At 71.0% G+C, this 57,671-nt stretch carries 41 protein-coding genes, 2 pseudogenes and 1 riboswitch (1 of these 44 running past the window's edge); of the genes and pseudogenes, 9 read left to right on the plus strand and 34 right to left on the minus strand.

Translation table 11 applies throughout. The features are described 5' to 3' along the window. Positions 1 to 88, plus strand: a pseudogene (locus tag P3T39_RS28070) (ATP-binding protein); the annotation flags it as partial. Positions 89 to 233: 145 nt separating this feature from the next. On the opposite strand, the gene cimA reads toward P3T39_RS28070, so the two are convergent. The 4 genes from cimA to P3T39_RS28090 all read right to left on the minus strand — a co-directional run bounded on the left by cimA (position 234) and on the right by P3T39_RS28090 (position 4,861). Then, on the minus strand, positions 234 to 1,844 hold the full coding sequence (gene cimA / locus P3T39_RS28075; protein ID WP_280701846.1) for a citramalate synthase: 1,611 nt from the start codon (positions 1,842 to 1,844) through the stop codon (positions 234 to 236). A 349-nt stretch (positions 1,845 to 2,193) separates the two neighbouring features. After that, on the minus strand, positions 2,194 to 2,337 hold the full coding sequence (locus P3T39_RS28080) for a hypothetical protein (protein WP_280701848.1): 144 nt from the start codon (positions 2,335 to 2,337) through the stop codon (positions 2,194 to 2,196). Positions 2,338 to 2,569: 232 nt separating this feature from the next. Continuing rightward, positions 2,570 to 3,682 carry a branched-chain amino acid aminotransferase gene (locus P3T39_RS28085; protein WP_280701849.1) on the minus strand — a complete coding sequence of 371 codons (1,113 nt, stop codon included), beginning with the start codon at positions 3,680 to 3,682 and terminating at the stop codon, positions 2,570 to 2,572. 141 nt (positions 3,683 to 3,823) lie between these two features. After that, complete coding sequence (locus tag P3T39_RS28090; RefSeq protein ID WP_280701851.1) at positions 3,824 to 4,861, minus strand: 3-isopropylmalate dehydrogenase; 1,038 nt, start codon at positions 4,859 to 4,861, stop codon at positions 3,824 to 3,826. Between the two features lie 147 nt (positions 4,862 to 5,008). Between P3T39_RS28090 and P3T39_RS28095 the strand changes: the two genes are divergently transcribed. The 4 genes from P3T39_RS28095 to P3T39_RS28110 all read left to right on the plus strand — a co-directional run bounded on the left by P3T39_RS28095 (position 5,009) and on the right by P3T39_RS28110 (position 11,239). After that, on the plus strand, positions 5,009 to 7,093 hold the full coding sequence (locus P3T39_RS28095; RefSeq protein WP_280701853.1) for a PIG-L family deacetylase: 2,085 nt from the start codon (positions 5,009 to 5,011) through the stop codon (positions 7,091 to 7,093). A 103-nt stretch (positions 7,094 to 7,196) separates the two neighbouring features. Beyond that, positions 7,197 to 9,731, plus strand: coding sequence for a YfhO family protein (locus P3T39_RS28100; RefSeq protein ID WP_280701855.1), 2,535 nt, complete (start codon positions 7,197 to 7,199; stop codon positions 9,729 to 9,731). A 63-nt stretch (positions 9,732 to 9,794) separates the two neighbouring features. Then, positions 9,795 to 10,769, plus strand: a complete 975-nt coding sequence (locus P3T39_RS28105) for a glycosyltransferase family 2 protein (RefSeq protein WP_280701857.1) — start codon at positions 9,795 to 9,797, stop codon at positions 10,767 to 10,769. Beyond that, positions 10,766 to 11,239, plus strand: a complete 474-nt coding sequence (locus tag P3T39_RS28110) for a GtrA family protein (RefSeq protein ID WP_280701858.1) — start codon at positions 10,766 to 10,768, stop codon at positions 11,237 to 11,239. Before P3T39_RS28105 ends, P3T39_RS28110 begins: the two co-directional genes overlap by 4 nt. Here the strand turns inward: P3T39_RS28110 and P3T39_RS28115 are convergent. The 21 genes and pseudogenes from P3T39_RS28115 to P3T39_RS28215 all read right to left on the minus strand — a co-directional run bounded on the left by P3T39_RS28115 (position 11,180) and on the right by P3T39_RS28215 (position 42,222). Then, positions 11,180 to 14,578 carry a S8 family serine peptidase gene (locus tag P3T39_RS28115; RefSeq protein WP_280701860.1) on the minus strand — a complete coding sequence of 1,133 codons (3,399 nt, stop codon included), beginning with the start codon at positions 14,576 to 14,578 and terminating at the stop codon, positions 11,180 to 11,182. The genes P3T39_RS28110 and P3T39_RS28115 overlap by 60 nt on opposite strands. Before the next feature lie 199 nt (positions 14,579 to 14,777). Further along, positions 14,778 to 14,933 carry a hypothetical protein gene (locus P3T39_RS28120; RefSeq protein WP_280701862.1) on the minus strand — a complete coding sequence of 52 codons (156 nt, stop codon included), beginning with the start codon at positions 14,931 to 14,933 and terminating at the stop codon, positions 14,778 to 14,780. 286 nt (positions 14,934 to 15,219) lie between these two features. Further along, positions 15,220 to 15,843 carry an LURP-one-related family protein gene (locus tag P3T39_RS28125; protein WP_280701863.1) on the minus strand — a complete coding sequence of 208 codons (624 nt, stop codon included), beginning with the start codon at positions 15,841 to 15,843 and terminating at the stop codon, positions 15,220 to 15,222. Between the two features lie 158 nt (positions 15,844 to 16,001). Continuing rightward, positions 16,002 to 17,588 (minus strand): phosphoglycerate dehydrogenase, encoded by a 1,587-nt coding sequence (serA, locus tag P3T39_RS28130; RefSeq protein WP_280701933.1) that lies wholly within the window; start codon positions 17,586 to 17,588, stop codon positions 16,002 to 16,004. Between the two features lie 233 nt (positions 17,589 to 17,821). Then, positions 17,822 to 18,820, minus strand: coding sequence for a ketol-acid reductoisomerase (gene ilvC, locus P3T39_RS28135; RefSeq protein WP_280701865.1), 999 nt, complete (start codon positions 18,818 to 18,820; stop codon positions 17,822 to 17,824). Between the two features lie 102 nt (positions 18,821 to 18,922). Beyond that, positions 18,923 to 19,447 carry an acetolactate synthase small subunit gene (gene ilvN, locus P3T39_RS28140; protein WP_280701935.1) on the minus strand — a complete coding sequence of 175 codons (525 nt, stop codon included), beginning with the start codon at positions 19,445 to 19,447 and terminating at the stop codon, positions 18,923 to 18,925. Positions 19,448 to 19,481: 34 nt separating this feature from the next. Beyond that, on the minus strand, positions 19,482 to 21,335 hold the full coding sequence (locus P3T39_RS28145) for an acetolactate synthase large subunit (RefSeq protein ID WP_280701867.1): 1,854 nt from the start codon (positions 21,333 to 21,335) through the stop codon (positions 19,482 to 19,484). A 294-nt stretch (positions 21,336 to 21,629) separates the two neighbouring features. Continuing rightward, entirely contained in the window at positions 21,630 to 24,773 is a 3,144-nt protein-coding gene (locus P3T39_RS28150; RefSeq protein ID WP_280701869.1) for an EAL domain-containing protein, read from the minus strand. A 310-nt stretch (positions 24,774 to 25,083) separates the two neighbouring features. Continuing rightward, positions 25,084 to 28,218, minus strand: a complete 3,135-nt coding sequence (locus P3T39_RS28155; RefSeq protein WP_348534394.1) for an AAA family ATPase — start codon at positions 28,216 to 28,218, stop codon at positions 25,084 to 25,086. 119 nt (positions 28,219 to 28,337) lie between these two features. Continuing rightward, positions 28,338 to 28,526: a hypothetical protein gene (locus tag P3T39_RS28160; RefSeq protein WP_280701873.1), complete on the minus strand. Its 189-nt coding sequence runs from the start codon at positions 28,524 to 28,526 to the stop codon at positions 28,338 to 28,340. A 340-nt stretch (positions 28,527 to 28,866) separates the two neighbouring features. Next, the gene (gene gatB / locus P3T39_RS28165) at positions 28,867 to 30,375 is read right to left on the minus strand and encodes an Asp-tRNA(Asn)/Glu-tRNA(Gln) amidotransferase subunit GatB (protein ID WP_280701875.1); all 1,509 of its coding nucleotides are present in this window, start codon (positions 30,373 to 30,375) and stop codon (positions 28,867 to 28,869) included. Positions 30,376 to 30,413: 38 nt separating this feature from the next. Further along, positions 30,414 to 30,656 carry a hypothetical protein gene (locus P3T39_RS28170; RefSeq protein WP_280701877.1) on the minus strand — a complete coding sequence of 81 codons (243 nt, stop codon included), beginning with the start codon at positions 30,654 to 30,656 and terminating at the stop codon, positions 30,414 to 30,416. Continuing rightward, entirely contained in the window at positions 30,653 to 32,146 is a 1,494-nt protein-coding gene (gene gatA, locus P3T39_RS28175; RefSeq protein ID WP_280701879.1) for an Asp-tRNA(Asn)/Glu-tRNA(Gln) amidotransferase subunit GatA, read from the minus strand. The genes P3T39_RS28170 and gatA overlap by 4 nt, the downstream gene beginning before the upstream one ends. 5 nt (positions 32,147 to 32,151) lie before the next feature. Beyond that, complete coding sequence (gene gatC, locus P3T39_RS28180; protein ID WP_035797834.1) at positions 32,152 to 32,448, minus strand: Asp-tRNA(Asn)/Glu-tRNA(Gln) amidotransferase subunit GatC; 297 nt, start codon at positions 32,446 to 32,448, stop codon at positions 32,152 to 32,154. 399 nt (positions 32,449 to 32,847) lie between these two features. Then, positions 32,848 to 34,512, minus strand: a pseudogene (locus P3T39_RS28185) (bifunctional diguanylate cyclase/phosphodiesterase); the annotation flags it as partial. Positions 34,513 to 34,927: 415 nt separating this feature from the next. After that, on the minus strand, positions 34,928 to 37,168 hold the full coding sequence (gene ligA, locus P3T39_RS28190) for an NAD-dependent DNA ligase LigA (protein ID WP_280701937.1): 2,241 nt from the start codon (positions 37,166 to 37,168) through the stop codon (positions 34,928 to 34,930). 32 nt (positions 37,169 to 37,200) lie between these two features. Beyond that, the gene (locus P3T39_RS28195) at positions 37,201 to 38,211 is read right to left on the minus strand and encodes a methionine synthase (RefSeq protein WP_280701882.1); all 1,011 of its coding nucleotides are present in this window, start codon (positions 38,209 to 38,211) and stop codon (positions 37,201 to 37,203) included. Positions 38,212 to 38,385: 174 nt separating this feature from the next. Continuing rightward, positions 38,386 to 39,075, minus strand: a complete 690-nt coding sequence (locus P3T39_RS28200) for an SDR family oxidoreductase (RefSeq protein ID WP_280701883.1) — start codon at positions 39,073 to 39,075, stop codon at positions 38,386 to 38,388. Positions 39,076 to 39,132: 57 nt separating this feature from the next. Then, the gene (locus P3T39_RS28205) at positions 39,133 to 39,657 is read right to left on the minus strand and encodes a TIGR00730 family Rossman fold protein (protein ID WP_280701884.1); all 525 of its coding nucleotides are present in this window, start codon (positions 39,655 to 39,657) and stop codon (positions 39,133 to 39,135) included. Between the two features lie 45 nt (positions 39,658 to 39,702). Then, positions 39,703 to 40,857, minus strand: a complete 1,155-nt coding sequence (gene mnmA, locus P3T39_RS28210; protein WP_280701886.1) for a tRNA 2-thiouridine(34) synthase MnmA — start codon at positions 40,855 to 40,857, stop codon at positions 39,703 to 39,705. A gap of 180 nt (positions 40,858 to 41,037) precedes the next feature. Further along, on the minus strand, positions 41,038 to 42,222 hold the full coding sequence (locus P3T39_RS28215) for a cysteine desulfurase family protein (protein WP_280701888.1): 1,185 nt from the start codon (positions 42,220 to 42,222) through the stop codon (positions 41,038 to 41,040). 134 nt (positions 42,223 to 42,356) lie between these two features. Between P3T39_RS28215 and P3T39_RS28220 the strand changes: the two genes are divergently transcribed. Beyond that, positions 42,357 to 43,178, plus strand: coding sequence for an IclR family transcriptional regulator (locus P3T39_RS28220; protein WP_280701889.1), 822 nt, complete (start codon positions 42,357 to 42,359; stop codon positions 43,176 to 43,178). On the opposite strand, the gene P3T39_RS28225 is transcribed toward P3T39_RS28220, so the two are convergent. From P3T39_RS28225 to P3T39_RS28265, 9 genes are all read right to left on the minus strand, one after another. After that, complete coding sequence (locus tag P3T39_RS28225; protein ID WP_280701891.1) at positions 43,114 to 43,773, minus strand: trimeric intracellular cation channel family protein; 660 nt, start codon at positions 43,771 to 43,773, stop codon at positions 43,114 to 43,116. The genes P3T39_RS28220 and P3T39_RS28225 overlap by 65 nt on opposite strands. A 2-nt stretch (positions 43,774 to 43,775) precedes the next feature. After that, positions 43,776 to 45,188 (minus strand): ATP-grasp domain-containing protein, encoded by a 1,413-nt coding sequence (locus P3T39_RS28230; protein ID WP_280701893.1) that lies wholly within the window; start codon positions 45,186 to 45,188, stop codon positions 43,776 to 43,778. 412 nt (positions 45,189 to 45,600) lie between these two features. Continuing rightward, the gene (locus P3T39_RS28235) at positions 45,601 to 46,665 is read right to left on the minus strand and encodes a dipeptide ABC transporter ATP-binding protein (protein WP_280701894.1); all 1,065 of its coding nucleotides are present in this window, start codon (positions 46,663 to 46,665) and stop codon (positions 45,601 to 45,603) included. A gap of 28 nt (positions 46,666 to 46,693) precedes the next feature. Next, complete coding sequence (locus P3T39_RS28240; protein ID WP_280701896.1) at positions 46,694 to 47,740, minus strand: ABC transporter ATP-binding protein; 1,047 nt, start codon at positions 47,738 to 47,740, stop codon at positions 46,694 to 46,696. Then, a complete protein-coding gene (locus P3T39_RS28245; RefSeq protein ID WP_280701903.1) occupies positions 47,737 to 48,747 on the minus strand; it encodes an ABC transporter permease in 1,011 nt (336 codons plus the stop codon). Before P3T39_RS28245 ends, P3T39_RS28240 begins: the two co-directional genes overlap by 4 nt. A gap of 110 nt (positions 48,748 to 48,857) precedes the next feature. Then, the gene (locus P3T39_RS28250) at positions 48,858 to 50,621 is read right to left on the minus strand and encodes an ABC transporter substrate-binding protein (RefSeq protein ID WP_280701904.1); all 1,764 of its coding nucleotides are present in this window, start codon (positions 50,619 to 50,621) and stop codon (positions 48,858 to 48,860) included. Positions 50,622 to 50,676: 55 nt separating this feature from the next. Continuing rightward, positions 50,677 to 51,666 carry an ABC transporter permease gene (locus tag P3T39_RS28255; RefSeq protein ID WP_280701906.1) on the minus strand — a complete coding sequence of 330 codons (990 nt, stop codon included), beginning with the start codon at positions 51,664 to 51,666 and terminating at the stop codon, positions 50,677 to 50,679. Between the two features lie 566 nt (positions 51,667 to 52,232). Beyond that, positions 52,233 to 53,102, minus strand: coding sequence for an enhanced serine sensitivity protein SseB C-terminal domain-containing protein (locus tag P3T39_RS28260; RefSeq protein ID WP_280701908.1), 870 nt, complete (start codon positions 53,100 to 53,102; stop codon positions 52,233 to 52,235). Between the two features lie 385 nt (positions 53,103 to 53,487). Beyond that, positions 53,488 to 54,276 carry an enhanced serine sensitivity protein SseB C-terminal domain-containing protein gene (locus P3T39_RS28265; protein ID WP_280701910.1) on the minus strand — a complete coding sequence of 263 codons (789 nt, stop codon included), beginning with the start codon at positions 54,274 to 54,276 and terminating at the stop codon, positions 53,488 to 53,490. Positions 54,277 to 54,609: 333 nt separating this feature from the next. Then, a riboswitch (glycine riboswitch) is annotated at positions 54,610 to 54,712 on the plus strand. 150 nt (positions 54,713 to 54,862) lie between these two features. On the opposite strand from P3T39_RS28265, the gene gcvT reads away from it, so the two are divergent. The 3 genes from gcvT to glyA all read left to right on the plus strand — a co-directional run. Further along, entirely contained in the window at positions 54,863 to 55,981 is a 1,119-nt protein-coding gene (gene gcvT, locus P3T39_RS28270; protein ID WP_280701911.1) for a glycine cleavage system aminomethyltransferase GcvT, read from the plus strand. Positions 55,982 to 56,078: 97 nt separating this feature from the next. Next, the gene (gcvH, locus tag P3T39_RS28275; protein ID WP_280701912.1) at positions 56,079 to 56,453 is read left to right on the plus strand and encodes a glycine cleavage system protein GcvH; all 375 of its coding nucleotides are present in this window, start codon (positions 56,079 to 56,081) and stop codon (positions 56,451 to 56,453) included. Positions 56,454 to 56,577: 124 nt separating this feature from the next. Continuing rightward, positions 56,578 to 57,671, plus strand: the 5' portion of a protein-coding gene (glyA, locus tag P3T39_RS28280) for a serine hydroxymethyltransferase (protein ID WP_280701913.1). Its footprint extends 175 nt past the window's final position; the window shows 1,094 of its 1,269 coding nt (coding positions 1-1,094); it begins with the start codon at positions 56,578 to 56,580; its stop codon lies beyond the right edge, outside the window.

Genomic DNA, 57,671 nt, shown 5'->3' on the forward strand with positions numbered 1-57,671 from the left:
CATCAGCCTCGACGCCCGCCGCCGGGACAGCGCCAAAAGCGCCCTCATCACCCTCGTCGAACACGCCCTCCTCGCCCGCCTGCGATAACGGCCGCCGAAGGCGCAAACAGGGGCGCGGGGCTCTGTTTGATTAACTGCGTGCGCGGCCAACCATGCACGGTGGTGAGTGGCTGGTCGCGCACGCAGTTGATCGGGCAGAGCCCCGCGCCCCTTGGGCGCTGACCGGTGAGCGCTCAGTTCTCGGCTGGGTCGAGTCCCGCGCGGAGCAGGCCGTAGGTGTACGCGTCCTCAAGTGCCCGCCAGGACGCGGCGATCACGTTGTCGGCGACACCGACCGTGGACCAGGTCGAGGTGGCGTCACCGGACTCGATCAGCACCCTGGTCTTCGAGCCGGTGCCGTGCTGCCCCTCCAGGATGCGGACCTTGTAGTCCACAAGCTCCATCCGGGCGAGCTCGGGGTAGATGTGCTCAAGTGCCGTACGCAGCGCCTTGTCCAGCGCGTCGACCGGGCCGTTGCCCTCGCCGGTGGCGATCCGGCGCTCGCCCTTGGCCCAGAGCTTGACGGTGGCCTCGTTGCCCGCCTTCCCGTCCGGCAGCTGCTCGCTGATGGTGCGCCAGGACTCCAGGGTGAAGAAGCGCTCACGGCGGCCCTTCACCTCGTCGCGGAGCAGCAGTTCGAAGGAGGCGTCGGCGGCCTCGTAGGTGTAGCCGAGGTTCTCCTGCTCCTTGACCTTGGCGACCACCCGGCCGACCAGGTCGCGGTCGGCGGAGAGGTCGTAGCCGAGCTCCTTGCCCTTGAGCTCGACGGACGCCCGGCCCGCCATGTCGGAGACCAGCATCCGCATGGTGTTGCCGACCAGTTCGGGGTCGATGTGCTGGTACAGGTCCGGGTCGACCTTGATCGCGGAGGCGTGCAGTCCGGCCTTGTGGGCGAAGGCGGAGAAGCCGACATAGGGCTGGTGGGTGGAGGGGGTGAGGTTGACGACCTCGGCGATGGCGTGCGAGATCCGGGTCATCTCGGCCAGTCGGCCCTCGGGCAGGACGCGCAGGCCGTACTTGAGTTCCAGTGCGCCGACGACCGGGAACAGGTTGGCGTTGCCGACCCGCTCGCCGTAGCCGTTGGCGGTGCACTGGACGTGGGTGGCACCGGCGTCCACGGCGGCCAGGGTGTTGGCGACGGCGCAACCGGTGTCGTCCTGGGCGTGGATGCCGAGCCGCGCGCCGGTCTCCCGGAGCACATCGGCGACGATCTCGCGGACGCCTGCGGGCAGCATGCCGCCGTTGGTGTCGCAGAGCACGACCACGTCGGCCCCGGCCTGGTGCGCGGTGCGGACGACGGCGAGGGCGTACTCGCGGTTGGCCCGGTAGCCGTCGAAGAAGTGCTCGCAGTCGATGAAGACCAGGCGGTCCTGGGAGCGCAGGTACTCGACGCTGTCCCTGACCATCTCCAGGTTCTCGTCCAGGGTGGTGCGCAGCGCCAGTTCGACGTGGCGGTCGTGGGCCTTGGCGACCAGAGTGACCACGGGGGCACCGGACTTGACCAGAGCGGCCAGCTGCGGGTCCTCGGCGGCCTTGCCGCCGGCCCGGCGGGTGGCTCCGAAGGCGACCAGCCTGGCGTTCCTGAGGTCGAGTTCGGCGGCGGCGCGGGCGAAGAACTCGGTGTCGCGCGGGTTGGCACCCGGCCAGCCGCCCTCGATGAAGCCGACACCGAACTCGTCCAGGTGCCGGGCGATGGCCAGCTTGTCGGCGACGGTGAGGTTGATGCCCTCGCGCTGGGCACCGTCGCGCAGCGTGGTGTCGAAGACGTGGAAGCTGTCGTTGGGGCGGCTACTGGCCTCGGTCATGACCCTGCGTTCTCCGTTTCCGGGAGTACTTCTGTCGTTTTGCCGGATTCTCCGGCTCCACTGTCCACCATCCCGCGCGCCACCGGTGTCGCAGAGCCCCTCGTGAGGGCCCCGGCCGGTCCGGGAAACAAAAAGACCCCTCGCGGGATGCGAGAGGTCTGCGCGCGGGCCTGGCAGTCACATGGCGCCCAGGGGGCGACACGGTAATCGCTCCACGCAGAGGGGTTACTGCGGAGCGGTCACTGCGGACCGGCGCGCCTGCTGCCAATAATCAGCGAGAGCGAGGACACTCCTGGAGTCTTGCACACCATCCGGGATCCGGCCCACGCGTCTCGCGATGCGAAACGCCTCAGATCAGCCGGTCGGCCGCCAGGTCGAAGTCGAACGGCTTCGGCAGCGGAAGCGGATCGCCGGCCAGTCCCCGGGTGGTACTGCGGTAGTCGCCGTGCTGGGGGTCGCTGTGCAGGGTGACCTTGTTCTCCTGGCGATCCACCAGCAGATGGAGCGGGATCCCGGTCAGGGGTCATCCACGACGGCTGCCCGTCGAATGCCCCCTCCTCCGCGAAGGTACCGTCCGGGATGTACCGGCCCCCTGGCACGATCAGGCCCTTGTTCCCGGCGAAGGTGATGTCCGCCGCACACCGGCGGAAGACCCGCCGGACAGTGCGGCCGATCGCGGCTGCCCACGCCGGGCGTCCCGCCGGGGCGGGACGCCCGGTCGCGCATCAGACGATCTTGTGCAGCCAGCCGTGGGTGTCCGGGGTCTGGCCGCCCTGGAGGGAGAGCAGGGTCTTGCGCAGCTCCATGGTGACCGGTCCCGGCTCGCCCTTGCCGACGGTCCAGTCGGCACGGGCGGACTTGACCGAGCCGACGGGGGTGATGACCGCGGCGGTGCCGCAGGCGAAGACCTCGGTGAGGGTGCCGTCGGCGTTGCCCTGCTTCCACTCGTCGGTGGAGATACGGCGCTCCTCGACGGCGTAGCCGAGGTCGGCGGCCATCCTCAGCAGTGAGTCGCGGGTGATGCCGGGGAGCAGCGCGCCGGAGAGCTCGGGGGTGACGATCTTCGCGTCCTTGCCCTCGCCGAAGACGAAGTAGAGGTTCATGCCGCCCATCTCCTCGATCCACCGGTGCTCGGCGGCGTCGAGCCAGACGACCTGGTCGCAGCCCTTCTCGGCGGCCTGGGCCTGGGCGACCAGCGAGGCGGCGTAGTTGCCGGCGCACTTGGCCGCACCGGTACCACCGGGCGCGGCGCGGACGTACTCCTCGGAGAGCCAGACCGAGACGGGCTTGACGCCGCCGGGGAAGTAGGCGCCGGCCGGCGAGGCGATGATCATGAACAGGTACTCGTTGGCCGGGCGGACGCCCAGGCCGACCTCGGTGGCGAACATGAACGGCCGCAGGTAGAGGCTCTGCTCGGGCTCGCTGGGCACCCACTCCTGGTCCTGCTGGACCAGCAGCTCGACGGCCTCGACGAAGGTCTCGACGGGCAGCTCGGGCATCGCCAGGCGGCGGGCGGAGGCCTGGAAGCGCTCGGCGTTGGCCGTCGGGCGGAAGGTGGCGATGGAACCGTCGGGCTGCCGGTACGCCTTGAGGCCCTCGAAGATCGACTGGCCGTAGTGCAGCGTCATGTTGGCCGGGTCGATCTCCAGCGGCGCGTACGGCGTCAGCTGGGCGTCGTGCCAGCCGCGGCCCTCGGTCCAGCGGATGGTGACCATGTGGTCGGTGAAGACGCGGCCGAAACCGGGACTGGCCAGCCGGGCCTGCCGCTCCGCATCGGACAGCGGGTGCGCGGAGGGCTTGAGCTCGAACGTGATTGGCGCCTGGGTGGGCGTACTCATGTCTGTCTGTCCTTCACCGTGGGGTTGGTCCGGGCCCCGCCACCGATGTTCGAACACATGACGGCACGGCCCACTGTCGATACTCGCATCCAGAGGGCCGTGCCGAACAGCTGGCAAGCTGCTTCGATATGTGCCGGCCCGTCAGCCGGATACTCGGGCGACGAGCGCGTCGCCGACCTGGGAGGTGGTCCGGGTGCCGCTGCGCTCGGCCAGGTCGGCGGCGACCGCGGCCTCGACCTTGGCGGCCTCCGCGGTGAAGCCGAGGTGCTCCAGCAGCATGGCGACCGACAGCACGGTGGCGGTCGGGTCGGCCTTGCCCTGGCCGGCGATGTCGGGTGCGGAGCCGTGCACCGGCTCGAACATCGACGGGAACTCGCCACTGGGGTTGATGTTGCCGCTCGCGGCCAGGCCGATGCCACCGGTGATGGCGGCGGCCAGGTCGGTGAGGATGTCGCCGAAGAGGTTGTCGGTGACGATGACGTCGAAGCGCTCGGGCTGGGTGACGAAGTAGATCGTCGCCGCGTCGACGTGCAGGTAGTCGGCGGTGACCTCGGGGAACTCCTGGCCGACCTGCTGGAAGATCCGGGTCCACAGGTGGCCGGCGTGGACCAGCACGTTGTTCTTGTGCACCAGGGTGAGCTTCTTGCGCGGGCGGGCGGCGGCCCGGCGGTACGCGTCGCGCACGACCCGCTCGATGCCGTAGGCGGTGTTGAGGCTGACCTCGGTGGCCACCTCGTGCTCGGTGCCGGTGCGCAGGGTGCCGCCGTTGCCGACGTACGGGCCCTCGGTGCCCTCTCGGACGACCACGAAGTCGATCTCGGGCCGACCCGCCAGCGGGCCCTGGACGCCCGGGAAGAGCTTGCCGGGGCGCAGGTTGATGTGGTGGTCGAAGGCGAACCGCAGCTTCAGCAGCAGGCCGCGCTCCAGCACACCGGAGGGGACGGAGGGGTCGCCGATGGCACCGAGCAGGATGGCGTCGTGGGTCTTCAGCTCCGCCAGGACGCTGTCCGGCAGGGTCTCGCCGGTTCGGTGGTAGAGCCGGGAACCAAGGTCGTACTCGGTGGCCTCTACCTTGACGTCGGCCGGAAGGGCGGCGGTCAGTACCTTGAGACCCTCGGCCACCACTTCCTGGCCGATGCCGTCACCGGGGATCACTGCGAGACGAAGGCTGCGAGACATGCCACGGACACTACTCCGCGTCCCAGCTCGTGACACCCCGGTGTCCACTATTCGGACGAAGCGTGATAGGCACGCAGTTTCGAACGAAGCGGGCGCAACCGGTAATATCCGTCGAGAGTTCATGGTTTCTTCACGGGGGATCAACGAATGGCCAACCCCATCAGCAGGCGCCGCGCGCTGTGGCTGACCGGCGGAATCGTGGCACTGCCCGCAGCCGGGTACGGCTTGTGGGAAGCCGTCCGCCCCGTCTCGTCCGCGACCGGCAGCACCCAGGCGCCACCGGAAACGGTCCAGGCCACCGGTATCGCCGGGAGCTCGGACAAGATGTCCTTCGTCCATGTGATCGCACACCCGGACGACAACCTGTACTTCATGAATCCGGACCTCGACCAGTCCGTCGCCACCGGCGCCGCCTGCGTCACGGTCTGCCTCACCGACGGCGAGTCGGACGGCCGCAATGTGCTGTACAGCGAGGCGGGCCGCAAGCACGTCCCCTCCGACCGCGCGGACTACACCAGGGCGAGGATCAACGGGCTGGCCGCCTCCTACGCCGTGATGGCCACCGGCGACGAGAAGAGCCCCTGGGACATCCAGCTGGTCAGCTACCACCAGGGGCTGGCCGTGGAGCAGCACACGCTGCGGGCCGCGCCCCATGTGCAGCTGATATTCCCGGGGATCGTGGAGGCCCGCGCGGTGAGCATCCCGCGCAAGGACAGCCTGCGCGGCCTGTGGCTGGGCGAGGAGCAGCGGATATCCACCCTGCCGCCCGCCCGCAGCAAGCTCCCCGCCGGTGCGACGTACACCCGTGACCAGGTCATAGACACGCTGGTGGCCGTTCTCGACCACTACCGCCCCACCGTGGTGCGCACCCTCGACCCCAACCCGGACCACGCCACGAAGGCTCCGCCCAAGGGTCAGGGCCTGCTCTACTTCGACCACCAGGACCACACCTACTCCGCCTACTTCACCCAGGCGGCGCTCGCCAAGCACTGGGGCGACGGCAAGGCCAGGCCGGCCACGGTGGAGAGCTACCTCGGCTACGTCAACGCCGAGCTGCCGCCCAACCTCGACCAGCCGACCGTGGAGCGCAAGGCGAAGCTGATCGACACCTACGGCTGGGCCGACAACCGCAACTGCGGCGACCCCGCCGGCTGCGGCGACCGCAAGGTCGGCGGGGGCGCGATGCGCAACGGCTGGGCGCAGAGCACCCGCTACCGCGCCCCCGGCAGCGGCCAGTGGCTCCAGCAGACCTCGGACGGCAGGCTCGCGGCCTTCGCCCTGCTGAACGGCGCCGCCGCGTGCTGGGTCGAGGACGCCAAGGGCTGGCACGGCCCGCAGAAGATCGCGGGCGACGGCCTGGAGGGCCAGCTGCAGGTGATCCGCCAGTCCGACGGCCGACTGCGGCTGTTCGGCGTGCGCACGGTGCTCGGCTTCACGGAGAACGACCACCGCAGGGAGATCGTCAGCTGCCTCCAGAACCCGGGTGCCCCCGGCGCGCCGCTGACCTTCGGCGCCTGGCAGAGCCTCGGCGCACCGGACGGCAATGACGCGGTGAAGTCGATGGAGTTCGGCTACCCGGTCGCGCTGGCCCTCCCGGGCGGCGGCATCCAGATCTTCGCCCGTACCTTCGACGGCACCGTCGCCGTACGCACGCTGGAGGGCGGCTGGAACGCCCTGCCGCTCCCGCCCGGGGTCGGCAAGGGAGTCCTGGACGGTCTCGGCGCGGTGCTCGACGCGAGCGGCCTGACCCAGGTGTTCGCCGGTGGCAAGAGCGTCGCGCAGTGGTGCTCCGACACCCCCGGCGGGCCGCTGCGCCCGGCCGCGCCGACCGGGCTGCCCACCCCGTCCGGGCCGATCAGCGCCCTGCTCACCAAGGACGGCGCGCTGCGGCTGTACTACCGCGAGCCCAAGTCGGCCAAGGTGCTGACCGCCGAACGCCAGCCCGGCGCCGACAGCTGGAAGATCACCGCCGAGTCCACCCCGCCGGGCGGCTTCGGCCGGGTCTCGGCCACCGCGGACACCCTGGCCGTCCGGGATGCCAAGGGCCGGGTGGCCCTCAGCACGGGCAACGACTGGCAGCACGCCGGGCCGCTGCTCGCCCACACCCCCTCGGTCGCCACCGACAGGGACGGCCTTACCGTGGCCGTAGCCCTCGGCTGCGACGGTCTGCTCTACGCGGCCCGCCGCGCGGCCGGCGACGGGCCCTTCGGCGCATGGACCGGTGTGTCCTGAGACCCTCCGGCAATCGGGGGTCCTAGGGCCCGGGTCCGCCGACCCCGAGCCACATATGCTCAGCCAGATCGAGACGACCCGCACCAGGTAGGAGCAGCACCCCGTGAGCCGGACCAGCGCAGTCGCCAGACGTCTACGAAGTCCCGAACTCGGGGCGTCCGGGCTGGCAGCAGCCCTCTCGATGGGCGCCTACTGCGTGGCGATGGCGGTCCACGGGACGTACCCGTTCGGCTCCCGCTCGCGTGCGGTGAACGACCTGGCCAACCAGTTCGTGCCGTACCACGCCCACCTGTGGGACCTCCAGCACGGCAACACCACCGGTGACCTGGTCTTCAACTGGAACAGCGGCTACGGCGCGCCGTTCCTGGCGGACTTCTTCACCTACCTGATGAATCCGTTCTCCTGGCTGGTCGGGCTCTTCCCGCGCAGCGCGGTGAACTTCCCGGTCTTCCTGGTCACCCTGCTCAGCATCGGCCTGGGCGCCGCCGTCATGACGTACTTCCTGGGCCGCCTGCGTCCCGGCTCGCCGTGGCTGCGCTCGCTGCTCGGCGTCGGGTACGGGGTCTGCGCCTGGGTGCTCAACGACGGCTCCCCCGACCCGATGTGGATGTGGGGTCTGGTCTCGCTGCCGCTGGTCGGCATCGCCTGCGACTGGTGCCTGCGCGAGCGCCGCTGGGTGCTCGGTACTTTCTTCGTGGCGATCGCCTGGGCGGGCAACTTCTACACCGGCGCGATGGCGACCATCGGCGCGGGTCTGGTGCTGCTGGTGCGGGTGGTACTGGCCGAGGAGCGGCCGCTGAAGGCCCGGCTGTGGGTGCTCGGCCGGGCCGCGAGCATGGTCGTGACCGGGGTCCTGCTGGCCGCGCCGATCATGTTCGTCAGCCTCAAGGCCAGCAAGTCCTCCCAGCCCGCGCCGCTGGCCAAGTACGACGGTGCGCCCGGTCTCACCGACTACCTGGCCCAGCTGCTGCCCGGCGGCCGCTCCGGCCTCACGATGCCGAACATCTTCATCGGCATGCTCGGCCTGCTCCTGGTCGCCTCGCTGCCCTTCAACCGGCGGGTGGCCGTCCGCGAGCGGGTGGCCTGGTACGTCCTGCTCGCCCTGGTCGCGGTCAGCTTCGTCTGGGAGCCGACCATCCTGCTCTGGCACGGCCTGGCCGTCCCCAACGGCAGCCCCTACCGGGCCGCCTTCATCCTCAGCGGTCTGCTGACGATGGCCGCCTGGGTCTCGCTCTCCCGCCGCCCCGACCTCTTCGCGCTGCTCGGCGGCACCGGTCTGGTCGCGCTGGTCGTCCTGGTCGGCCACGGCCGCAGCTCGGTCCACCCGACCACCTGGGTGCTGGTCGGCGCGGGCGGCTCGGTCACCTTCGCGGCGCTCTGGGCGCTGGAGCGGTGGCACGACAACCGCCGGGCCCGGCAGGCCGTCGGCGCGATCCTCGCCTGCAGTGTGTTCGCCGGAACGGCCATGGCGGCCCTCTCGGCCACGGTGATCCGCGACAGGCTCCCGTTCTTCACCCCCAAGACCACCATGAGCGCGTCGATCCTGGCCTCGTACGACGAGGTCCGCAAGGCCGACGACTGGCCCACCTCCCGCACCGACCCGGGCCCGCGCGAGACCGCCTCCAACGACCCGATGCTGATCGGCGGCGAGGGCGGCTCGTACTACAGCAGCTACATCCCCGCCACCACCGCCGAGCTGCTGCACGACCTCGGCGCCGGCTGGTACATCCAGGGCCGGCACACCCTCAGCCCGGTGGACCCGGTCGGCCGGGCGCTGTTCGGCATCACCACCTACCTGGAGGGCAGCTCGGGGCGGAACGGCTTCACGGTCAAGAAGGCCGCCGCCGCACCGCTGGTCACCGTGCACCCGCCGATCAGGCCGGACGCCGGCTCGGTCTGGTCCCGCCAGGAGTCCCTGCTGGGCGCCAAGGTGTACGACGTCCCGCAGCTGACCCCGAGCACCGGGCCCAAGCCCACCCTGCACGGCACCAGCGGCTGGTCCGTCCCGGCCACGCCCACGGGCAGCCCCTGGACCACCTTCACCGGGAGCTGCACCCCCGGCAGCACCGCCTTCTTCTACGGACCCTGGTTCGGCGGCACCGTGATGGGCCTGGGCACCAAGTACGAGAGCGCCGGCCGCCAGCCGATGACCGCCATGCCGATCCGCGAGCTCGGCACCGTCGGCGCCGACGGCAAGGTCCAGGTGCAGCTGCGTGCCTCGGCCGCCGCGCAGGTCCCGGCCCAGCCGGTCGGCTGCCTCGACAAGGCCGCGTTCACCGAGGCGCTCGGCAAGCTCAAGGGCGCCACCGAGGTCAGCTCGGGCGGGCACACCCTGACCGCCGAACTGCCCAAGGACTCGACCGGTACCGCACTGATCTCGGTGCCCGCCGTCACCGGCTGGCAGTGCTCGGTGGACGGCGGTGCGCAGCGCCCCGTGCAGTCCGTGCTGGGCATGATCGGAGTGCCGCTCGGCAAGGGCGCCTCGCGGATCTCCTGCACCTACAGCACTCCCGGCCTGACCGCCGGACTGGCGGTCGGCGCGGTCGGTCTGGCCGTGCTGCTGGGAGTCGCCGTGACCACTAGGCTGCGGCGCAGGGCCGGTACGGATGCGTCCTCAACGCCGGTACCATCTACATGATTATCGGGACTTACGTGGTCGTGCGATCAGCCGCCGTGTGTGCCCACTACCGGAGGTGAGCTCGTGCGACTGTCCATCGTGGTGCCCTGCTACAACGAAGAGGATGTGATCGACCTCTTCGACAAGTCGATCCGCGCCAGCTTGGACGAACTGCCCATCGACTACGAGCTCTGCTACGTGGACGACGGCAGCCGGGACCGCACGCTGGAACACCTGCGCAAGCTGGCGGCCGAGAGCCCGGCCAACACCCGGTACGTGTCCTTCAGCCGCAACTTCGGCAAGGAGGCCGGCATGCTCGCCGGCCTCCGCGAGGCCACCGGCGACGCCGTGGTGCTGATGGACGCCGATCTCCAGCACCCGCCGGAGCTGATCGAGCAGATGCTGGAGCTCTACGACCGCGGCCACGACCAGGTGATCGCCCGCCGCACCCGCGAGGGCGACAAGCGCGTGCGCAGCGCCGTCAGCCGGCTCTACTACCGGCTGATAAACAAGTGGGTGGACGTCGAGATCAAGGACGGCGTCGGCGACTTCCGGCTGCTCTCCCGCAGGGCCGTGGACGCGCTGCTGTCGCTGCCGGAGTACAACCGCTTCTCCAAGGGCCTGTTCTCCTGGATCGGCTTCGACACCGTCACCTTCGACTACAAGAACGTGGCCCGCGAGGCCGGCGAGACCAAGTGGCGGTTCGGCGCCCTGCTGAACTACGGCATGGACGGCCTGATCTCCTTCAACAACCGTCCGCTGCGGATCGCCATCTACCTCGGCCTCGTCCTGGTCGGCCTCGCCGCGCTCTACGCCGCCTGGATCACCGGCGTGGCCCTGGTGGACGGTATCGACTCGCCCGGTTACGTCACCCTGATCGTCGCCATCGTCGGCCTCGGCGGCCTGCAGATGGTGATGCTCGGACTGATCGGTGAGTACATCGGCCGGATCTACTACGAGACCAAGCGCCGGCCGCACTTCCTGGTCAAGGAGACCAACGCGCCGCGCGCCACCTTCCGGGCCGAGGGCTACCGGGGGGCCGCGGAGGACGAGCAGTGAAGCCGCAGTTCTGGCAGCTCGTCAGGTTCGGTCTGGTCGGCGTCGCCAACACGGCGAGCTTCTACCTGATCTACCTGGCGCTGCATCCCTTCCTGCCGTACTTCGCGGCCTTCACCATCGCCTTCCTGCTCAGCATGGTCGGGTCGTTCTTCATGAACACCTACTTCACCTACCGGACCAGGCCGACCTGGAAGAAGTTCCTGCTCTTCCCGCTGCCCAACATCAGCAACTACCTGGTGCAGAGCTTCGGGGTGGTCGCCCTGGTCCAGTGGCTGAAGCTGGACAGCAGGATCGCGCCACTGGTGGCTTCGGTGGTCGCGATCCCGATCACCTTCGTGCTGTCGAAGATCATCCTGACCGGGCGGGCCGGCGAGCCCGCTCCGGCCCCGGCCCGGGCGGAGCGGTCCGGCTCAGCGGAGATCGACGAGCTGGCCCCGGTTCCCGTCCCGGTTGAAGTGGTGGACAAGTAGCAGCCTGGCGGCGCCGCCTGCCGTGCGGCGCACGTCCAGCACCCCGCCCGGCTGCTCCTGGGCGATGATCGCGGCCGGGCCGCCGAGCCCGCCGCGCACGTCCAGGGCCGGGTGCAGGACGTCGATGGCCAGGGTCGGCCGTTCGCCCTCCATGCCGATCGAGGAGAGGGCGTCCAGCGCGCTGGGCAGCCCGCCGAGGGCGTGGTCCGTCCACAGCCCGTACCGGATCGTCGTGGCTCCCGGCCTGAGCCGTGGCAGGGCGGCCAGCCGGACGGGGAGGACGACCGTGTCACTGTCCAGCAGACCGGTGTCGCTCTCGCCCCAACGGGCGTTCAGCGGCTGGACGTCCAGCTCCTCCCCGGTCCTCGCGTCCAGGGTGCGGGCCACCAGGACATCGCTGCCGCGCATCCGGTCGGCGACCACGATCGCATCGGCCGTGCCGTCCCCGTCGGTGTCCAGCGCTGCCCTCAGGGCGAAGGTGCCCACCGGGGTGGCCGCCGGGGCCCAGAGGGTGGCGGCCAGGTAGAGGGTGCCGTGCTCCAGCGGGTCACCGCTGACGGCCGGGGCGTCACTGGCAGCGCCGCCGTACTTCAGGTCGGCGGCGCGATCGGCGGCACGGGTGACACAGGGCACCTCGTCCCGGTGGTCCTGACCGCCCTCGCTCGCCTTGGCGTCCTGGTGCAGGGCGTCCTCGGCACCGACCGGGCAGTCGGGCCAGCGAACACCCTCGCCGCCGAACGCGAAGGCGCTGACCGGGGCACCGCCTTCGGTGGGCGCGCCGGTGCCGATCAGGGTGACCAGGGACCTGGACTGCGAGAGGCGCACCTGCGGCCCGGCGGACAGCTCGGAGGCCGGGCGCGGTGCGGCGAACAGCGGTACCCGCAGGGAGGGCTCCCTCGCATCGGCCGGTGTCAGCAGCAGTCGGCCGGAGAGCTCGCCGCGGTAGCTGCGGGCCCTGCCCGCCTGGACCAGGTCGATGGTCGGGTCCGGGGCGCGGCCGATCGACCCCGGGACACGCAGGCTGACGGTGACCCGGGCCGTCCCCGAGGCCGGGACGGTGACCCGATCAGGTGTCAACTCGAAGCTCGCACCGGGGACTTCGGTGGACGACTGGTAACCGGTGGTGTAATCGAGCGGCTGCGCCGAGAAGTTGCGGATCTCCACCTCGCGGCCGAGCGCCGTCGGGCCGGTGACGGGCACCTCGCCGAAGGAGACGCCGACCGCACCGTCCAGTGCCCCCTCCCCTGCCGCGTAGGCCACGGCGGGCGTCCGCACGGCGCGGTCCACCGCCACCCGCCCGGCGCCGGTGCGCTCGGGCCCGTACACCGGGCCGGTGCGGCCGTCACCGAGCCAGGTGTCGCCCGCGGTGTTCATCAGGGCGGCCTTGACCTCGGCCGCCGTCCAGTCGGGGTGGGCCGAGCGGACCAGGGCGGCCAGTCCCGCGATGTGCGGGGTGGCCATCGAGGTGCCGTCCTCGCGCAGACCGCCGCCGCCGCTGCCCGCCCTGGCCGACCAGATGGTCTCGCCGGGCGCGGCGATGTCCGGCTTCACCACACCGGGCAGGCCGATACCGCGCGAGGTGAACGACGCCAGGGTGTCGGTGCGCTGCGGCTGGTCCTGGGCGACCGCACCGTGCAACGGGTTTCCCCTGGTGGCCAGTTGGACCGCGACCCGGCCCGCTCGCGTGGCCTGGAGCAGCCGCTCTCCGTCCTCCTTCGCCAGGATCGCGACGGGGATCCTGTCGCTGCCGGCGAGTTCGCCCAGGTGGTCGCTGTCGGCGGCGAACAGCGCGCCGATCGCCCCGGCCGCAGCCGCGTTGTCCGCCCTGGGCCCGGAGCCGCAGGCCCGGTCCGGATCCTTGGTGCGCCAGGCGAGCACGGCGACCTTGCCCCGCAACCGCTGGGCATCGGCCGCACCGAAGGACGCACAGCCGTCCGACTGGTCTGCGGGCAGGGCGAGTTCGCCACTGACCTCCTGGCTGGACCAGCCGAGGTACTTGGCGCTCCAGTGCGCCGGGACCAGCCCGGCCAGCGCCTGCGGGGAGAGCACCCGGATACCGTCCGCGTCGGCGTGCGGATCGACCGAGGCTGCCACCGAGATCGCGCGCGGGGCGGTGCCCGGGCTGCCGCCGATGCCGTACACATCGCCCTCGTTCCCGGCGGCGGCGACCACCACCGTGCCGAGTTCGGCCAGGCGGTCGGCGGCGATGGCGTCGGCGTCGTCCGGGTTTCCGAAGCGGCTGCCGAGGGAGAGGTTGACCACGTCCAGGCGGTCCGTCAGATCGCCGTCGCCGTCGGGGTCGGCGGCAAGGTCGAGGGCCTGGGTGAGCTGGTCGGTGGAGCCCTCGCAGCCGAAGACCCGGATCGCGAACAGCTTGGCACCGGGGGCCGCGCCGGGGGCGACCTTGAAGCCGGCCGGATCGAGGCCCGGGCGGTACGGGCCGGTGTAGGTCCGTCCCGCCGAGGTGACGCCGAGGCCCGCGACCGTACCGGCGACATGGGTGCCATGGCCGTTGGCGATGCAGTCGATCGGGTTGTCGTCGGGGTGCGGGACGGGCTGCGGGTGCTCGGAGGCGGGATCGGGGTCGTAGTCGTCGCCGACCAGGTCACGGCCGCCGACCACCTTGGCATTGGGGAAGAGCCCGGTGGGGGCGGGCTTCGCACCGTCCACCGAGCGGAACGCCTGCTCGGTGCCGGGGCCGCCGAAGTCCGCGTGCGTGTAGTCGATCCCGGAGTCGATGATGCCGACCCGCACCCCCTCCCCGGTGTTGCCGGGCAGCGAGGCGGTGCCCGCCCAGACGGCCGGAGCGCCGATGAGCGGGACGGAGTAGCCGTTGGAGCGCTGCTTGAGCGCGATCGGGTGGACGGCCCGGACGCCCGGCAGGGCCCGCAGCGCGGGCAGTTGGGCCGGCGTGGCGGTCACGGCGATACCGGTGAGCAGGGTGTGCGTCCGGTACAGCTCCCGGGCGCCGGGGGCCGCCCGGTGGAGGGCGGTGCCCAGTTGGTCGAGTGACCGCTCGGCGCGGCGGCGCTGCCCCGCCCCGGCCTCGGCGGCCGCCCGGCGGACGGCGTCCGGCGAGCGGCTGGCCCGCCGCGCCTCGGTGGCGGCTCGCTGCCAGGCGCTGGCGGCGGGCTCGGTGTCGAGCTCGAGCAGGACGCGCTGCGGGGGCTCGGCCCGGCTGCCGAGCGGGCCGCGCTCGGCCGCCGCGCCGACCGGTGGCGGGGCGGCGAGAGCGGCGCAGCCCACCAGGACGGCGAGGGCCGCACCGAGTCTGGTCAGCCCGGCTCTCAGCGGGCCCCGGGCGGGCGGGTAGCGGCGGGAAGCTGGTTGGGTTCGCACAGATCCGTCTCCCCCGGCAGGGGTGGACAGATCTCGCTGCCGCCCGCGCCGTGCGGACGTCGATCACCCCTCCGGAGGACCCAAATTAGGATCATCGCGTTGGCAGGGGCGAGCAAACTCCTTCGTTCGGGCGAGGAGTGCACTCCTGTGAGTGACCAGCCGTCAGGCTTTCGGCTCAACGGCCGCGCCGGGCCCCGGCTCAGTCCTCGTGGCCGGTGACGCCGCCGTTGTCGCGCCGGTCGAGGGCACGCTGGAGCGCGACCCAGGCGTGCGGGTCGGGCTCCGCGCGGCGACGGCGGCGCGGGGTGCGGACGGGGGAGGTCGGGGTGGCGTGACGCTCTGCGGTGGGGGGCATACCGGGCTCCTTGGGGCACGTGCACAGCAGGGCTGTGCACCACGGGGGTTCAGGAGGTGGGGTACGCCGGTCAGGGATCGCCTGCCGATGTGCGTACGGCGCACACGGGCCACGCCCCTGCTTGTCAGGGGTGGCTCACCGTATGGCCCTTTCACGGTACGACGCCGAAGGGGCGCTGTCTGCTCGAATAGTTGGATTTCCTAGTATCTGAGACGAGGTTCACCCGGGACGCGCAAAAGGGGCCGGGACCAGTGCGGTCCCGGCCCCTTGGGCAGCTGGCGGACGGTCAGTCGTCCAGCACCATGGCCTCGGCGCAGGCCGCGATGGTGAGGATCAGCGCGTCGTCCTGGCCGGGGACGATGGTGACGCCGTAGTGCTCGCTCAGCAGCGACCACTTGCGGGCGATGTGCGCGACCTCCTGCTCGCCGTAGGTGATGGCGTACTGGTGGTCGGTGATGTTGCCGGTGACGTGCAGCTCGGCGCCGTTCTCGAAGGTCACGGTGAACTTGTAGACCAGCGGTGAGAAGAGGGCCTTCTTGACGGTGGCGATCCGCTGCTCACCCCGCTGGATGTAGCGGATGTCGCGGAGCGTCATGATCTTCTCGGAGATCCGGTACAGCTCGTTGCCGTTCACGTCCTGGAGGGCGATGGCACCGCTGAAGCTGAACATCTTCTCGTCGACCTGGAAGACGCGCTCGCCACCGCGCTTGATCCAGAAGTCGTGGGTGGGCGAGAAGAACTTCTCGTCGATCTCGTAGGTCACGCCGTTCTGCACCGGCTCGTGACCGTCCAGCAGACGCTGGCTCAGGCCCTGCAGGAAGTTGTCGTGCTGCTCCCCGTGGCCCTGCTGCTGCGCATTGCCGAGCAGCTGCTGCGCAACTCCGAGCAGGCTGCCGAAACCGTCACTCATGCGGGATTCCCCTTTTGGTCGTGCGATCGTTCGACATGACTGTAGAGGTCGCCGCCCAAGGACCGACAGCCCTCCCCGGGCTCTGTTGCACAATCAGCACAACAGGTGGGAGGGGCTGTCGGGAGGAACCCGCCGAGGCGGTGTCGGCCGAGGCGGTGTCAGCCGAGGTTGACCGAACGGGCGAACTGTGCGCCGATCGCGGCGGAGATCTCGGCCAGCACCTCCTGGGACACCTCGGTGTCCACGGTGATCGAGGCCAGCGCGCCGCCGCCGTCCCGGGCGACCTGCATACCCGCGATGTTGATACCGGCATCGCCGAGGATCCGGCCGAGGGTGCCGACCACACCGGGGCGGTCCTCGTACTTGAAGAAGGCCATGTGGTCGGTGAGCGCCACATCCACGTCGAAGGCGTCCACGCCGACGATCTTCTGGATCTGCTTGGGGCCGGAGAGCGTGCCGGAGATGGCGATCTCGCTGCCGTCGGCCAGGGTGCCGCGGACGGTGATCACATTGCGGTGCTCGGGGCTCTCGCTGGACGTGGTCAGGCGGACCTCGACGCCGCGCTCCTGGGCGAACAGCGGGGCGTTGACGTACGACACCGTCTCGGCCACGACATCCTCGAACACGCCCTTGAGTGCGGAGAGTTCGAGCACCTTCACATCGTGCTGGGTGATCTCGCCGCGCACCTCGACATCGAGGCGGACGGCCACCTCGCCGGCCAGCGCCGTGAAGATCCGGCCGAGCTTCTCGGCCAGCGGCAGACCCGGGCGGACGTCCTCGGCGATCACGCCGCCCTGGACGTTGACCGCGTCCGGCACCAGTTCGCCGGCCAGCGCGAGGCGGACCGACCTGGCGACGGCGATACCGGCCTTCTCCTGCGCCTCGTCGGTGGAGGCACCCAGGTGCGGGGTGGCAACCACGTTGTCGAAGGCGAACAGCGGCGAGTCGGTGCACGGCTCCTTGGTGTAGACGTCCAGGCCCGCACCGGCGACCCGGCCGTCGCGCAGCGCGCTGACCAGCGCGGCCTCGTCCACGATGCCACCGCGCGCGGCGTTGACGATACGCACGGTCGGCTTGACCTTGTGCAGCGCCTCGTCGCCGATCAGGCCGAGGGTCTCCGGGGTCTTGGGCAGGTGGACGGTGATGAAGTCCGAGACCTGGAGCAGCTCTTCGAGGGTGACCAGCTTGACGCCCATCTGGGCGGCGCGGGCGGCCTGGATGTAGGGGTCGTACGCGACGATCTTCATGCCGAAGGCGGACATCCGCTGGGCGACCAGCACGCCGATCCGGCCGAGGCCGACGACTCCGAGCACCTTCTCGGAGAGCTCGACACCGGTGTACTTGTTGCGCTTCCACTCGCCCTGCTTGAGCGCGGCGTTGGCCGGCGCGATGTTGCGGGCGACGGAGATCAGCAGGCCGCAGGCGAGTTCGGCGGCGGTGACGATGTTGGAGGTCGGCGCGTTGACGACCATCACACCGGCCTTGGTGGCGGCGGAGACGTCCACGTTGTCCAGGCCGACACCGGCGCGGGCGACGACCTTGAGCTTCTTGGCGGCGGCCAGGGCCTCGGCGTCCACCTTGGTGGCACTGCGGATCAGGATGGCGTCCACGTCCGCGATCGCGGTCAGCAGCTCGGTTCGGTCCGCACCGTTGCAGTGGCGGATCTCGAAGTCGGGGCCCAGCGCGTCGACGGTGGCGGGGGACAGCTCTTCGGCAATCAGTACGACAGCGTTTTTGGGTGTCACAGTGCTCACGACAGTGTTTGTCCTTAACTGTCCGGTTCACCCCGGCACGTAGGTGGCGTGCCCAGTCAGGGGGAAGGTGGCATGCCGCGTAGTTAGACGCACGACGCTGTGGGCCTGACGCGCACTCGGAAGTGTATCGACGGGCGGAGGGCCGGGCTGCTCCCGTCCGGCGAAATCACCCGGACGGGAACAGCCTCGTTGTACAAGGCCGGTCAACAGGCCTCAGAGGGAGGTCACGCCTCCTCGTCGACCCAGCTCATCAGCTTGCGCAGCTTCTTGCCGGTGGTCTCCAGCAGGTGCTCCGAGTCGGCGTTCTTGTACTCGTTGTACTTCGGCAGACCGGCCTTGTACTCGGCGATCCAGGTGTTGGCGAAGGTGCCGTCCTGGATCTCGGCGAGGACCTTCTTCATCTCGGCCTTGGTGGCGTCGGTGATGATGCGGGGGCCGGTGATGTAGTCGCCCCACTCGGCGGTCTCGGAGACCGACCAGCGCATCTTCTCCAGGCCACCCTCGTACATCAGGTCGACGATGAGCTTCAGCTCGTGCAGGCACTCGAAGTAGGCGATCTCCGGCTGGTAGCCGGCCTCGGTCAGGGTCTCGAAGCCGGCCTTGACCAGGGCGGCGGTGCCACCGCAGAGGACGGCCTGCTCACCGAACAGGTCGGTCTCGGTCTCCTCCTTGAAGGTGGTCTTGATGACGCCGGCCTTGGTGCCGCCGATGCCCTTGGCGTACGACAGGGCCAGGGCGAAGCCGCCACCGGTGGCGTCCTGCTCGACGGCCACGATGCACGGAACGCCGCGGCCCTCCTCGTACTGACGGCGGACCAGGTGGCCCGGGCCCTTCGGCGCGACCATGCAGACGTCGACATCGGCCGGGGGCTTGATGAAGCCGAAGCGGATGTTCAGGCCGTGGCCGAAGAACAGGGCGTCGCCCGCCTTCAGGTTCGGCTCGATGGACTCCTTGTAGACGTCGGCCTGGATCGGGTCCGGCACCAGGATCATGATGACGTCGGCCTCGGCCGCGGCCTCGGCCGGGCTGACCACGCGCAGACCGGCCTCCTCGGCCGCCGCACGGGACTTGGAGCCCTCCTTCAGGCCGACCCGAACGTCCACGCCCGAGTCGCGCAGGGACAGCGCGTGGGCATGGCCCTGGCTGCCGTAGCCGATGACCGCGACCTTGCGGCTCTGGATGATGGACAGGTCGGCGTCGTCTTCGTAGAACAGCTCGGCCACGGGGGCACATCTCCTTGCGTGATGGTGATGCCGGGTCCTGCCTACGGTAGTTGGACCCGGCGAGGGTGTGGGGCAGTACTTCAGAGGGTGAGACACCTGCTCCTACGCGGAGCGGTCGAGGGCGCGCAGCGAGCGGTCGGTGATCGAACGGGCACCGCGCCCGACCGCCACCAGACCGGACTGCACAAGTTCCTTGATGCCGTACGGCTCCAGCATCTTGAGCATCGCCTCCAGCTTGTCGGAGCTGCCGGTGGCCTCGATGGTCACCGCGTCCGGCGAGACGTCGACCGTCTTGGCCCGGAACAGCTGCACGATCTCGACGACCTGCGAGCGGGTCTCGGCGTCCGCACGGACCTTGACCAGGACCAGCTCGCGCTGGACGGCCTGGGCCTGGTCCAGCTCGACGATCTTTATCACGTTGACCAGCTTGTTCAGCTGCTTGGTGACCTGCTCCAGCGGGAGGTCCTCGACGTTGACCACGATGGTCATCCGGGAGATGTCCGGATGCTCGGTCGGGCCGACGGCGAGGGAGTCGATGTTGAAGCCCCGACGGGAGAACAGGGCGGCGATGCGGGCGAGCACGCCGGGCTTGTTCTCGACCAGGACGGAGAGGGTGTGCTTGGACATGGTGGTCATGAGCTCTCTATCGGATGGTCGGGACTCAGTCGAGGTCGTCGCCGAAGTCGGGACGGACGCCCCGGGCGAACAGGATCTCGTCATTGCTGGTGCCGGCCGCGACCATCGGCCAGACCATGGCGTCCTGGTGGACGATGAAGTCGATGACCACCGGGCGGTCGTTGATCTCCATCGCCTGCTTGATCACCGCGTCCAGGTCCTCGGGGCGCTCGCAGCGCAGACCGACGCAGCCCATCGCCTCGGCGAGCAGGACGAAGTCCGGGATCCGGGTGCCCTGGGCGGGCGGCTCGATGCCGTCGTGCTCAGGACCCGAGTGCAGCACGGTGTGGGAGTAGCGCTGGTTGTAGAACAGGGTCTGCCACTGGCGGACCATGCCCAGCGAGCCGTTGTTGATGACGGCGACCTTGATCGGGAGGTTGTTCAGCGCGCAGGTGACCAGCTCCTGGTTGGTCATCTGGAAGCAGCCGTCGCCGTCGATCGCCCAGACCACGGTGTCCGGCTTGCCCGCCTTGGCGCCCATCGCGGCCGGGACGGCGTAGCCCATGGTGCCCGCGCCGCCGGAGTTGAGCCAGGTGGCGGGCTTCTCGTAGTTGATGAACTGCGAGGCCCACATCTGGTGCTGGCCGACGCCCGCGGCGTAGATGGCCTCCGGGCCGACGATCTGGCCGATCCGCTCGATCACCTGCTGGGGGGCGAGCTCCCCGGCGGGGGCGCTCTCGTAGCCGAGCGGGTAGGTCTTCTTCCACTCGTTGAGCTTGACCCACCAGTCGCTGTAGTCGCCCTTGTGCCCGGCGTCGAACTCCGCCTGGATCGCGACGATCAGGTCCGCGAGGACCTCGCGGGCGTCGCCGACGATCGGCACGTCCGCCGGGCGGTTCTTGCCGATCTCGGCCGGGTCGATGTCGGCGTGCACGATCTTGGCGGACGGGGCGAAGCTGTCCAGCTTGCCGGTGACGCGGTCGTCGAAGCGGGCGCCCAGGGTGAAGAGCAGGTCGGCCTTCTGCAGCGCGGTGACCGCCGGGACACTGCCGTGCATACCGGGCATGCCCAGGTGCTGCGGGTGGCTGTCCGGGAAGACGCCGATCGCCATCAGGGTGGTGACCACGGGCGCGCCGGTCAGCTCGGCGAGGATCCGCAGCTCGGCGCTGGCCTGCGCCTTGTGCACGCCGCCGCCGACGTAGAGGACCGGCTTCTTGGCGCCGACCAGCAGCTTCGCGGCCTCGCGGATCTGCTTGGCGTGCGGCTTGGTGACCGGCCGGTAGCCGGGCAGCGAGGTCTCCACCGGCCAGCGGAAGGTGGTGGTGGCCTGCAGGGCGTCCTTGGCGATGTCGACCAGGACGGGGCCCGGGCGTCCGGTGGCGGCGATGTGGAAGGCCTCGGCGATCACCCGGGGGATCTCGGCCGGGTCGGTGACCAGGAAGTTGTGCTTGGTGATCGGCATGGTGATGCCGCAGATGTCCGCCTCCTGGAAGGCGTCGGTGCCGATCGCCTTGGAGGAGACCTGGCCGGTGATCGCGACCATCGCCACCGAGTCCATGTAGGCGTCGGCGATCGGGGTGACCAGATTGGTCGCGCCCGGGCCCGAAGTCGCCATACAGACACCGACCTTGCCGGTGGCCTGCGCGTAGCCGGTGGCGGCGTGGCCGGCGCCCTGCTCGTGGCGGACCAGGATGTGGCGCACCTTGCTGGAGTCCATCAGCGGGTCGTACGCGGGAAGGATGGCGCCGCCCGGGATGCCGAAGACGGTGTCCGCGCCTACGGCCTCCAGCGAACGGATGAGCGACTGCGCGCCGGTCATCGTCTCGACGACGTTATTGGGCCCCGGAGCATGGGCGGCCGGGTTGTCCCCGCGGCGGGGGGATGCGGCGTGCTCAGTCATCTGCCTGTCTCTTCTCGGGTTCTGTCGGCCCCGGTAGTCGAGGGACCTACCGTGCTGGTGGGCCGTCTCCGGCTCTGCCTCAATCGTCCCGATTTATGGGGATTGAAGCCAGTGGTCTTGCGGTGGTCGAGCAGTGTCAGTGCAACAAAAAACCCCTCGTGCCAAGGGCATGCGAGGGGTGGCGCGTCGGTCTTTCACGAGCAGGACTCCATGGTCCGCTCAGCCGACGCGCCCGCCAAGTACGAGAATTCGGGTGCGCATGGGACCGACCTTCCTCCCCTGCGGTGCCGAGTGTCAAGTGGGTGGGACGGCCGTCTCGCTATGCGGACCGCCGTTGGGACCGGCGCAACTGCCCGGCAAAGCCCGCCGATCCGGCAGGTCGGAGACCGTGTGATGGTGTACGACCCTCCCCCGGCCTCCGGCAGGGGGGACCCCCTCGCCGGCCGGCTCACGGCCACCCGATCGGGTGTCGGCGGCCAGGTAGGCGCGGCGACCCGAGGGCGGGCCCACGGGCCTCGGCAGCGGGTAGACCCGGCGGGCCAGCGCCCGGCGCAGCCGGTGCTCGTCCAGGGGCTGGGCGAAGGCGAGGCCCTGGCCCAGCCGGCAGCCCAGCTCCTGGAGGACGGAGATCTGGCGGGGCTGATCCACCCCCTCCGCCGTGGTGACCAGGCCGAGGTCGCGGCCGAGCCGCAGGGCGTGACCGGCCAGCACCCTGGTCAGGGTGGAGTCGGCGAGGTCCTGGACCAGGCTGCGGTCCAGCTTGAGCGCGTCGAAGGGCAGCCGGGCGAGCGCACCCAGCGAGCCGCCGCCCGCACCGAAGCCCGCGACCGCCGTGGACACCCCGTGGTGGCGCAGCGCGGCCAGCCGGCGGCCGAGCTCGTCGGCCTCGCCGTCCGGGCCCGTCCTGGCCAGCTCGATCACCAACTGCTCGGCGGGCAGGCCGGTCTCCCTGAGCACGCTGACGATGGTCTCGTAGATACCGGGGGCGCACAGCCGCTCGGCGCTGAGGCGGACGGTGACCGGGACGGGGACGGCACGCGGCCCGCCTGCGGCGGCGCGGCGGGCGGCCGCGGCGGTGACCGCCTCCTGGAGCATCCAGTGGGCGAAGCGGGTCGCGGCGTCACCCCGCTCGGCGGTGCGCAGGAACTCGGCCGGGGTGAGCACCAGGCCCTGGGCGGAGCGCCATCTGGCCTGCGCCTCGACGGCGGTGACCACCCCGGTGACGAGGTCCACCACGGGCTGGTGGAGGAGGGTGAAGCTGCCCTCCCGGACGGCGAGGCGCAGTCGCTCCTCCAGCTCGGCGCGGCGCTCCAACTCGGCCCGCATGGCCGGGGTGTAGAGCACCACCCGGCCCTTTCCCTCGGACTTGGCCCGGTACATCGCCAGGTCGGCGTTGCGCATCAGCTCGTCGGTGGCGGCCTTGGGGTCGGTCTCCGCCGTACCGGCGGCAGGGGCCTGGCCGCGCCGGCCGAAGGCGATGCCGATGCTGGCCGCGACGCCGAGCTCCGCGCCGCCGATCCAGTACGGCTCGGAGAGCGCGGCGCGGACCCGCTCGGCCAGGTCCTGGACCTGGGCGTGACCGAGCCGCCCGCAGACCAGGGCGGCGAACTCGTCGCCGCCGAAACGGGCGACGGTGTCCCCGGCGCGTACGGCGCCCTGGAGGCGGCGGGCGGCCTGGACCAACAGCTCGTCGCCGACCTGGTGTCCCGAGGTGTCGTTGACCGCCTTGAAGCCGTCCAGGTCGAGGAAGAGCACGGCCACGGTGGACTCGTCGGTGTCGGGGTGTTCGCGCGCGCCCTCGCCGGGGCGCTCGCCAGGACGGTCACCGGGGTGCTCGCCGGAGCGCTCGCCCAGGGCGGCGCGGACCTGCTGGGAGAACAGGGCGCGGTTGGGCAGGTCGGTGAGCGGGTCGTGGAAGGCGTTGTGGTGCAGCTGGGCCTGCAGTATCACCCGCTCGGTGACGTCCCGGCTGTTGAGGATCATCCCGTCCCGGTAGCGGTTGACGGTGGACTCGACATGCAGCCAGTGGCCGTCCCCCGAGCGGACCCGGCACTCCATCCGGGCCGAGGGCTCGGCGGCGCCCCCGTCGGCGCCGCGCCGCCCCGGATGCTGGCCCATCAGCCGCCGCATCCCGGCCAGCACCCGGTCCACGTCGTGCGGGTGGACCAGGTTGAGCAGGTTGCCGCCGACCAGTTCCTCCGGATCGCGGCTGTAGACGGTGAGCGTCGCCGGACTGACGTACGAGAGCACACCGTTGGCGTCCGCGATCATGATGACGTCGCTGGAACCCTGCACCAGGGAGCGGAAGTGCGCCTCCTTCTGGGCGAGTTCCTGCGCCAGCGAGAGGTTGTCCAGCAGCATCACCGCCTGCCGAAGGAGCAGGGCGAAGCCCACCGTGCAGGCCGATACGATCATCACGGGGTCCAACGGCCGTCCGCCCAGGGCGTTGTAGACGATTCCCGAGGTGCAGACGGCCGCCGCGACGTACGGGGTGAGAGCGCTGAAGGTGGTGGCCACCCGGCGGCGCGGGGCACCGCCGGCGGACGGGTGCTCTCGGCTCGGACGGCTGCGGTCGGGCGACCAGGGCGCCCAGGCGAGCAGCACACTGCCGGCGAACCAGCCGGCGTCCAGCAGCTCGCCGGAGTGGTAACTGCTCTGCAGTTCGGGCGAGGTGAACAGGGCGTCGCAGACCACCGTGACGGCCAGCCCGACCAGCGCGGTGTGCACGGCCGCCCGGTTGCCGTCCCGACCCCGGTTGCGCAGGCCCAGCACCAGGCTGACCAGCAGGATGTCCAGCACCGGGTAGGCCAGGCGCAGGGCGAGCCGCACCGGGTCGTCGCCCTCTCCCGCCGCGACCCGGCCGAGGGCCAGGCTCCAGCTGAGGGTGAAGAGCGAACCGGCCACCAGCCAGCCGTCCAGCAGCAGGCAGAGCCAGCCGGCCGCCGTCCGGGGGCGCTGGGCGAGTACCGCCACACCGATGATGGCCAGCGGGGCGAACAGCAGGAACGCGTACTCGGCGAGGGAGTCCCGGGGAACGGAGGTGCGCAGCAGCACCACCTCGTACCAGCCCCAGGTGCCGTTGCCGATGGCGATCATCAGGGAGGAGAGCCCGAACAGCAGCCAGGCCGGCCGGGAGGGACCGCCCGCGGTGCAGCCGTACAGCAGGCAGGAGAGGGCTGCGGCCAGCGCAGCCCCGGCCAGGCCGAAGTCCCCCATGAAGCTGGCCAGTTGGTGCGATCCCCAGCCGAGCGCCGCACCGAGCGCATAGCCCAGGCAGACGGTGACCAGCAGGGCGCCGGGGAGCCTGCCGCTGCGGGGATCCTCGATGCCCTCCCCGCCGCCATGGGTGCGGCCGTCACTGCCGCGGCCCCCGTGCGCACCGCCGTCGGGGCCGCCGTCCACGGGGGGCGCGGGCAGCACCGCATCGGTGGAGTTCACTCGACATCTCCCCCTCCGGCCCGAGGCGTGCACATGCCCGAGCCTCGGCCGTGCCACCGCGTGAAGTGATCTGACGCCACGTCACTCCAGCATCCCCGCAGGCTGCTTCCGGTACCCACAGAGGCGCTGGACGGAGCGGTTCCGCTACGCCGTACCGGTGTTCCCTCCCGGGACACTACACCACTCCGGTCACTCAATGAGACGCACATTCAACTTAGAGTAATGGCCTGTGCGTGGTGATGTGCCCCGTTCTCGGGCGGATCGCCCCGGTTGGCAGCGGCGCACGAGCGGGGCGCACGGGTCACTCGGACTATGCCCCAGCGGACACCAACTCCTCGGCCGGAAAGAGCCGCAGCCGGTGCGCGAGGGCCGCCGCCTGGCCGCGCGAGGCGACCTCCAGCTTGGCCAGAATGTTGGAGACGTGCACGCTCGCGGTCTTGGGCGAGATGTAGAGCTCCTCGGCGATCTGCCGGTTGGTACGGCCGAGGGTGAGCTGCCGCAGCACATCCCGCTCACGCGGGGTGAGGCCGAAGGTCTCGACGCCTTCGGGCGTTCGTTCGACAGCCTCGGAGATCCGTTCGGCCGGGCGGAGACCGGGAGCGAGCCCGGCCCGCTCGGCCAACCGTGCGATGTCCCACTCCAGTTGGCGATTCTCCCGGGCCGCTGCCAGCGCGCCCGCCTCCCGCAGCAGCTCGCTCGCCGCGGCCCGCTGCCCGGCAGTCGCGGCCGCCTCGGCACCCCGGTAGAGCGCGAGCAGCAACGGCTCACCGGAGTCGGCGGAGCGCAGCACCTCGATCGCCGCCGTCCAGTGCTCCGGTGTGTCGGCACCCTCGGCACGGGCCAGCTCGCCCCGCAGCAGCCGCAGCCAGCCGATGTGCAGCGGGACCTTGGGATCGAGCCCGGCGACCGCCCCGGAGATCCTGGCCAGCACCGCGGCGCGCCCCGGCCCGGCGGCCGGCAGGCCCCTGGTGTCCGCCTCGATCGCCGCCCCGTCGACCAGGACCGGGAGCACCCAGCCCGCGCCCGAGTCGACGAGCAGGCCGCTGGACGCCGCATACCGTTCGATCTCGGCGTCCAGTACGGCGAGCAGTTCGGCCCGCGCCTGAAGCGGGCGGCCCGAACGGGCGGCGATCCGCATCGCCAGCCGGGCGGTGGGCAGCGCGTGCTGCGGCTCGACGGCCTTGACCGCCGCCCTGGCCTTGGCCAGATATCCGGCAGCCGCCGCCGTGTCGCCCTGCTCCAGGGCGAGTTCGGCGCGCAGCCGGTCCAGGAACTCGTGGTACGCGCCGGAGCCCAACCGGTCGTCCCAGGCGGCCAGCAGCTCGGCGGCCTCGCGCGGGCGGCCGAGCAGCATCAGCGCCTCGGCCAGGTTGCCGGTCAGGATGGACCCGGTGTTGGCCAGCAGTCCGGTGCTGCCGGCCGCCTCCAGACCCCGGCGGGCCAGTTGCTCGGCCTCGGTCACCCGGCCCAGGCCCAGCAACTGGCTGGCCAGGTTGTTGAGGCCCCGGCAGTACAGGTCCGCGCCCAGCGTCCTGGACTTCTCGACCGCGTCGGTCAGCAGTGCGACGCCGCCCTCCAGGTCGCCGAAGTGCGCGTACAGGCTGCCCAGGGTCATCCGGGCGTGCTGTTCCACCCCGGCCGCACCGACCTGCCGGGCGATCTCCACCGCCCGCTCGGCCAGCGCGATGTCACCGACGGCCGGATGGCCCAGCATCGCGCGCGCGGCGGCCATCGCGAACACGTCCGCCTGCACGGCCGAGGGCCGGCGGTCCGCCACCAGCCGCTGGGCGTGTTCGATCTCCTCGTCGCCGCCGCTGCGGTGCAGATAGCCCAGCATCCGGGAGCGGTGCATCCGGAACCAGGCCGCACGCTCCGGGTTCTCCTGCTCGTCCACCAGCTTCAACGCCCGCTTGGCCAGGCGCAGTCCGCGTTCGCGGTCGCCGCTGCGGCGGGCTGCCACCACCGCCTCGGCGAGCACGTCCACCAGCTGGAGCCGGTCGCAGGAGGCGTCGTGGCCGGCGCCGTTCGCAGCCGTGGGCGCGCAGCCGCACGGCGGGTAGGTCTCGGCCCAGTCGTACGGGCGCAGGGTGTCGGCCAGCACCTCCTCGGAGACCTCGTCCCACAGCTCCAGCGCCCGTTCCAGCATCCGCAGCTGCTCGGCGAAGGCGTTGCGGCGGCGGGCCGCCCTGGCGGCCTCCAGAGCGGTCGGCAGCGCCCGCGCCGGATCGTGGGCGTGGTACCAGTAGTTGGCCAGCCGGGCCGGGCGGGTCTCACAGCCGACCAGGGTCTCGTTGGCCTCCAGCACGGTGGCGAAACGGCGGTTGATCCGGTAGCGCTCCCCGGGCAGCAGGTCCTCGGAGACCGCCTCGCGGACCAGGGCGTGCCGGAAGCGGTAGCCCTCGCCGTCGGTGTCCGGGCGCAGCACATTGGCGCCGACGGCGTTGCGCAGCGCCTCGATCAGCTCCTGCTCGCGCAGCGCCTCGGCCGACGCCGTCCCGCCCTCGTCCAGGACTGCGGCCAGCAGTGCGTGTTCGACGTACGAGCCGCCCTCGGCAGCGAATCTGATCACCTGCTGGGTCTCGTCCGGCAGGGCCTCGACCCGGACCATCAGGATGTCGCGGAGCGAGTCGGTCAGCCCGGCCGGACAGCCGTCCAGGTGGGCGCTGGCGAGTTCCTCGACGAAGAAGGGATTGCCCTCCGAGCGGCAGTGGATCCGGTCGATCAGGTCGCGGTCGAGGGTCTCGCTGCTCTCGGTGCCGAGAATGCCGGCCAGCTGCGCGGCGACCTCGTTGCGTCCGAATCTGGCCAGTTCCAGTCGCTGCACGGTGCGCAGCCGGTCGAGTTCGGCCAGAAAGGGCCGCAGCGGGTGGCGGCGGTGCAGGTCGTCGCTGCGGTAGGTGGCGACGATCAGGACCCGGGAGCGGTGCAGGGTGCGGATCAGATAGGCGAGCAGCTCCCGGGTGGAGCGGTCGGACCAGTGCAGGTCCTCGACGGCCAGCACCAGAGTCCGGTCGGCGGTCAGCCGCTCGAACAGGCGGGCGGTGTGCTCGAAGAGCCTGGCCCGGCCGAACTCGTCGTTCGGCTCGGCATCCGTCTCGCCGAACTCCGGCAGCAGCCTGGACAGATGGCCCGCCATACCCTCGGCGGCCCGGTCGAGTTCGGTGCCCAGCTTGCGGTGCAGCCGGCGCAGCGCGGTGGCCAGCGGCGCGTACGGGAGACCCTCGGCACCGACCTCCAGGCAGCCGCCGAGCGTGGTGACCACGGTCCTGCCGCACGAGGCCGTCAGGAACTCCTCCACCAGCCGGGTCTTGCCGACCCCGGCCTCACCGCCGATCAGCACCGTCTGCGGCTCCCCCGCCTCGGCCCGGCTCAGGGCCGAGGCCAGTGCGGTGGTCTCGGCGCCGCGGCCGACGAAGACAGGACTGATCGACGATATCTGCTCCACAGCGGCGAGCATGCCACAGCTGCCCGACGGCCACTGAGCGGTTGTCCCGGGGGCCGGACGGCCGGAAGGGGAGGCGCCGTTGGCGTCCTCCCCTTCCGCACCCGGGTTGTGCTCTTCTGTCAGCATTCGCCGAGCTGCGCGGCGCGCGGCGCGGTGACCGGGCTCCGCAGACCGCGGCCCAGCCGGGCCAGGACACCCGGGCGCCGACCGGCCGTACGGACCGCCAGCGCCTCGCGGACCAGGCGGTCGTGCTCGGCCCGACGCCGCAGCTCCTCGGTGCGGTTCTGGATGAGCTCGTACTCGAACATCGGGGTCCCCCTCGTACCGGACGACTGCCGGCCCCTTCGGCCGGTCCTCCGTCGTCCTGGTAAGAGACTCCTCCCCCAGAGGGGCACCCCGCATCGGCAGCATGCCGCATCTTCCGACGCCTCAGCTCCTTAGGCACGGGCATGCGTTGCACTGCCTGGGTACTTAGGGCGTCCGCCCGTAGGCAACCCATCAGGACGGGGGCATCCCAGGGGCGCGAGGCTCCAAGAACCGTGCATCGACCCCGTACAGCCCAAGGGGCGCGGGGAACTGCGCGAGCGACCCTGCACCTCCGTAGAGGGTTGCTCGCGCGGTTCCCGCGCCCCTTGGCGGTTGCCCTACTCAGGCCTGGACGCCGAGCTTCTCCAGGATGAGGTCCTTCACCCGGGCCGCGTCGGCCTGGCCGCGGGTGGCCTTCATGACCGCGCCGACCAGTGCGCCGACCGCGGCGACCTTGCCGTCACGGATCTTGGCGGCGACGGCCTCGTTCTCGGCGATGGCCTGGTCGACAGCCGCGCCGAGCGCCGAGTCGTCGGAGACGACGGCCAGGCCGCGCTGCTCCACGACCGCGTCCGGCTCGCCCTCGCCGGCCAGGACGGCCTCGATGACCTGACGGGCCAGCTTGTCGTTCAGCTTGCCCTCGGCGACCAGCGCGCAGACCCGGGCCACCTGGGCCGGGGTGATCGGCTGCTCGGCGAGGTCGGTGCCGGTCTCGTTGGCCCGGCGGGCCAGCTCGCCCATCCACCACTTGCGGGCCTGGTCGGCGGGGGCGCCGGCCGCGATGGTCTCCTGGATCGGCTCCACCGCACCGGCGTTGAGCACGGACTGCATGTCCTTGTCGGACAGGCCCCACTCGGCCTGCAGCCGGGCCCGGCGGACCCGCGGCAGCTCGGGCAGCGCGGCCCGCAGCTCCTCGACCCACTCCCGGGAGGGGGCGATCGGCACCAGGTCGGGCTCCGGGAAGTACCGGTAGTCCTCGGCGTTGTCCTTGATCCGGCCCGAGGTGGTGGTGCCGTTGTCCTCGTGGAAGTGCCGGGTCTCCTGGACGATGGAGCCGCCGTCGCTCAGCACCGCGGCGTGCCGCTGGATCTCGAACCGGGCGGCCCGCTCCACGCTGCGCAGGGAGTTGACGTTCTTGGTCTCCGAGCGCGTACCGAACTTCTCGGTGCCGTTCGGGCGCAGCGACAGGTTGACGTCGCAGCGCATCTGGCCCTTGTCCATCCGGGCCTCGGAGACGCCCAGCGCCTTGATCAGCTCGCGCAGCTCGGCGACGTACGCCTTGGCGACCTCGGGGGCACGCGCACCGGCACCCTCGATCGGCTTGGTGACGATCTCGATCAGCGGAATGCCGGCCCGGTTGTAGTCGAGCAGCGAGTGCGTGGCCCCGTGGATACGGCCGGTCGCGCCACCGACGTGGCTGGACTTGCCGGTGTCCTCCTCCATGTGGGCCCGCTCGATCTCGACCCGGAAGGTCTCCCCGTCCTCCAGCTGGACGTCGAGGTAGCCGTTGAAGGCGATCGGCTCGTCGTACTGGGAGGTCTGGAAGTTCTTCGGCATGTCCGGGTAGAAGTAGTTCTTCCGGGCGAACCGGCACCACTCGGCGATCTCGCAGTTCAGTGCCAGGCCGATCTTGATGGCCGACTCCACACCGATCGCGTTGACCACCGGCAGCGAGCCGGGCAGGCCGAGGCAGGTCGGGCAGGTCTGGGTGTTCGGCTCGGCCCCGAGCTCGGTCGAACAGCCGCAGAACATCTTGGTCTTGGTACCCAGCTCGACGTGGACCTCAAGGCCCATCACCGGGTCGTACGAGGCAAGAGCATCCTCGTACGGGACCAGGCTAACGACGCTCACAGCGTCCCCTTCACTAAAAGTCTTGGCGGTACGGGCCGTCAGCCCAGGAGGACGTCGTCGTCACCGAGCTGCCGGAGCTCGCGCACCAGCAGGGCGGTACCGGTGACCAGGGCCACGGCGCCGACCACGGCGTTGATCAGCTTGAGGGTGTCCTGCTCCAGGCGTGCCTTCTTGACGTCCTTGACGATCGAGACCGCTCCGAAGGCGCTGGTGCCGATGGACAGCCACAGACCCGGCTTCGAGTGCTTGAAGCCCTTTGCCTTTGCCACAGTGCTGCTCACAGAGCCGGTGCCTCCTCCAGCAGGGTGTGTCCCCACTTGTCGTTGAGTGCGGCCTCGACGGCGCCGCCCACCCGGTAGAGGCGGTCGTCCGCCATCGCGGGGGCGATGATCTGCAGGCCGACCGGGAGATCATCCTCCGGGGCCAGACCGCAGGGCAGCGACATGGCCGCGTTGCCCGCGAGGTTCGAGGGGATGGTGCACAGGTCCGCCAGGTACATCGCCATCGGGTCGTCGGCTCGCTCGCCGATCGGGAAGGCGGTGGTCGGCGTGGTCGGCGAGATCAGCACGTCGACGCCGGCGAAAGCGGCGTCGAAGTCGCGCGAGATCAGGGTGCGGACCTTCTGGGCCGAGCCGTAGTAGGCGTCGTAGTAGCCCGAGGAGAGCGCGTAGGTGCCGAGGATGATGCGGCGCTTGACCTCGTCGCCGAAGCCTGCCTCGCGGGTGAGGGCGGTGACCTCCTCGGCGGAGCGCGTACCGTCGTCGCCGACCCGCAGGCCGTAGCGCATGGCGTCGAAGCGGGCCAGGTTGGAGGACGCCTCGCTCGGCGCGATCAGGTAGTACGCGGGCAGCGCGAGGGTGAAGGACGGGCAGGAGACCTCGACGACCTCCGCGCCCAGCTCGCGCAGCAGCTCGACGCTCTCGTTGAAGCGCTGCATCACGCCGGCCTGGTAGCCCTCGCCGGCGAACTCCTTCACCACACCGATCCGCATGCCGCGCACGTCGCGCAGCTTGGCGGCCTCGACCACGGCCGGGACCGGCGCGTCGATGGAGGTGGAGTCCAGCGGGTCGTACCCGGCGATGGCCTCGTGCAGCAGGGCCGCGTCGAGGACGGTACGGGCGCAGGGGCCGCCCTGGTCCAGGGAGGAGGAGAAGGCGACCAGGCCGTAGCGGGAGACCGTGCCGTAGGTCGGCTTCACACCGACCGTGCCGGTGACGGCGCCGGGCTGGCGGATCGAACCGCCGGTGTCGGTGCCGATGGCCAGCGGGGCCTCGAAGGCCGCCAGCGCGGCAGCCGAACCGCCGCCGGAGCCACCGGGGATGCGGGTGAGGTCCCACGGGTTGCCGGTCGGACCGTAGGCGGAGTTCTCGGTGGAGGAGCCCATCGCGAACTCGTCCATGTTGGTCTTGCCGAGGATGACCACGCCGGCGTCCTTCAGACGGCTCGTCAGCGTGGCGTCGTACGGCGGGATCCAGCCTTCGAGGATCTTGGAGCCGCAGGTGGTCGGGACGCCCTCGGTGGTGAAGACGTCCTTGAGCGCCAGCGGGACACCGGCCAGCGGGCCCAGCTTCTCGCCCTTGGCGCGCTTCTCGTCCACCGCGCGGGCGGCCTTGAGGGCGCCCTCGGTGTCGACGTGCAGGAAGGCGTTGACCTTCTTGTCGACGGCGTCGATACGGTCCAGGTGGGCCTGGGCCACCTCGGCCGCGCTCACCTCGCCGGCGGCGATGGCGGAAGCGGTCTCGGCCGCGGTGTAGCGGATCAGGTCGGTCATCTCGGTCAGTCCTCCCCGAGGATCTGCGGCACTCGGAAACGCTGCTCCTCGGCGGCCGGGGCGCCGGAGAGCGCCTGCTCCGGGGTGAGCGACGGCCGCACCTCGTCCGCCCGCATGACGTTGGTCAGCGGAAGCGGGTGGGAGGTCGGCGGGACGTCCTGTCCGGCGACCTCGGAAACGCGGGCGACCGCGCCGATGATCACGTCGAGCTGCTCGGCGAAGTGGTCCAGCTCTTCGGCCTGCAACTCAAGACGCGACAGCCGAGCGAGGTGGGCAACCTCCTCGCGCGTGATGCCAGGCATGCAGCGATCCTCAAGGTGAGTTCTGGATGAGGCCGGACACCAGGTGTCCGGCCCGGGCGGGGGCCTCTCGGGCACACCCGTCCTCTTGGTCTAGACACACATCCTATGGCCCGTGCCATGGACATCGGCCACGGGAATACCGGGGAGCGCGCCTTGCCCGGGCCGATCAGCAGCACGGAGGCCGGATAAGACCCTCCGGCAATTGGGGGGTGGGTGAAGGAGCGGCGGTGGGGTGCGTGCAGCGCAGGGCGGAGGAGGGAGTAGCAGCGGAGCTGCGGCGACCGACGGCAACGCGGCGAGGTGCGTGCCCCGGCGTCGCGACGCCGCCACCCAATTGCCGGAGGGTCTGAGGACGAGCCCCGTCCGGCGCGCCGGACGGGGCCCAGGCCCTGCCTTGGATCACTGCGGCGTGGTGGGTGCCCGCAGCTCCGGCTGGACGATCGCGGAGCACGGGGGGCTGATCGCCTGGCGGGGCTGACCGAGCGCCGGGCGGGGCTGGCTGATCGCGGGGCGGGGCTGCGGCACCGGCGGCGCCGCCACCAGCTCGACCGGCGGCGCCCCCGTGCGGTGCACCATCAGCCAGGCGGTGGCCTGGTCGGCGGGCAGCGCGGCGGAGACCAGCCAGCCCTGGACGGCGTCCACGCCGAGGCTGTGCAGCTGCTCCCAGGTCTCGTCGTCCTCGACGCCCTCGGCGACCACCGTCAGCCCGAGCGAGTGCGCCAGCTCGACCGAGCAGCGGACCACCGCCGCATCGTGGTCGTCGGCGACCATCCGGGAGACGAAGGAACGGTCGATCTTCAGCTCACCGACCGGCAGGCTGCGCAGCCGCACCAGCGAGGAGTGCCCGGTGCCGAAGTCGTCCAGCGACATGCCGACGCCGAAGCGGCGCAGCTCTGCCAGGGTGTCGGCGGCGAGCCTGGAGTCGTCCAGCAGCAGCCGCTCGGTGATCTCCAGCTGGAGGGCGTGCGCGGGCACCTGGTGGCGGCCGAGGTGGTCCGCGACCCGTCCCGCGAAGCCGGGGTTGAGCACATCGCGCGGCGAGACGTTGACGGCGACCTGCACCTGGAGGCCCTGGGCCCGCCAGGCTGCGAGCTGGCCGACGGCCGCCTCCAGCACGTAGTCGGTGAGCCGGGGCATCAGGCCGCTGGACTCGGCCAGCCCGATGAACTCGTCCGGGGGAACCCGGCCCTGGCCCGGCCGCTCCCAGCGCACCAGCGCCTCCAGGCCGACCACCCGGCCGTCGAAGGCCACCTTCGGCTGGTAGTGCAGCAGGACCTCACCGGCCTCCAGGGCCCGGCGCAGATCGCCGAGCAGACCTATCCGGTACGGGGTGTCGATGTCCCTGGCCTCGTCGTACTGCTCGACGCCGCTGCGCCGGTGCTGGGCGTGGCCCATGGCGACGTCGGCGCGGCGCAGCAGGGCCTCGGCGTCCTGGGCGTGCTCGGGGTAGACGCAGACCCCGGCGCTGGCCTCCAGGACCAGCAGCAGGCCGTCGAGCCGGATGGGCGCGGCGAGCTCGGCGATCAGCGCCTTGGCCACGCGCTCCAGGGTCTCGGGGCGGCCGACGCCGGGAAGCAGGACGGCGAACTCGTCCCCGCCGAGCCGGGCGACCACCGGGCGGCCGCCGTTCTGCATCGTCGGCGGCAGGCTGGAGAAGACGTCGTCCGGGTCCTCCCGTCCCGGGTGGTGGGTGCCGGTGCGCAGCGCGCGGTGCAGACGGCGGGCGATGTGCACGAGTAAGCGGTCGCCCGCGGTGTGTCCGAGTGCGTCGTTGAGCGATCGGAAACGGTCGAGGTCGAGCAGGATCAGCCCGACGCTGTACTCCTCCTCGCCATCGTGTTCGGCGATCGCCTCCTGCGCCGCCAGCAGCAGGGCATGGCGATTCGGCAGATCGGTGAGCGGATCGGTCAGTTGATCCCGGGCGCGGTCCCGCGCCATCCGCCAGGCGGCGACCAGTACGGCCAGCGGCACCGCGAAGAGCGGCAACAGCTCGGGCTCGTACCGGTAGACCAGAACGGCCAGCGGTATGAGCGGCGCGGCGCCGGCCAGCAGCACGCCGAGCAGCAGGACCGCACCTGCCACCCCCTGCGGCGGGCGTGTGGGCGCACCGCCGGTCGTACGATCCATATGCCCTGTCCTCCGTCGGGCCCGCCCCGTCAGGCCGCCTTTCGGTGCGGCACCTGCTGGTGCCGGTGGGCGCCAGTGACGGGGCGTCCCCTGCGGAACCGGATTGCAAGCCCGGTGCCGCCAACCCCTGCTGACACTCTGTTGCGCACCAGGGTATGCCGGTGTCCGCCGGGAGGGCGGACTTTCGGACATCCCTGAGCGCGCCACCCGCCACGGATGCCGCTCAGTGACAGAATGCCCTCTTTCCAGCGCAGGAACCCGGGCGAGGTGGCATCAGGACGGTAACGTAGGTCGGCTCTCCGGCATTTCCTGACACCCGGTCAGAGCGCCCCGGGGAGGGTGGCTCCGGAGGTCACGGCTCCAGCCCGAGATGGGCGCGGGCGGCCTGGGGGCCCTGGTCGAGCAGGACGGCGAAGCCGGCGTCGTCCAGCACCGCAAGACCGAGCTGAACTGCCTTGTCGTACTTGGAACCGGGGTTGTCACCGACCACGACGAAATCCGTCTTCTTCGATACCGACCCTGTCACCTTCGCACCACGCGAGGTCAGCGCCTCCTTGGCGCCGTCCCTGGTGTGATCGGTGAGCGTGCCCGTCACCACCACGGTGAGACCCTCCAGTGGACGGGGGCCCTCCTCCTCGGCGGCCTCCTCGGTGAACCGGACCCCGGCGGCCCGCCACTTCTCCAGGATCTCCCGGTGCCACTCCTCCTCGTACCACTCCTTGATGGAGCGGGCGATGATCGGGCCGACGCCCTCGGTGGCGGCCAGCTCCTCCTCGGAGGCGGCGAAGATCCGGTCCATGTCGCGGAACTCACGGGCCAGCGCCTGGGCGGCGACCGGGCCGACATGGCGGATCGACAGGCCGTTGACGTACCGCCAGAGCGGGCGCTCCTTGGCCTTTTCGAGGTTCTCCAGCAGGATGCCGGCCGTCTTCTTGGGCTCGCCCTTGAGATTGGCGAAGAAGGTCACCACCTTCTCCTTGCCCGTCCGGTCGTCCAACTTGGGCATACCGGACTTCTGGTCACGCACCTTCACCTTGATCGGGAGCAGCTGCTCCAGAGTCAGGCCGAAGATGTCCCCCTCGTTCTTGACGGGCGGCTCCTCGGGTTCCAGCGGCTGGGTGAGCGCGGTGGCCGCGACGTAGCCCAGGCCCTCGATGTCCAGCGACTCGCGCCCGCCGAGGTAGGCGATGCGCTCACGCACCTGGGCCGGGCAGTACCGCGCGTTGGGGCAGCGCAGGTCGATGTCGCCCTCGGACATCGGACGCAGCTCGGTACCGCACTCGTGGCACTCCCTGGGCATCACGAACTCGCGCTCGGAGCCGTCCCGCAAGTCCTCGACCGGGCCGAGGATCTCGGGGATGACGTCGCCCGCCTTGCGCAGCACCACGGTGTCGCCGAGCAGCACACCCTTGGCCTTGACCACCTGCTGGTTGTGCAGGGTCGCGTACTGGACCATCGACCCCGCCACCTTCACCGGCTCGGCCAGCACCGCGAACGGGGTGGCCCGGCCGGTGCGGCCGATGCCGACCTGGATGCTCGCGAGCTTGCCGGTCACCTCCTCCGGCGGGTACTTCCAGGCGATCGCCCAGCGCGGCGACTTGGAGGTGGCGCCGAGCCGGCCCTGCAGGGCGATCTCGTCCACCTTGACCACCACGCCGTCGATCTCGTGCTCGACCGAATGGCGTTGCTCGCCGTACTGCTTGATGAACGCGCGCACCTCGTCCAGGGTGGCGACCACGCGGTTGTGCCGGGCGGTCGGCAGGCCCCAGTCGTGCAGCAACCCGTAGGCGTGCGACTGGCAGTCGATGTCGAAGCCGACCCGGGCGCCGATGCCGTGCACCACCATGTGCAGCGGACGGGAGGCGGTGACCAGCGGGTCCTTCTGGCGCAGCGAACCGGCGGCGGCGTTACGGGGGTTGGCGAACAGCTTCAGCAGGGCCTGCGGGCGCTTGCCCTCCTTCTCCCGCCGCTCGTTCTCCGACCTGCGGCGCTCGTTCTCCGCGGCGAGCGAGGCGTTGAGCTCCTCGAACTTGTCGGTCGGGAGGTAGACCTCGCCGCGGATCTCCACCAGCTCGGGGATGTTGTCGCCCTTGAGCTGGTGCGGGATCTCCTTGATGGTGCGGACGTTGGCCGTGATGTCCTCGCCGACCCGGCCGTCACCGCGGGTGGCGGCCTGCACCAGACGGCCGTTCTCATAGGTGAGGTTGACCGCCAGGCCGTCCACCTTGAGTTCGCACAGGTAGTGGTAGGTCAGGCCGTCGAGTTCACGGGCGACGCGCTCGGCCCAGGCGGCGAGCTCCTCGTCGTCCATCGCGTTGTCCAGGCTGAGCAGCCGCTCGCGGTGCCGGACCTCGGCGAAGAGCGTGGTGGGGGCACCACCGACCTTCTGCGTCGGCGAGTCGGGCGTGACCAGCACCGGGTGCTCGGCCTCGATCGCCTCCAACTCGCGCATCAGCCGGTCGAACTCGGCGTCGCTGACCACCGGAGCGTCGAGGACGTAGTACTTGAACCGGTGCTCCTCGATCTCGGCCGCCAGCTCGACGTGCCGCTCCCGCACCTCCACCGGCACCTGCTCCCAGCCCTCGACAGCCACCACGCCGCCCTCCTACCGTCTCACTGACCGTCTCACTCCGGGTTGTCCACCAGGCTCTGCGCCGCCTTCACACTCAGTGACAGAGCCCTGCGCGCGTACGCGGGTGAAGCCCCCGCCAACCCGCAGGTCGGTGTCACCAGCACCCGGCGGCCCAGCAGCTCCGGGGCGAACCCGAGCCTGCGCCACAACCTCCTGACACCCTGGACACTACCGGCCGGGTCCGACAATCCACTGTCGGCGGAGGGCACCACACCGGCCAGGATCATCGTGCCCGCCTCGACCGCCTCGCCCAGGTCCTCGTCCTCACGCTCCGTCAGCAGCGAGAAGTCCAGCGAGACTCCGGCCGCCCCCGCCCGGCGCAGCAGCGGGAGCGGCACCCGCGGGGCGCAGCAGTGCACCACCACAGGCGCGTCCAGGCCTCGCAGGACATTGCGCAGCACCTCCTCGGCGACCTGCCGGTCCACCGCGCGCAGCCGCTGGAAGCCACTGGCGGTCTTCACCTCCCCGGCCAGTACGGCGGGCAGCGAGGGCTCGTCGAGCTGGAGGACGAGCTGCGCACCCGGGACCCGCCCCCGCACCTCGGCCAGGTGGCGGCGCAGGCCCTCGGTGAGGGACTCGGCGATGTCCCGGCAGGCGCCGGGGTCGGAGAGCGCCTTCTCGCCGTGCCTCAACTCCACGGCGGCGGCCAGCGTCCACGGCCCGACCGCCTGCAGCTTGAGCGCGCCCCGGTAGCCCTGGGTGAACTCCTCCAGGGCGTCCAGGTCCTCGCCGAGCCAGGAGTGCGCGCGCCGGGTGTCCCGTCCCGGGCGGTCGGCGAACCGCCAACCGCTCGGCTCCACCTGCGCGAAGAGCTCGACCAGCAGTCCGGCTCCGCGGCCGATCATGTCGGCGCCGGGTCCGCGCGCGGGCAGCTCCGGCAGGTACGGCAGCTGCTCCAGTGCACCGACGGCGGTCTTGGCAGCCTCGCGGGCATCGGTACCTGGCATCGAGCCGACGCCCGTCGCAGCGCCGGTCAGCTCGGGAAAGGGGTGTTCGCTACTCACGGGGTCGAGCCTAGCCCCCGGGCCTCCCCCCGCCTTTCCCCCTCCAGGGCACGCGCGAGCCCGGGGCAGTCGGGCAACCACCCCAGGAGCGCGCAAGCCCGGGGCAATCGGGCAACCACTCAGGGGCGCGGGGAACTGGAGTGGTTGCACGGTGTGCCACGGGGCTTTGGGGGCTCAGTGGCCCGGGCGGACGGTGATTTCGGTGATTTCGGCGTCGCGGGGGAGGTCGATGGCCGTCAGTACGGCGGTTGCCACCGACCCGGGGGCGATGAAGCGGTCGGCGTCGTAGTCCTTGCCCTCCTGCTGGTGCACCCGGACCTGCATCGGGGTCGCGGTCCGGCCCGGGTAGACGGAGGTGACGCGGACTCCGTGGCCGTGCTCCTCCTCCCGCAGTGCGTCGGCCAGCGCGCGCAGGCCGTGCTTGCTGGCCGCGTACCCGCCCCAGGTCGCGTTCGCACGGAGCCCGGCACCGGAGTTGACGAAGACCACATGGCCCTTGACCAGCCGGAGCGAGGGCAGCAGCAGCCGGGTCAGCTCGGCGGGGGCGACCAGGTTGACGTTCAGCTGCTCCTGCCAGGCCTTGACCGGGAGTTCACCGATCTCACCGAGCTGGACCACGCCGGCGATGTGCAGCAGCGAGTCCAGCTCGACCGGCAGCTGCTGGTGGCCGAACGCCCAGGACAGCTTGGCCGGTTCGGCCAGGTCGCCGACCAGCGTACGGACGCCGGGGAAGCGCTCGCGCAGTTCGGCGGCGCGGCGGGCGTCGCGGGCCAGCAGCCAGAGCTGCTCGCCGCGCTCGGCCAGCCGCTCGGCGACGACCGCGCCGATCCCGGATCCGGCACCGGTGATCAGATGTGCACCCATGCGGGGCTCCTTCGGACTTCCCGGCCCGGACTCGGCGGGGGCGGGGTGGGCTTGGGTTCAGGATTCGAGGTGGGCCAGTGCCTCGGCCGGGTCTGCGGCGAAGGTGATCAGCTCGGCGAGCGGGCGGGGCAGGAAGCCCTCGGTGTCCATTCGCTCCAGCTGGGTGCGCAGCCCCTCGTAGAAGCCCGTCGGATCGAGCACCACGACCGGCTTGTCGTGCAGGCCGTGCTTCTTCAGCTCCAGCACCTCGGTCACCTCGTCCAGCGTCCCGAGCCCGCCGACCAGGACCACCACGGCGTCCGCGCGCTCCAGCAACTCCGCCTTGCGCTGGGCGAGGTCACGTGTCATCACCAGCTCGTCCGCGCCCTCGTAGGTCTTGTGCGCGAGCAGTTCGACCGATATCCCCACAAGCCGGCCACCGGCCTCCTTGACGCCGTCGGCGAGCAGCCCCATCAGCCCTGCGTGCGAGCCGCCCCACACCAGGGTGTGGCCGTGCTCGCCGAGCAGCCGGGCGAACTCGGCGGCGGGGACGGTGTAGCGCTCGTCGAGGGAATAGGCGGAACAGAAGACAGTGATGTTCATAGTGGGTCCAGGTCTATCATCCGGAGCCACTCCCGGGCTCACCGATTACGCGCTGACCGGGCGCCGGTCGGTGCCGGCGATGGTGGCGGAGCCGACCACCCGGGTGCCGTCGTAGAGCACCACGGCCTGGCCGGGCGCGATGCCCCGGGCCGGGGCGGACAGGCGGACGTACAGTTCCCCGTCGGTCAGCGAAGCCGTCACCGGGACCTCCTCGCCGTGGGCACGCAGCTGCGCGGTGTAGGCGCCCTCGCCGGCCGGCTCCGCCCCGCACCAGCGCGGCCTGATCGCGGTGAGCGCCAGCACGTCCAGGCCCTCCGCCGGGCCGACCGTGACGGTGTTGTTCACCGGCGAGATGTCCAGCACATAGCGCGGCTTGCCGTCGGCGGCGGGGCGGCCGATCCGCAGGCCCTTGCGCTGGCCGATGGTGAAGCCGTACGCCCCGTCGTGCTCGCCGAGCTTGGTGCCGTCGGCGTCGAGGATGTCGCCCTTCGCGGTGCCGAGGTGCTTGGCCAGGAAGCCCTGGGTGTCGCCGTCGGCGATGAAGCAGATGTCGTGGCTGTCCGGCTTCTTGGCGACGGCGAGTCCGCGCCGCTCGGCCTCCTCGCGGATCACGTCCTTGGTCGTGTCACCGAGCGGGAAGAGCGAGTGGGCGAGCTGGTCGGCGTCGAGCACGCCGAGGACGTAGGACTGGTCCTTGGCCATGTCCACCGCACGGTGCAACTCCCGCTCACCGGAAGGGAGGTCGACGATCCGGGCGTAGTGGCCGGTGCACACCGCGTCGAAGCCGAGGGCGATCGCCTTGTCCAGCAGTGCGGCGAACTTGATCTTCTCGTTGCAGCGCAGGCAGGGGTTCGGCGTACGGCCGGCCGCGTACTCGGCGACGAAGTCGTCGATCACGTCCTCGCGGAAGCGCTCGGCCAGGTCCCAGACGTAGAACGGGATGCCGATCACATCGGCGGCCCGGCGGGCGTCCCGGGAGTCCTCGATGGTGCAGCAGCCCCGGGCACCGGTCCGGAAGGACTGCGGGTTGGAGGAGAGCGCCAGGTGCACCCCGGTCACCTCGTGCCCGGCCTCGGCGGCACGGGCGGCGGCAACGGCGGAGTCCACCCCGCCGGACATCGCGGCCAGCACGCGCAACCGGCGGCCGCCCTCGGGCGTGGTCGGGGCAGGACCGGTCGGGGCACCAGGGAAATCAGTCATGATGCCGTCCAGCCTACGTGCTCCACGATCGCCCCGTGGGCCGGATCAGCCCCCAACGAGCGATCCCCTCCAGACCGGGGCAATCGGGCAACCACTCACTGGGCCCGCGAGCCCGGGGCAATCGGCCAACCACCCCAGGCGGGCGCGAGGCCAAGGCAACCACTCAGGGGCGCAGGGGCTTCAGCGGCGGGCCGCGGCCGCCAGGCCCGCGTTGCGGGCGCGCCGGACGACGGGCTCGATCGCGGCGGTCAGCGCCGCGATGTCGGCGCGGGTCGAGGTGTGGCCGAGGGAGAAGCGCAGGGATGCGCGGGCCAGCAGCGGGTCGGCGCCCATCGCGAGCAGGACGTGGCTGGGCTGCGGGACCCCGGCCGAGCAGGCCGAGCCGGTCGAGCACTCGATGCCCTGGGCGTCCAGCAGCATCAGCAGCGCGTCGCCCTCGCAGCCGGGGAAGGAGAAGTGCGCATTCGCGGGCAGCCGTCCCCCCGGTGCCGGGTCACCGTTGAGCACCGCGTCGGGTACGGCCGCGAGCACCCCGGCGATCAGCTCGTCCCGCAGGCCGGCGACGAATCCCGCGTGCTCGGCCCGGCGCTCGACCGCGATGGCCGTGGCGGCGGCGAACCCGGCGGCGGCCGGGACGTCCAGCGTGCCGGAGCGGACGTCACGCTCCTGTCCGCCACCGTGCAGCAGCGGTACGGGTGTTGCGCTGCGTGCCAGCAGCAGTGCCCCGACCCCGTACGGGCCGCCGACCTTGTGCCCGGTGACGGTCAGCGCGTCCAGGCCCGACTCGGCGAAGGAGACCGGGACCTGGCCCAGCGCCTGCACCGCGTCGGCGTGCATCGGGATGCCGAACTCGCGCGCGATGGCGGAGAGTTCGGTGATCGGCTGGATGGTGCCGACCTCGTTGTTGGCCCACATCACGGTGATCAGGGCCACCGAGGACGGGTCGCGTTCGACCGCCGCGCGCAGCGCCTCGGGGTGCACCCGGCCGCAGGTGTCCACCGGCAGGTACTCGACGAGGGCCCCCTCGTGCTCGGAGAGCCAGTGCACCGCGTCCAGCACCGCATGGTGCTCGACCGGGCTGCACAGCACCCGCCGCCGCGCCGGATCGGCGTCCCGCCGGGCCCAGTACAGGCCCTTGACGGCGAGGTTGTCCGATTCGGTGCCGCCGCCGGTGAGCACGATCTCGCTCGGCCGCGCCCCCAGGGACTGCGCCAGCGACTCCCGGGACTCCTCCACCACCCTCCGGGCCCGGCGCCCGGCCGCGTGCAGCGAGGATGCATTGCCGACGACCCCGAGGTGCGCGCTCATGGCGGCGACAGCCTCGGGCAGCATCGGGGTGGTGGCCGCGTGGTCGAGATATGGCATAGCGGAACAAGTGTAGGGGCCATGGCGGCAGCCCCACCCCGACCCCGGCCGGCGGATCACGATTTGGCCATTGCACGCCCTGCAACGCGCCGTTAGCCTCCTGCCCACTGCTGGGGCACGGAGGGGTGGACGGTATGTCGCAGACAGTGGACCGGGCACTGACGATCCTTGCCTCGCTCGGGGAGGGGCCGACCTCGCTCGAACAGGCGGCGGCGCGGATCGGAGTCCACAAGTCGACGGCGCTGCGGCTGCTGCGCACGCTGGAGGAACACGGTTTCGTCCATCGCCAGGCCGACCACCGCTACCGGCTCGGCGGACGGCTGTTCTCGCTGGCACAGCAGGCGCTGGAGGACATCGACGTCCGCCAGGTCGCGGCGCCGTACCTGGCCTCGCTCAACGAGCGGTACGGGCACACCGTGCAGCTGGCGGTCCTTGAGGAGGGCGAGGTGCTCTACCTGGACGAGGTGGAGAGCCGCTACCCCGAGCGCCCCGGTTCCTGGCCCGACCCGGCCGGGCGGATCGGGCGGCGGGTGCCCGCCGTGGCGACGGCGGTCGGCAAGGTCCTACTCGCGGATCTGCCGGAGGATCAGCTGACGGCCTTTCTGGCCGGGCAGAAGTTCCCTGCCCGCACCCGGCGCAGTATCCGCTCCGCCGAGGAGTTCCGCACCGAGCTGGCCTCGGTCCGGCGGCAGGGGTGGGCGGTGGACCGGGCCGAGTACCAGGAGACGGTCAACTGCCTGGCCGCCCCCGTCGTCGGCACCGACGGCACGGCGATCGCGGCCTGTTCGATCTCCGCGCCCGTGGCGCTGGCCCCGATCGGCGAGTTGAGCCGCTTGCTGCCCGAACTGCTCTGCACGGTCGAGGCGATCTCGCTGGCGTACGGGGGCTCGCCTACTCCTCGCTGGTGCGAGAACCGTTGCGGTGCCAAGCACGCGGTGCGCGCCAGCCGTACTTGAGCGCGAGCATCCGCAGGACGAAGGCGGTCAGTGCGGCCGCCGAGGCGGTGCTGGTGGTCAGGTGGCCGACCGAGATCAGAATGGCGACCAGCGCGGCACCCACCAGCGCGGGCACGGCGTAGATCTCGCGGTCCCAGCGCAGCAGCGAGGGCATCTCACTGGCCAGCACGTCGCGGATCACCCCGCCCCCGGCGGCGGTGAGCATGCCGAGGGCGACCGAGGCGACCGAGCCGAGCCCGTAGTCGTGGGCCTTGGCGGTACCGGTGACACAGAACAGGCCGAGGCCGAGCGCGTCCAGGGTCTGCACGGAGCGGTTGATCCGCTCCACCTCGGGATGCAGGAAGAACACCACGAGACCGGCGACCAGCGGGGTCACGAAGTAGCCGAGATTGGTGAATGCCACCACCGGCGTGGCGCCGATCACCAGGTCACGCATCACCCCGCCGCCGAGCGCGGTGGCTTCGGCGAGCACACAGATGCCGAAGATGTCCATGTTCTTGCGGACGGCCAGCAGGCCGCCGGACAGGGCGAAGACGAAGATGCCGACCAGGTCCAGGGTCTGCTGAACATCGGGCGGGAAAAGCTGCGAGGTCACCGTCAATTCTTACCTGCCGCCGACACCCCCGATGACACGGCTCCGCCCCGGCGCGGCGCCGGCCGGGCAGGGGCGAGGGTGTAGAGGGCGGGGAGGGCCTCGACCAGACGGCGGCCGTGCGGGGTGAGGACCTTGCCGTCGGGGGCGGTGAGGGCGCGGCGGCTGAGCAGGCGGGCGGTCGGGGAGCCGGGGAGCAGCCGGGTGCCGGGGCGGGGAATGTGAAGCAGGACACACTCGTCGGGGCCGCACTCCAGCAGGCCGTAGCCGTCGGCCCTGCGGTGCAGGCGGCCGCCGTCGAGCGCGTACACGCCGCCCCGGGGAGCGGACAGCAGACGGGCGGGCGGACCAGTGTGCCGGATGGCCAGCTGGACGGCGTCCACCGGATCGAAGGCGGGTTTGGCGGCGGTGGGGTGGCCGCGCCGTTCCAGGAAGTGGCGCAGCAGGGTGGGCAGGCCACGCTCGGCCAGTTCGAGCTCACCGAGCAGCCAGGTGGAGCCCTGCACGCGGCAGTTGAGCTCCAGCACCACCGTCGACTCGCCCCGGACGACGAAGTCCGCCCCGAACACGCCCCGGTGGCCGAGCTCCGCGAGCCCCCAGCCGATCCGTTCCATCGCCTGCTCGCAGCGGGCCAGCGCGCGGGGCGGCAGGGCGGCGGGTGCGCGGTAGTCGCAGCCCGAGTACCGGCCGAAGGCCGCGCCGGTCCCGGGTACGTCGGTGAGCTGGAGGGAGGGCCGCAGCACCGACGGCGTGCCGTCGGCTCCGACCAGGCCGTGGTAGTTGAGCGAGATGTCCCCCGCGTACTCGCTGACCAGCCACGGTCCGCCGGGCGGGATCCGGCGCAGGGCGTCCTCGTCGGTGACCAGGTAGGTGCCCCGGCCGCCCGAACCCGTCGGCTGCTGGACGACGAAGGTGCCGCCGAATCGGCGGCGCAGCTCGCGGTGGTCGAGGGCACCGACCAGGGCGTCGGCGGGGGTGGACAGGCCCAGGGCGCGGAACCACGTACGCATCGCGGTCTTGTCGGTGAGCACCGGGGAGTCCGGCTCGGCGGGGACGGCGAGCAGGCTGACGCCCAGCCGGGCGAGGGCGGCGCGCCAGTCCTGCTGGAGAGCGAAGTAGCCGGCGAGGGCCAGTTCGCGGCCCTGCCAGCGGGTGCCGACCCGCTCGGGGAGCCTGCGCAGCAGTTCGCCGAGGTCCTCGCGGGCCCGCCGGTCATCCCTGAGCAGCGTGTCCGCCTCCAGCGAGTGCAGCTCGACGCCGAACCGGGAATCCCAGCCCTCGTCGGCGCTCTCGCTGCTCAGCAGGACGGAGAGGCAGCCGGCCCGCAACAGGGGCAGCAGCAGGTACGGACGGGCAGCGAAACCGAGACCCGGCAGGGCCCGTAACTGACGGCAGGCATCATCGAATGAGGTGATCACCCACGGATTATGCAGGCGCCACAAGGGCGGCGACAGGAGTCAACTCGCCTTCTGCAAACGGATCATGACGGTGCACTACACTCCCCGCCCCACCCCGGACACCGGGCCGGCCGCATCACCCAGGGGCGCGGGGCTCCGCTTGATCAACTGCGTGTGCGACCAGCCCTCTACGAAGGTGCATGGCTTCTCGCGCGCGCCGTTGACCAAGCAGAGCCCCGCGCCCCAAAAGCTGCGCAATTGGCCGCCCCTCGAGAAGCCACGCTGTTTCCCGCACCCCAAGAGCGGCGCAGTTCCCCGTGCCCCTTAAAAACCGCACAGTTGGCCACGCCGCTTAGAAACCGCACAGTTGGCCGTGCCCCGAAAAGCCGCGCAGTTGGCCGCGCCCCCCCGGAAACGGTGCCTGGCGGCCGCCTTACTCGGGGGTGGCCTCGGGGGTGGCCTCGGGGGTGGGCTGGTTCTCCGGGAAGTGGCAGGCCACCTGGTGTCCGGTTGCCGCTGTCACCAGTGGGGGTTCCTGGCTCGCGCAGATGTCCTGGGCCTTCCAGCAGCGGGTGCGGAAGCGGCAGCCGCTCGGCGGGTTGATCGGTGAGGGGACGTCGCCGGTGAGCAGGATGCGCTCGCGGCGCTCCTTGCGGCGGGGGTCCGGCACCGGAACGGCCGACATCAGGGCGTTGGTGTACGGGTGCATCGGGGCCCGGTACAGCGAGTCGCGGTCGGCGATCTCGACGATCTTGCCCAGGTACATCACCGCGACCCGGTCCGAGACGTGCCGGACGACCGAGAGGTCGTGCGCGATGATCAGGTACGTCAGTCCGAGCTCCTGCTGGAGGTCGTCCAGCAGGTTGACCACCTGCGCCTGGATGGAGACGTCCAGCGCGGAGACCGGCTCGTCCGCGACGATCATCTTGGGCTTGAGGGCCAGCGCCCGGGCGATGCCGATGCGCTGGCGCTGGCCGCCGGAGAACTCGTGCGGGTAGCGGTTGTAGTGCTCGGGGCTGAGGCCGCAGAGCTCCAGCAGGTCCTGGACGGCCCGCTTGACCCCGTGCTCGGTCTGCACCTTCTGGAGCCGGAACGGTGCGCCGACGATGGTGCCGACGGTGTGCCGGGGGTTCAGCGAGGAGTACGGGTCCTGGAAGATCATCTGGATGTCGCGGCGCAGCGGCCGCATCGCGCCCACCCCGAGGTGGGTGATGTCCTTGCCCTCGAACTCGATCGTCCCGCCGGTCGGCTCCGCCAGCCTGGTGACCAGCCGGCCCATGGTGGACTTGCCGCAGCCCGACTCGCCGACCACACCGAGGGTCTCCCCCGCGTTGACGGTGAAGTCGATCCCGTCCACCGCGCGGACGGCACCGGTCTGCCGCCGCAGCAGGCCCTTGGTGATCGGGAAGTGCTTGGTCAGGCCCGTCACCCTGAGCAGCGGCTCGCGATCGGAGGCCGGCGCGGGCGCGGGGATCGTCGCGCTCTGACTGTCCGTCATGGGGTTTCTCCTGAGGGGTGGTGCGGACTCACAGCCGGGGCGCGATCTCTTCGGTGAAGATCCGGTGCCGTTCGGCGCTCGGCAGGTGGCAGGCGGCGTGGTGCCTGGGTGCGGCCTCGGTCAGCACGGGCAGCTCGCTGCTGGACCTGCCACCGGTCAGCTGCGCGTACGGGCAGCGCGGGTGGAAGGCGCAGCCGGAGGGCACGTTGATCAGGCTCGGCGGGGTGCCCTTGACGGGGACCAGCCGCTCCTGGAGCTCCCGGTCGAGCCGGGGCATCGAGCCGAGCAGGCCCCAGGTGTAGGGGTGTTCGGGGGCCTCGAAGAGGGTGGCGGCCGGCCCGCGCTCGACCGGCTTGCCGCCGTACATCACCAGGATGTCGTCGGCCAGCTCCGCGACCACGCCGAGGTCGTGGGTGATGATGATGACGGCGGAGCCGAACTCCTGCTGGAGGTCCCGGATCAGGTCCAGGATCTGCGCCTGGACGGTGACGTCCAGGGCGGTGGTCGGCTCGTCGGCGATCAGCAGCGAGGGGTCGTTGACCAGGGCCATGGCGATCATGGCGCGCTGGCGCATGCCGCCGGAGAACTGGTGCGGGTAGTCGTCCACCCGCCGGTCGGGCTGCGGGATGCCGACCCGGTCGAGCATCTCGATGGCGCGGGTGCGGGCCTCGCGCTTCTTCGCCTGCGGGTGGTGGACCCGGTAGGCCTCCACGATCTGCTGCCCGACCGTGTAGTACGGGTGCATCGCGGTCAGCGGGTCCTGGAAGATCATCGCCATGGTGCGGCCGCGCAGTTGGCGCACCCGGTCCGGGTCGGCGCCGACCAGTTCCTCGCCGTCCAGCCAGATCTCGCCGGCGATCCTGGCCCGCTTGCTGCGGTGCAGGCCCATGATGCCGAGGGAGGTGACGGACTTGCCGGAGCCGGACTCGCCCACGATGCCGAGGGTCTTGCCGCGCTCCAGGTCGAAGCTGACCCCGTCCACCGAGCGGACCAGGCCGTCGTCGGTGTCGAAGTGGATCCGCAGGTCTCGGACGGACAGGAAGTGCTCGCCCGCAGGCTTCGCGAGGTCGGTCATGACAGCCTCACACGGGGGTCGACGGCGGCGTACAGAAGGTCAACCAGGAGGTTGCAGATGACGACGAAGAAGGCGGCGACCAGGGTGACGCCGAGGATCCTCGGCAGGTCGTTGTCGGAGATCGCGGAGACCGCGTAGAAGCCGACGCCCTGGAGCGAGAAGACCTGCTCGGTGATCAGGGCGCCGCCGAGCAGCAGGCCCAGGTCCATACCGAAGATGGTGACGATCGGGGTGAGCGCCGAGCGCAGTCCGTGCCGGACGATGACCTTGCGCTCGACCAGGCCCTTGGCCCGGGCGGTGCGGATGTAGTCCTCGCTCATCGTCTCCAGCATCCCGGCGCGGGTGAGCCTGGCGTAGAGCGCGGAGTAGAGGAAGGCCAGCGAGATCCAGGGCAGGACCAGGTTGCGGGCCCACATCAGCGGGTCGTCGGTGAAGTTGACGTACTGCAGGTTGTCGAAGATCGGCCACTGGTAGCTGAACAGGGTCAGCAGCAGGGCGCCGGTGAAGAAGATCGGCAGCGAGACACCGGCCAGCGCGATGCCCATGGAGAGCCGGTCGAAGATCGACTTGGGCTTGAGCGCGGAGACCACACCGGTGGCGACACCGGAGATCAGCCAGAGCACGGCCGCGCCGATGGCGAGCGAGAAGGTCACCGGGATCCGGGAGCTGATCTGCGGCCAGACCTCCATGTGGTTCTTGAAGGAGTAGCCGAAGCAGGGCACGTGACAGGTGGCCGCGTCCGGGCCGAACTTGTACTCGGCGCCCGAGACCAGCCCCTTCAGGAAGTGCCAGTACTGGACGTAGATCGGCTGGTCGAAGCCGAGGTTCTGCTTGATCGCGGCGACCGCTTCGGGGGAGGGGTTCTTCCCGATGTACTGGGCCGCGAGCTGGTCGGTGGTCTCCCCGGCCAGTCGTGGAAGCAGGTAGAAGATGCCGAAGGTGACGGCGCTGACGACCAGCAGCAGCACCAGAGCGGCGAACGTCCTGCGGATGATGTAGGCAAACACAGTTGGACGGCTCCGGCGGCCCGCCGTCGCCCGTGGCCCATGAGTGTCACGGACGGACGACGGCGGGTGCCGCTGCCTTCACCTGCCTTCAGTGGTGTGGAGCCAGGCTCTTACTTGGTGGTGCCGATGTTCAGGTAGTCGTACTGACCGGACCAGGCCGGGCTGGAGCCGACGTTGGTGGCGCTGTCCGGGCGGTACAGGAAGACCTTGAAGTAGGTCAGCGGGACGTAGACCGCGTCCTCCATGGTCTTCTTGTCGATCGCGGCGTAGTCCTTCTCACGGGCCGCCTGGTCGGTGTTGACCGCCGCGTCGTCGATCAGCTTGTTGATCTCCGGGTCGTTCAGCTGCGCCAGGTTGCTGTTGCCCGAGTCCTTGATCGCGCGGCCGTCGACGATCTGCTGCAGGAAGCCGTAGCCGGTCGGCCAGTCGGCGCCCCACTGCATCATGATCAGGCCGACGTTCTTGTCCTGGGTGAACTTCGGCACGCCCGCGTAGTCGGTGAAGTACTTGCCCTGCGGGTACTGCTGGATGTCGACGGTGATGCCGACCTTCTTCAGCGCCGCCTGGATCGAGGTGGCGGCGGCGACCTCCGGGCCGCGCTCGCTGCGGGCGATGATGGTGGTGGAGAAGCCGTCCGGCTTGCCACAGGCCTTCAGGGCGTCCTTGGCCTTGGCCTCGTCACCCTTGTTGCCGTCGGTGGCATAGAGGTCGAAGTCCTGGTGGCCCGGGATGTCCGGGGGCAGCACCGTGCTGGCGACCGCACCGCGGATCGGGCCGCCGAGCGCGGTCTGCACCGAGACCTTGTCGATCGCGTACTGGACGGCCTTGCGGCAGTCGACGTTGTCGAACGGTGCGACCTTGGTGTTGATCGCGGTGTAGACCAGTCGGCCGCCATAGGCGTTGTCGGTCTGCGACTTGAGCTTCTGGTTCTGCAGGACCTTCGCCTGGGTCTGCGGGTCGACACCGAGACCCGCCAGGTCGACCTGGGCGTTGCCCGCCATCAGGTCCTGGTCGACGGTGGCCTGGTCGATGTTCATCTTGACCACGATCTTGTCCGCGAGCTGCTTGCGGATCGGGTCGCTCTTCGGTTCCCAGTTGGTGTTGGGCACCAGCGTGAGCTGCTTGCCGTCCTCGTAGGACTCGAACTTGTACGTGCCGGAGGAGAGCACGTGCTTCACGTAGTCGGCGCCGGTGTCCTTGGCCTGCGGCACCGGGGCGGTCTGCGGCGCGCTCACCAGGTAGTCGAAGTCCGCGAAGGGGTGCTTCAGGTGGAAGACGACGGTGGTGTCGTCCGGCGTCTCGATGGAGTTCAGGCCACCGGTCTTGTCCTTGTACGGGCCCTGGTACGGGGTCGCGTTGTCGACCAGCAGGTCCTTGAAGTAGACCGGCCCGTTGGAGAGCACGTCGGGCGCGAAGTTGCTGCGCTCCACCGCGTACTTGACGTCCTTCGAGATGATCGGCGAGCCGTCCTCGTACTTCAGGCCCGCGCGCAGCTTGTAGGTCCAGGTGAGACCGTCCGCGCTGGGCTTGCCGAGGGACTCCGCCAGGTCGGGCACCAGCTTGTTGCCCGCCGCACCGGCGGCCGGCTGGAAGGTGGTCAGCGGACGGCCGTACAGGCGCGAGAAGTTGTAGATGTACGCGTAGTACGTGTTGCCCGGGTCGAAGGAGTCCGGCGTACCGCGCATCTCGTAGGTGACCGTGCCCCCCTTCTTGTCCGAGACGTTCACCACGGACTTGGTGGCGGCGTCCGTACCGCCCCCCGAGGACGAGGAGGACGAGGAACTGCTGCCGCTGGAACCGCTCGAGCAGCCTGTGACGACCAGGACCGCTGCGGCGGCCGCCGCGGTCAGTACGGCGGTGCGAGACCTACGCATGGGTGAGATCAACCCCTTGGTGAATCGGTGTCAGTTGAGGTGGTCTGACGCGAGGTCAGTTGCTCTTGGGATCGAGGGCGTCACGCAGACCGTCGCCCAGCAGGTTGAAGGCGAGGACGGTGATGAAGATCGCCAGACCGGGGACCACCAGGTACTGGGGGTCCACCTGGTAGTACTTGATCGCGTCGTTGAGCATCCCGCCCCAGGAGGACTGGGGCGGCTGGATGCCGACGCCGAGGAAGCTCAGACCCGCCTCGAAGAGGATGTTGGTCGGGATCAGCAGGGTCGAGTAGACCAGGATCGGACCGACCAGGTTGGGGAGCAGCTCGCGGAAGAGGATGAACGGACCGCGGGCACCCAGGCTGCGGGCCGCGTCGACGAACTCGCGTTCGCGCAGCGAGAGGGTCTGTCCGCGCACGATCCGGCCCATGTAGGGCCAGTTGAAGAAACCGATGACGAAGATCAGCACCGCGATGTGCAGCGGCAGGCCGTTCAGACCGAAGGCACCGCCCTGCAACGAGGCGGAGATCGCGATCGCGAAGAGCAGCAGCGGGAAGGCCAGGAAGGTGTCCATCACCCGGCTGATCACGGTGTCCACCCAGCCGCCGTAGTAGCCGGCGACGACACCGAGCACGGTGCCGATGGCATTGGAGAGCAGGGTGGCGCCGAAGGCCACCAGCAGCGAGACCCAGGAGCCCTCGATGATGCGGGAGAGCAGGTCACGGCCCTGCAGCGGGTCCACGCCGAGCGGGTGGTCGCCGCTCATTCCGCCCCAGTCGCCCATCGGGAGGCCGCCGAGGTTGGCGTCGAGCACATCCTGGTGGAGGGCGTTGGGGTCCAGGCCGAAGAGGGACTCGATCGGCTTCGCCAGCACGGCGAGCAGGACCAGCAGGATCACCACGACGCCGCCGGCCACGGCGGCCTTGTCGCGCTTGAAGCGGGTCCAGGCGATACGGCCGAGGGAGCGGCCCTCGATCTGCTTCACCGCCTGGGCGGCAGGCTCGGCGCCGGGTTCGGCGTCGATGGTCTCGTTCGTTGTGGTCATGGTCAGTTGGGTCCCCTCGCCGACGGTGGCCGGCCCACGGTGCTCCGGCCGTGCACAAGGCCCCGGGCCCGGTCCGGGCCCGGACTGTGCAGGTCCGGTTGGCGCGACTGGTGCTAGGTAACGGTGCGTCGGTGCGTCGGTGTGGTGCTGCCGTGCAGATGGTGCGGCGGTACGTCGGTACGAAATCGTGTACTGCGGTGCAGAGTTCGATACGTCGGCGCACATGGGGTGAGCAGTGCCCGAGGTGGTGCGGATGAGCACATCCGCGCGGGAGGAACATCGCGCGGATCATGGGTGCGGCATGCGCATTCGCCCTTGTGGGGCTGGTGGCGCGAGCTGCACTGCGCAGACTCTCCGTCATTCGGACAGGCTTGCGCCAGCCCTGACAACCGAAGGATGCCCAACTGTGATCTGTCGGCATGCATGCGGGATCGTCACCGCATAACGCTCTTCACATGCCCGAAACATGCCTGTCAAGATGCGTGCCGAAGGTTTTCCGAAATCGGCCGGGAAACAGTGGGACGTGGCCGAACTGACACAATGTCAAGTATTGGCGCGGAGAGGGCTCAGCGCGCGGGGTATCCGGGCCAGGGCTGCTGCGGATGCGGCTGCGGCGCGCCGGGGTAGCCGTAACCGGGGAAGGTCGCCCCCTGCGGCACGCCCGGCCCGGACTCCCGGTCGAAGAAGGGGCGGGTGCGGGCCCACAGCCACATCGCCACCGGGTCGTACTCGTCCGCCATCAGCACGGTGGAGACCGCGAGCCCCTCGGGCGCGTGCACCGCCGCCCGCTGCACCAGCGCCCGTGCCGCCTCGATGGCCGGCGGCGAGGTGTCGTACAGGTCGAGCCCGATCGCCAGGTACGGCGCACCGAGGGCCGGGCGCACCCAGGCCCGGCGCAGCGAGCGCAACGGGCGCACCTCGGCGGCCTGCTGCTCCAGTACGGCGAAGAACTGCGGTGCCTGCACCTGGGGTTCGCCCAGCTGGAGCGGCCCGGCCGGAAGGCGGTCGAGACCGGCCGCGATCCGGCGCAGATCGGCCCACGGGACGCCGACCCCGCCGCCCGGGACGTGCGGATCGAGCCAGAGGCCCCAGCGGGTGCGGTAGAGCGCCTGGGCGATCTCCTGGCCGGAGATCACCTCGTGGGCGCGGGCCCAGCCGCTGGCGGCGAGCTGTTCGCGAGAGGTGACGGCGGGGGCGTAGCCGTGACCGTCGATGTCCATGTTCCCGTACTGGGCGTCGGGGCTGCCCGGGGTGCCGTGCCAGAGCAGCATCCAGACCTGGCCCTCGGCGAGGGCGCGCAGCAGGTTCTCGTACGCCTCGTAACGCTCCGGTGCGACCTCGCGCAGGGCGCGTTCGATGGCGCCGGGGTCGCCTGCGGGGCGCGCGGCCGGAGGTGGACCCCAGCCCGGTACGCCGCCTGTCGCTCCCGCGTTCATTCGCCCGCCTCCGGCCGGGGGTACCCGGCTAGGTCGTGTCCCGATCTCTCAGCAGGCGGTGCCCATGCACCGTCCGGGGGCGCGATTGACGTCGTGTCCAGGATCGAACGGGCACGAACCGGCGCAGTGGGCACGGCCGATGCGCGCACGGCGGACTCCGCCGCGGCTCTCCACCGGCCGGTGGCCGGGGATGCCCCGATGCCCCGCTCGCTCACGTCGAGCCCTCTCCGTCCTCGTTCACCGCCGTCGCCCGCCGCCTGTGCCGGGCGGGCGCACGCTCATCCGACCGTACGCCGCTGCCGGGCAGCAGCCTATGGGTCGAGCCCGACGGCCGCCGTACCACCGCCCGCTGCAAGGGGGGCTTCCGGCCGAACGCCGGGAGCAGTCACCCCCGGGCGTAGAACGGCTGCACTCGGGTGAGCAGCCACTCCACCACCGGGTCGGCGACCAGGTCGAGCAGCACCAGGTGGACGCCGAAGGGCAGCGGGGCGGTTCCCAGCGCGCGGCCGAGTGCTTCGTTGGCCTGGGCCGGGTCGGTCGGCCAGCCCTGGTGGAACTGGACGCCGACGAACAGTGCCGGGGCCTGCCCCTCCACCGAGGCCAGTGCCCGACGGGCCGTCAACACGCCGGGCAGCGCGGCCAGTTCCGCAGCAGCGGCGGCCAGGAAGGCGTACGGCTCCTCGTGCGGCTGGGGCTCGCGCAGGGCCACCTTGGCGCCGTCCGGCTGTTGCTGCCAGCGCTCGCCCTGCGGACCGCGCCGCAGCTCGGCGACGCCCTCGGGCGGGATCGGGATGCCCACCGGCGCCTCGGGGTTGACCGCGATCCCGACGCCCAGCGGCAGGCCGCGGGCGAACTCCCAGACCGGGGCGATGGCGAAGGGCATCCCGGGGGCGTACTGGAGGAACAGCTCCTGGGAGGAGAAGACCGGGACGTACGGCGCACCGGCCAGCTCGATGGTCGGCAGGTCGAGCGAGGTGCCCTGCGGATCGGCGCCGGCCGGCAGCGGGATCCACACCTGGCTGCGCGCCAGCACCTCGACCACCCGTGCCGTCGCGCCGGGGTCGCCGAGCGCGGCGCCGAGCACCTGCTCCAGCTCGTTGGCGGGCCAGCCGCCACCCGTCGGGGCCGCACCGGGCTCGGCCCATGCCTGTGTCTCGCCCGCCGGGTAGCTCATCCGCCCCTGCCCCTCCAACCTGACCGGGTATGTCCGGTCTCCATCGCTGCGAGAAGGGTAGCGGGAGGCGGTCGGGTCGGGATGCGTCCCAGTGCGCAAGAGCGAGTGGGAATCCCCGCCTTCAGGCAGCGGGGGAAACACATCCTCCGCCTTCTGAACCCCGAAGTGGCGTAGTACGCTGTGGCCCTGCTCTTGGGCAGCGGTCAGGGCTTGGCCGTCATGAGGCTCTTTGGAGCCACGTGAGAAGCCACCCCGCCCACGGGGTGGAGGAGTCACGATGAGCGCGCCGACCACGGCAGCCGCTTCACAGCGCCCAATTTCATACTGGCCGTTCGAACCCGCGCGGGAGAGTCCGGAGTGCCCCACAGGCACGGGCCGGCGCCGAAGGAGCAAGTCCTCCCCGGAATCTCTCAGGCACCCCTACCGCACGGGCGAGGCATATCTGGAAAGTGGACACGGCCGTGCCGTGCGCCCACCCACGGTGCAAGCCGCCATCCTTGGTTAGCGGTGAAGCTCTCAGGTTGTGACGACAGACGGGGAGACTCCACCCTCGCATGCCCGTAAGCAGCCAAGGAGTCCCGCCGCCATGTCTCTTCGTCACACCGCGCTCGACGCCCTGCACCGTTCTCTCGGTGCGACCATGACCGACTTCGCCGGCTGGGACATGCCGCTGCGCTACGGCAGCGAGCGCGAGGAGCACATCGCCGTCCGCACCCGGGCCGGTCTCTTCGACCTCTCGCACATGGGCGAGATCACCGTCGCGGGACCGCAGGCGGGTGAGCTGCTCGACCACGCACTGGTCGGCTTCATCTCGGCGCTCGGTGTGCTGCGCGCCCGCTACACCATGATCTGCCGCGAGGACGGTGGCATCCTGGACGACCTGATCGTCTACCGCACCGCCGAGAACGAGTACCTGGTGGTCGCCAACGCCTCCAACGCCCAGGTGGTGCTGGACGCGCTGACCGAGCGCGCCGCCGGCTTCGACGCCGAGGTCCGCGACGACCGGGACTCGTACGCGCTGCTCGCCGTCCAGGGCCCGGAGGCGAACGACATCCTGGCCTCGCTCACCGACGCCGACCTGCCCGGCCTCAAGTACTACGCGCTGCTGCCCGCCACCGTGGCGGACCGTCAGGTCTGGCTGGCCCGCACCGGCTACACCGGCGAGGACGGCTTCGAGGTCTTCTGCGCCCCCGCCGACGCCGAGCACCTGTGGACCTCGCTGAGCGAGGCCGGTGCCGGCAAGGGCCTGGTCCCGTGCGGCCTGTCCTGCCGGGACACCCTGCGCCTGGAGGCTGGCATGCCGCTGTACGGGCACGAGCTCTCCACCGAGCTGACCCCCTTCGACGCCGGTCTCGGCCGGGTTGTCCGCTTCGACAAGACCACCAACGAGGGGCAGTTCGTCGGCCGCAAGGCACTGGAGCTGGCCGCCGCCGAGGCCGAGTCCAAGGCGCCGCGCAAGCTGGTCGGCCTGGTCTCCGAGGGCCGGCGCGTGCCGCGCGCGGAGTACTCCGTGGTCGACACCGAGGGCACCGTGATCGGGCGGATCACCTCCGGCTCCCCCTCCCCCACCCTGGGCAAGCCGATCGCCATCGCGTACGTGGACGCGGCGCACTCCGCGCCCGGCACCGCCGTGGCCGTGGACGTCCGCGGCAAGCACGAGCCGGTCGAGGTCGTCGCGCTGCCCTTCTACAAGCGCGCCCGCTGAGCACGGCCTTCGACTCGCCGTCTCGAAACCCCCGCCTGTCCGGTCCGCTCAGCGGACGGCTTCGCCCTACCCTCTTGCGATCCTGGAGAATGACGCCATGAGCAACCCCACGCACCTGCAGTACAGCAAGGAGCACGAGTGGCTGACCGCCGCCGAGGACGGCGTGTCCACGGTCGGCATCACCGAGCACGCGGCCACCGCCCTCGGTGACATCGTGTACGTCCAGCTGCCCGAGGTCGGCACCGTCGTCACCGCGGGTGAGTCGGTCGGCGAGCTGGAGTCCACCAAGTCGGTCAGCGACCTGTTCACGCCGGCCTCCGGCGAGATCGTGGAGATCAACCAGGCCGTCATCGACGACCCGGCGCTGGTCAACGGCGAGCCCTTCACGGGTGCCTGGCTCTACAAGCTCCGCGTCACCGACACGGTCGAGCTGCTCGACGCCGCCGGTTACGACGCCTTCATCGGCGCCTGATCCACTTCATCGGCGCCCGATCCACCGAGGCACCCGATCCACTGATGCAAGGGGGCGGCCGCAGCGCGGCGGCCGCCCCGCTCCTCCTGGTCCCCTGCCCCGCCCCACAGGAAGACCCACCTCCATGACGGTTCTGAACCAGTCCCTGCACGCGCTCGACCCCGAGATCGCCGCCGCGGTCGACGCCGAGCTGCACCGCCAGCAGACCACCCTCGAAATGATCGCCTCCGAGAACTTCGCCCCCGTGGCGGTCATGGAGGCCCAGGGCTCGGTCCTGACCAACAAGTACGCCGAGGGCTACCCCGGCCGCCGCTACTACGGCGGCTGCGAGCACGTCGACGTGGTCGAGCAGATCGCCATCGACCGGATCAAGGAGCTGTTCGGCGCCGAGCACGCCAACGTCCAGCCCCACTCCGGCGCGCAGGCCAACGCCGCCGCGATGTTCGCGCTGATCCAGCCGGGCGACACCATCCTGGGTCTGAACCTGGCCCACGGCGGTCACCTGACCCACGGCATGAAGATCAACTTCTCCGGCAAGCTCTACAACGTGGTCCCGTACCACGTGGACGAGAAGTCGGGCCAGGTCGACATGGACGAGGTCGAGCGCCTCGCCAAGGAGCACCAGCCGAAGCTGATCATCGCCGGCTGGTCCGCCTACCCGCGCCAGCTGGACTTCCCCGAGTTCCGCCGCATCGCGGACGAGGTCGGCGCGCTGCTGATGGTCGACATGGCGCACTTCGCCGGCCTGGTCGCCGCCGGTCTGCACCCGTCCCCGGTCCCGTACGCGGACGTGGTCACCACCACCACCCACAAGACCCTGGGCGGCCCGCGCGGCGGTGTCATCCTCTGCAAGGCCGAGTGGGCCAAGAAGATCAACTCCGCGGTCTTCCCCGGCCAGCAGGGCGGCCCGCTGGAGCACGTGATCGCCGCCAAGGCCGTGGCCTTCAAGGTCGCCGCCTCGGAGGAGTTCAAGGAGCGCCAGCACCGTACCCTGGAGGGAGCCAAGATCCTGGCGGAGCGCCTGCTCCAGCAGGACACGGTGGACGCCGGTGTCTCGGTGCTCTCGGGTGGCACCGATGTGCACCTGGTCCTGGTGGACCTGCGCAACAGCCAGCTGGACGGCCAGCAGGCCGAGGACCGGCTGCACGAGGTCGGCATCACGGTCAACCGCAACGCCGTCCCGAACGACCCTCGCCCGCCGATGGTCACCTCGGGCCT

This window comes from Kitasatospora sp. GP82, from assembly GCF_029892105.1.
GTDB lineage: Bacteria > Actinomycetota > Actinomycetes > Streptomycetales > Streptomycetaceae > Kitasatospora.

Coding starts and splice junctions, on each gene's coding strand:
- P3T39_RS28200 (WP_280701883.1), bottom strand. CDS start 39,075: ATGGGTGCACATCTGATCACCGGTGCCGGATCCGGGATCGGCGCGGTC.
- P3T39_RS28255 (WP_280701906.1), bottom strand. CDS start 51,666: ATGACCACAACGAACGAGACCATCGACGCCGAACCCGGCGCCGAGCCT.
- gatC (WP_035797834.1), bottom strand. CDS start 32,448: ATGCCTGGCATCACGCGCGAGGAGGTTGCCCACCTCGCTCGGCTGTCG.
- P3T39_RS28125 (WP_280701863.1), bottom strand. CDS start 15,843: ATGAGTGACGGTTTCGGCAGCCTGCTCGGAGTTGCGCAGCAGCTGCTC.
- P3T39_RS28160 (WP_280701873.1), bottom strand. CDS start 28,526: ATGTTCGAGTACGAGCTCATCCAGAACCGCACCGAGGAGCTGCGGCGT.
- cimA (WP_280701846.1), bottom strand. CDS start 1,844: ATGACCGAGGCCAGTAGCCGCCCCAACGACAGCTTCCACGTCTTCGAC.
- P3T39_RS28090 (WP_280701851.1), bottom strand. CDS start 4,861: ATGTCTCGCAGCCTTCGTCTCGCAGTGATCCCCGGTGACGGCATCGGC.
- P3T39_RS28250 (WP_280701904.1), bottom strand. CDS start 50,621: ATGCGTAGGTCTCGCACCGCCGTACTGACCGCGGCGGCCGCCGCAGCG.
- P3T39_RS28120 (WP_280701862.1), bottom strand. CDS start 14,933: ATGCCCCCCACCGCAGAGCGTCACGCCACCCCGACCTCCCCCGTCCGC.
- gatA (WP_280701879.1), bottom strand. CDS start 32,146: ATGACCGACCTGATCCGCTACACCGCGGCCGAGACCGCTTCCGCCATC.
- mnmA (WP_280701886.1), bottom strand. CDS start 40,857: ATGACTGATTTCCCTGGTGCCCCGACCGGTCCTGCCCCGACCACGCCC.
- P3T39_RS28145 (WP_280701867.1), bottom strand. CDS start 21,335: ATGACTGAGCACGCCGCATCCCCCCGCCGCGGGGACAACCCGGCCGCC.
- gcvT (WP_280701911.1), top strand. CDS start 54,863: ATGTCTCTTCGTCACACCGCGCTCGACGCCCTGCACCGTTCTCTCGGT.
- P3T39_RS28265 (WP_280701910.1), bottom strand. CDS start 54,276: ATGAGCTACCCGGCGGGCGAGACACAGGCATGGGCCGAGCCCGGTGCG.
- P3T39_RS28220 (WP_280701889.1), top strand. CDS start 42,357: ATGTCGCAGACAGTGGACCGGGCACTGACGATCCTTGCCTCGCTCGGG.
- P3T39_RS28205 (WP_280701884.1), bottom strand. CDS start 39,657: ATGAACATCACTGTCTTCTGTTCCGCCTATTCCCTCGACGAGCGCTAC.
- P3T39_RS28260 (WP_280701908.1), bottom strand. CDS start 53,102: ATGAACGCGGGAGCGACAGGCGGCGTACCGGGCTGGGGTCCACCTCCG.
- P3T39_RS28240 (WP_280701896.1), bottom strand. CDS start 47,740: ATGACCGACCTCGCGAAGCCTGCGGGCGAGCACTTCCTGTCCGTCCGA.
- ilvN (WP_280701935.1), bottom strand. CDS start 19,447: ATGTCCAAGCACACCCTCTCCGTCCTGGTCGAGAACAAGCCCGGCGTG.
- P3T39_RS28215 (WP_280701888.1), bottom strand. CDS start 42,222: ATGCCATATCTCGACCACGCGGCCACCACCCCGATGCTGCCCGAGGCT.
- P3T39_RS28085 (WP_280701849.1), bottom strand. CDS start 3,682: ATGAGTACGCCCACCCAGGCGCCAATCACGTTCGAGCTCAAGCCCTCC.
- gcvH (WP_280701912.1), top strand. CDS start 56,079: ATGAGCAACCCCACGCACCTGCAGTACAGCAAGGAGCACGAGTGGCTG.
- P3T39_RS28095 (WP_280701853.1), top strand. CDS start 5,009: ATGGCCAACCCCATCAGCAGGCGCCGCGCGCTGTGGCTGACCGGCGGA.
- P3T39_RS28235 (WP_280701894.1), bottom strand. CDS start 46,665: ATGACGGACAGTCAGAGCGCGACGATCCCCGCGCCCGCGCCGGCCTCC.